This window comes from Streptomyces sp. NPDC006512 (assembly GCF_040611935.1).
GTDB lineage: Bacteria > Actinomycetota > Actinomycetes > Streptomycetales > Streptomycetaceae > Streptomyces.
On the sequence record NZ_JBEXPG010000045.1, the window covers coordinates 1 to 56,278 of the forward strand.

General features: G+C 71.8%; 52 protein-coding genes (1 of these 52 cut by a window edge). 17 read left to right on the top strand and 35 right to left on the bottom strand.

Features of this window, described 5'->3' with window-relative positions; translation table 11 throughout:
• The coding region (locus ABZZ17_RS27610; protein WP_356879675.1) for a TerD family protein at nt 1-709 on the top strand (709 nt) is incomplete at its 5' end.
• A gap of 102 nt (nt 710-811) precedes the next feature.
• Nucleotides 812-979 carry a hypothetical protein gene (locus ABZZ17_RS27615; RefSeq protein ID WP_356879677.1) on the top strand — a complete coding sequence of 56 codons (168 nt, stop codon included), beginning with the start codon at nt 812-814 and terminating at the stop codon, nt 977-979.
• A gap of 33 nt (nt 980-1,012) precedes the next feature.
• Here ABZZ17_RS27615 and ABZZ17_RS27620 read toward each other — a convergent pair whose 3' ends face one another.
• Together ABZZ17_RS27620 and ABZZ17_RS27625 are read right to left on the bottom strand one after the other, a co-directional pair.
• Nucleotides 1,013-2,452 (bottom strand): alkaline phosphatase PhoX, encoded by a 1,440-nt coding sequence (locus tag ABZZ17_RS27620; RefSeq protein WP_356879679.1) that lies wholly within the window; start codon nt 2,450-2,452, stop codon nt 1,013-1,015.
• 284 nt (nt 2,453-2,736) lie between these two features.
• The gene (locus ABZZ17_RS27625) at nt 2,737-4,242 is read right to left on the bottom strand and encodes a hypothetical protein (protein WP_356879683.1); all 1,506 of its coding nucleotides are present in this window, start codon (nt 4,240-4,242) and stop codon (nt 2,737-2,739) included.
• 353 nt (nt 4,243-4,595) lie between these two features.
• Between ABZZ17_RS27625 and ABZZ17_RS27630 the strand changes: the two genes are divergently transcribed.
• Nucleotides 4,596-6,437 carry an endonuclease/exonuclease/phosphatase family protein gene (locus ABZZ17_RS27630; protein WP_356879685.1) on the top strand — a complete coding sequence of 614 codons (1,842 nt, stop codon included), beginning with the start codon at nt 4,596-4,598 and terminating at the stop codon, nt 6,435-6,437.
• 268 nt (nt 6,438-6,705) lie between these two features.
• Nucleotides 6,706-6,963 carry a hypothetical protein gene (locus tag ABZZ17_RS27635; protein ID WP_356879687.1) on the top strand — a complete coding sequence of 86 codons (258 nt, stop codon included), beginning with the start codon at nt 6,706-6,708 and terminating at the stop codon, nt 6,961-6,963.
• Between the two features lie 156 nt (nt 6,964-7,119).
• Here the strand turns inward: ABZZ17_RS27635 and dapD are convergent, their stop codons facing one another.
• Nucleotides 7,120-8,100: a 2,3,4,5-tetrahydropyridine-2,6-dicarboxylate N-succinyltransferase gene (gene dapD, locus ABZZ17_RS27640; protein WP_356879689.1), complete on the bottom strand. Its 981-nt coding sequence runs from the start codon at nt 8,098-8,100 to the stop codon at nt 7,120-7,122.
• A 9-nt stretch (nt 8,101-8,109) separates the two neighbouring features.
• Nucleotides 8,110-9,420 (bottom strand): MFS transporter, encoded by a 1,311-nt coding sequence (locus ABZZ17_RS27645; protein WP_356879778.1) that lies wholly within the window; start codon nt 9,418-9,420, stop codon nt 8,110-8,112.
• A gap of 95 nt (nt 9,421-9,515) precedes the next feature.
• Between ABZZ17_RS27645 and ABZZ17_RS27650 the strand changes: the two genes are divergently transcribed.
• Complete coding sequence (locus ABZZ17_RS27650) at nt 9,516-10,391, top strand: winged helix-turn-helix transcriptional regulator (protein ID WP_356879691.1); 876 nt, start codon at nt 9,516-9,518, stop codon at nt 10,389-10,391.
• A 24-nt stretch (nt 10,392-10,415) separates the two neighbouring features.
• On the opposite strand, the gene ABZZ17_RS27655 is transcribed toward ABZZ17_RS27650, so the two are convergent.
• The 12 genes from ABZZ17_RS27655 to ABZZ17_RS27710 form a co-directional block, all read right to left on the bottom strand.
• Complete coding sequence (locus ABZZ17_RS27655; protein WP_356879693.1) at nt 10,416-10,949, bottom strand: TetR family transcriptional regulator; 534 nt, start codon at nt 10,947-10,949, stop codon at nt 10,416-10,418.
• A complete protein-coding gene (locus tag ABZZ17_RS27660; protein WP_281206621.1) occupies nt 10,949-11,272 on the bottom strand; it encodes a multidrug efflux SMR transporter in 324 nt (107 codons plus the stop codon). Before ABZZ17_RS27660 ends, ABZZ17_RS27655 begins: the two co-directional genes overlap by 1 nt.
• Nucleotides 11,273-11,355: 83 nt before the next feature.
• Nucleotides 11,356-12,693, bottom strand: coding sequence for a hypothetical protein (locus ABZZ17_RS27665; RefSeq protein ID WP_356879780.1), 1,338 nt, complete (start codon nt 12,691-12,693; stop codon nt 11,356-11,358).
• A 231-nt stretch (nt 12,694-12,924) separates the two neighbouring features.
• Complete coding sequence (locus tag ABZZ17_RS27670; RefSeq protein ID WP_053681645.1) at nt 12,925-13,269, bottom strand: metal-sulfur cluster assembly factor; 345 nt, start codon at nt 13,267-13,269, stop codon at nt 12,925-12,927.
• Entirely contained in the window at nt 13,266-13,727 is a 462-nt protein-coding gene (gene sufU, locus ABZZ17_RS27675) for a Fe-S cluster assembly sulfur transfer protein SufU (protein ID WP_356879695.1), read from the bottom strand. The genes ABZZ17_RS27670 and sufU overlap by 4 nt, the downstream gene beginning before the upstream one ends.
• A 22-nt stretch (nt 13,728-13,749) precedes the next feature.
• Nucleotides 13,750-15,006 carry a cysteine desulfurase gene (locus tag ABZZ17_RS27680; RefSeq protein ID WP_356879697.1) on the bottom strand — a complete coding sequence of 419 codons (1,257 nt, stop codon included), beginning with the start codon at nt 15,004-15,006 and terminating at the stop codon, nt 13,750-13,752.
• On the bottom strand, nt 15,003-15,767 hold the full coding sequence (gene sufC / locus ABZZ17_RS27685) for a Fe-S cluster assembly ATPase SufC (protein ID WP_356879699.1): 765 nt from the start codon (nt 15,765-15,767) through the stop codon (nt 15,003-15,005). The genes ABZZ17_RS27680 and sufC overlap by 4 nt, the downstream gene beginning before the upstream one ends.
• A 7-nt stretch (nt 15,768-15,774) precedes the next feature.
• Nucleotides 15,775-16,092: a bifunctional 3-phenylpropionate/cinnamic acid dioxygenase ferredoxin subunit gene (locus ABZZ17_RS27690; RefSeq protein ID WP_030388907.1), complete on the bottom strand. Its 318-nt coding sequence runs from the start codon at nt 16,090-16,092 to the stop codon at nt 15,775-15,777.
• A complete protein-coding gene (gene sufD / locus ABZZ17_RS27695; protein ID WP_356879701.1) occupies nt 16,092-17,270 on the bottom strand; it encodes a Fe-S cluster assembly protein SufD in 1,179 nt (392 codons plus the stop codon). The genes ABZZ17_RS27690 and sufD overlap by 1 nt, the downstream gene beginning before the upstream one ends.
• A gap of 62 nt (nt 17,271-17,332) precedes the next feature.
• The gene (gene sufB / locus ABZZ17_RS27700) at nt 17,333-18,748 is read right to left on the bottom strand and encodes a Fe-S cluster assembly protein SufB (RefSeq protein ID WP_281206614.1); all 1,416 of its coding nucleotides are present in this window, start codon (nt 18,746-18,748) and stop codon (nt 17,333-17,335) included.
• Nucleotides 18,745-19,500 (bottom strand): ArsR family transcriptional regulator, encoded by a 756-nt coding sequence (locus tag ABZZ17_RS27705; RefSeq protein WP_356879703.1) that lies wholly within the window; start codon nt 19,498-19,500, stop codon nt 18,745-18,747. Before ABZZ17_RS27705 ends, sufB begins: the two co-directional genes overlap by 4 nt.
• 101 nt (nt 19,501-19,601) lie before the next feature.
• Nucleotides 19,602-19,820 (bottom strand): formate/nitrite transporter family protein, encoded by a 219-nt coding sequence (locus tag ABZZ17_RS27710; RefSeq protein WP_356879705.1) that lies wholly within the window; start codon nt 19,818-19,820, stop codon nt 19,602-19,604.
• Between the two features lie 71 nt (nt 19,821-19,891).
• Here ABZZ17_RS27710 and ABZZ17_RS27715 point away from each other — a divergent pair, with 71 nt between their 5' ends.
• The 4 genes from ABZZ17_RS27715 (at nt 19,892) to ABZZ17_RS27730 (ending at nt 23,812) form a co-directional block, all read left to right on the top strand.
• On the top strand, nt 19,892-20,818 hold the full coding sequence (locus ABZZ17_RS27715) for an ABC transporter ATP-binding protein (protein WP_356879707.1): 927 nt from the start codon (nt 19,892-19,894) through the stop codon (nt 20,816-20,818).
• Nucleotides 20,815-21,582 carry an ABC transporter permease gene (locus tag ABZZ17_RS27720; protein WP_356879709.1) on the top strand — a complete coding sequence of 256 codons (768 nt, stop codon included), beginning with the start codon at nt 20,815-20,817 and terminating at the stop codon, nt 21,580-21,582. The genes ABZZ17_RS27715 and ABZZ17_RS27720 overlap by 4 nt, the downstream gene beginning before the upstream one ends.
• 100 nt (nt 21,583-21,682) lie before the next feature.
• Complete coding sequence (locus ABZZ17_RS27725; RefSeq protein ID WP_356879711.1) at nt 21,683-22,819, top strand: hypothetical protein; 1,137 nt, start codon at nt 21,683-21,685, stop codon at nt 22,817-22,819.
• A 33-nt stretch (nt 22,820-22,852) separates the two neighbouring features.
• Nucleotides 22,853-23,812, top strand: a complete 960-nt coding sequence (locus tag ABZZ17_RS27730; RefSeq protein ID WP_356879713.1) for a COX15/CtaA family protein — start codon at nt 22,853-22,855, stop codon at nt 23,810-23,812.
• A 28-nt stretch (nt 23,813-23,840) separates the two neighbouring features.
• Here the strand turns inward: ABZZ17_RS27730 and ABZZ17_RS27735 are convergent, their stop codons facing one another.
• The 3 genes from ABZZ17_RS27735 to ABZZ17_RS27745 form a co-directional block, all read right to left on the bottom strand.
• Nucleotides 23,841-24,926, bottom strand: a complete 1,086-nt coding sequence (locus ABZZ17_RS27735) for an amidohydrolase (RefSeq protein WP_356879715.1) — start codon at nt 24,924-24,926, stop codon at nt 23,841-23,843.
• Between the two features lie 109 nt (nt 24,927-25,035).
• Nucleotides 25,036-25,377, bottom strand: a complete 342-nt coding sequence (locus tag ABZZ17_RS27740) for a hypothetical protein (protein WP_356879716.1) — start codon at nt 25,375-25,377, stop codon at nt 25,036-25,038.
• A gap of 24 nt (nt 25,378-25,401) precedes the next feature.
• Entirely contained in the window at nt 25,402-26,343 is a 942-nt protein-coding gene (locus ABZZ17_RS27745; protein ID WP_356879718.1) for a heme o synthase, read from the bottom strand.
• 328 nt (nt 26,344-26,671) lie between these two features.
• Between ABZZ17_RS27745 and tkt the strand changes: the two genes are divergently transcribed.
• The 5 genes from tkt to pgl all read left to right on the top strand — a co-directional run bounded on the left by tkt (nt 26,672) and on the right by pgl (nt 33,390).
• Complete coding sequence (gene tkt / locus ABZZ17_RS27750) at nt 26,672-28,780, top strand: transketolase (protein WP_356879720.1); 2,109 nt, start codon at nt 26,672-26,674, stop codon at nt 28,778-28,780.
• 35 nt (nt 28,781-28,815) lie between these two features.
• Nucleotides 28,816-29,934, top strand: coding sequence for a transaldolase (gene tal / locus ABZZ17_RS27755; RefSeq protein ID WP_356879722.1), 1,119 nt, complete (start codon nt 28,816-28,818; stop codon nt 29,932-29,934).
• A gap of 2 nt (nt 29,935-29,936) precedes the next feature.
• Nucleotides 29,937-31,466: a glucose-6-phosphate dehydrogenase gene (zwf, locus tag ABZZ17_RS27760; RefSeq protein ID WP_356879782.1), complete on the top strand. Its 1,530-nt coding sequence runs from the start codon at nt 29,937-29,939 to the stop codon at nt 31,464-31,466.
• A complete protein-coding gene (gene opcA, locus ABZZ17_RS27765) occupies nt 31,463-32,497 on the top strand; it encodes a glucose-6-phosphate dehydrogenase assembly protein OpcA (RefSeq protein ID WP_356879724.1) in 1,035 nt (344 codons plus the stop codon). The genes zwf and opcA overlap by 4 nt, the downstream gene beginning before the upstream one ends.
• A gap of 110 nt (nt 32,498-32,607) precedes the next feature.
• On the top strand, nt 32,608-33,390 hold the full coding sequence (gene pgl, locus ABZZ17_RS27770) for a 6-phosphogluconolactonase (RefSeq protein ID WP_356879726.1): 783 nt from the start codon (nt 32,608-32,610) through the stop codon (nt 33,388-33,390).
• 74 nt (nt 33,391-33,464) lie between these two features.
• On the opposite strand, the gene pgi is transcribed toward pgl, so the two are convergent.
• From pgi to ABZZ17_RS27835, 13 genes are all read right to left on the bottom strand, one after another.
• Nucleotides 33,465-35,120: a glucose-6-phosphate isomerase gene (gene pgi, locus ABZZ17_RS27775; RefSeq protein ID WP_356879784.1), complete on the bottom strand. Its 1,656-nt coding sequence runs from the start codon at nt 35,118-35,120 to the stop codon at nt 33,465-33,467.
• 166 nt (nt 35,121-35,286) lie between these two features.
• A complete protein-coding gene (locus tag ABZZ17_RS27780; protein ID WP_007263454.1) occupies nt 35,287-35,622 on the bottom strand; it encodes an RNA polymerase-binding protein RbpA in 336 nt (111 codons plus the stop codon).
• A gap of 179 nt (nt 35,623-35,801) precedes the next feature.
• On the bottom strand, nt 35,802-36,032 hold the full coding sequence (gene secG, locus ABZZ17_RS27785; RefSeq protein ID WP_356879786.1) for a preprotein translocase subunit SecG: 231 nt from the start codon (nt 36,030-36,032) through the stop codon (nt 35,802-35,804).
• Nucleotides 36,033-36,169: 137 nt separating this feature from the next.
• Entirely contained in the window at nt 36,170-36,958 is a 789-nt protein-coding gene (gene tpiA / locus ABZZ17_RS27790; protein ID WP_356879728.1) for a triose-phosphate isomerase, read from the bottom strand.
• Nucleotides 36,959-36,964: 6 nt separating this feature from the next.
• Entirely contained in the window at nt 36,965-38,185 is a 1,221-nt protein-coding gene (locus ABZZ17_RS27795) for a phosphoglycerate kinase (RefSeq protein WP_356879730.1), read from the bottom strand.
• A 133-nt stretch (nt 38,186-38,318) separates the two neighbouring features.
• A complete protein-coding gene (gap, locus tag ABZZ17_RS27800) occupies nt 38,319-39,326 on the bottom strand; it encodes a type I glyceraldehyde-3-phosphate dehydrogenase (RefSeq protein ID WP_356879732.1) in 1,008 nt (335 codons plus the stop codon).
• Between the two features lie 208 nt (nt 39,327-39,534).
• On the bottom strand, nt 39,535-42,495 hold the full coding sequence (locus ABZZ17_RS27805; protein WP_356879734.1) for a M14 family zinc carboxypeptidase: 2,961 nt from the start codon (nt 42,493-42,495) through the stop codon (nt 39,535-39,537).
• A 142-nt stretch (nt 42,496-42,637) separates the two neighbouring features.
• Nucleotides 42,638-43,633: a DNA-binding protein WhiA gene (gene whiA, locus ABZZ17_RS27810; protein ID WP_356879736.1), complete on the bottom strand. Its 996-nt coding sequence runs from the start codon at nt 43,631-43,633 to the stop codon at nt 42,638-42,640.
• The gene (gene yvcK / locus ABZZ17_RS27815; RefSeq protein ID WP_356879738.1) at nt 43,624-44,688 is read right to left on the bottom strand and encodes a uridine diphosphate-N-acetylglucosamine-binding protein YvcK; all 1,065 of its coding nucleotides are present in this window, start codon (nt 44,686-44,688) and stop codon (nt 43,624-43,626) included. Before yvcK ends, whiA begins: the two co-directional genes overlap by 10 nt.
• Nucleotides 44,685-45,644: an RNase adapter RapZ gene (gene rapZ, locus ABZZ17_RS27820; RefSeq protein WP_356879740.1), complete on the bottom strand. Its 960-nt coding sequence runs from the start codon at nt 45,642-45,644 to the stop codon at nt 44,685-44,687. Before rapZ ends, yvcK begins: the two co-directional genes overlap by 4 nt.
• The gene (gene uvrC, locus ABZZ17_RS27825; protein WP_356879742.1) at nt 45,641-47,710 is read right to left on the bottom strand and encodes an excinuclease ABC subunit UvrC; all 2,070 of its coding nucleotides are present in this window, start codon (nt 47,708-47,710) and stop codon (nt 45,641-45,643) included. The genes rapZ and uvrC overlap by 4 nt, the downstream gene beginning before the upstream one ends.
• A 185-nt stretch (nt 47,711-47,895) precedes the next feature.
• Nucleotides 47,896-48,693, bottom strand: a complete 798-nt coding sequence (locus ABZZ17_RS27830; RefSeq protein ID WP_356879788.1) for a hypothetical protein — start codon at nt 48,691-48,693, stop codon at nt 47,896-47,898.
• A 5-nt stretch (nt 48,694-48,698) separates the two neighbouring features.
• Complete coding sequence (locus ABZZ17_RS27835; protein ID WP_356879744.1) at nt 48,699-49,307, bottom strand: papain-like cysteine protease family protein; 609 nt, start codon at nt 49,305-49,307, stop codon at nt 48,699-48,701.
• A gap of 253 nt (nt 49,308-49,560) precedes the next feature.
• Between ABZZ17_RS27835 and ABZZ17_RS27840 the strand changes: the two genes are divergently transcribed.
• Nucleotides 49,561-50,520: a hypothetical protein gene (locus ABZZ17_RS27840; RefSeq protein ID WP_356879746.1), complete on the top strand. Its 960-nt coding sequence runs from the start codon at nt 49,561-49,563 to the stop codon at nt 50,518-50,520.
• Between the two features lie 87 nt (nt 50,521-50,607).
• On the opposite strand, the gene ABZZ17_RS27845 is transcribed toward ABZZ17_RS27840, so the two are convergent.
• Nucleotides 50,608-51,039 carry a Rieske (2Fe-2S) protein gene (locus tag ABZZ17_RS27845; protein ID WP_356879748.1) on the bottom strand — a complete coding sequence of 144 codons (432 nt, stop codon included), beginning with the start codon at nt 51,037-51,039 and terminating at the stop codon, nt 50,608-50,610.
• Between the two features lie 134 nt (nt 51,040-51,173).
• Here ABZZ17_RS27845 and ABZZ17_RS27850 point away from each other — a divergent pair, with 134 nt between their 5' ends.
• A complete protein-coding gene (locus ABZZ17_RS27850; RefSeq protein WP_356879750.1) occupies nt 51,174-52,058 on the top strand; it encodes a carbohydrate kinase in 885 nt (294 codons plus the stop codon).
• Here the strand turns inward: ABZZ17_RS27850 and ABZZ17_RS27855 are convergent.
• On the bottom strand, nt 52,048-52,653 hold the full coding sequence (locus ABZZ17_RS27855) for a helix-turn-helix domain-containing protein (protein ID WP_356879752.1): 606 nt from the start codon (nt 52,651-52,653) through the stop codon (nt 52,048-52,050). The genes ABZZ17_RS27850 and ABZZ17_RS27855 overlap by 11 nt on opposite strands.
• 101 nt (nt 52,654-52,754) lie before the next feature.
• On the opposite strand from ABZZ17_RS27855, the gene ABZZ17_RS27860 reads away from it, so the two are divergent.
• The gene (locus tag ABZZ17_RS27860; RefSeq protein WP_356879754.1) at nt 52,755-53,405 is read left to right on the top strand and encodes an NAD(P)H-binding protein; all 651 of its coding nucleotides are present in this window, start codon (nt 52,755-52,757) and stop codon (nt 53,403-53,405) included.
• A gap of 255 nt (nt 53,406-53,660) precedes the next feature.
• On the opposite strand, the gene uvrA is transcribed toward ABZZ17_RS27860, so the two are convergent.
• Nucleotides 53,661-56,278, bottom strand: partial view of an excinuclease ABC subunit UvrA gene (gene uvrA / locus ABZZ17_RS27865; protein WP_356879756.1) — the 3' portion only. The gene runs 427 nt beyond the window's last position; the window shows 2,618 of its 3,045 coding nt (coding positions 428-3,045); its start codon lies beyond the right edge, outside the window; the stop codon is at nt 53,661-53,663.

Here is a 56,278-nt window from a genome sequence, read left to right on the forward strand (position 1 = left end):
GGCCGCTCCCCCGGCGCCGCCGGTCTCGCACCCCGCGTCCCCCTGGCTCGGCGGTCCCTCGACCCCCGCGACCGCGCCCGTGCCCCCGTCCGCCCCGCCGGCGGCCGCGCCCGCCGCCGCTCCGGGCGCCGGGAAGATCAACCTCGACAAGGGCCGGGTCAACCTCCAGAAGAACCAGACCGTCTCCCTCGTCAAGGGCGGCCGCCCGCTGCTGTCGCAGGTCAAGATGGGTCTGGGCTGGGAGCCGGCCTTCCGCGGCCGGGACATCGACCTCGACGCGTCCGTGATCGCCTACGGCCCGCAGCGCAACCACATCGACAGCTGCTACTTCGGCAAGCTGTCCATCCTGAACGGCGCCATCAAGCACTCCGGGGACAACCTGACCGGTGAGGGCGCCGGGGACGACGAGGTGATCGTCGTGGACCTGGGCCGGCTGCCCGCGGACGCGACCGGCCTGGTCTTCACCGTCAACTCCTTCTCCGGCCAGAAGTTCAGCGAGGTGGCCAAGGCCTACTGCCGGCTCATCGACGCGGCGAGCGGCGAGGAGCTGGTGCGCTTCGACCTCACCGGCGCCGAGCCGCAGACCGGCGTCATGATGGCGAAGCTGATCAAGCAGTTCACGGGCGAATGGGAGATGACGGCCATGGGCGACTTTGTGAAGTCCCGCACAGTGCGCGGCATGGTGAAGCCCGCTTCCCAGGCACTCTGAGCAGGTGGGCGGGCACATGGCGCTACGGGCGGCCGTACCGGGTGATTGATTCCACCCCTCATACGGAAGTCTGCGCCGGTGCCCGCCCGTAGCCTTGGATCCATGCAGAACACACTCCAGCCCGCGGGTCCCGCGCGCCCGTCCGCCGCAGAGGCGAACGAGGCGATACGGCACCTCGTCGAGTCCAGGGTGGACGGCGAGTGGCCCTCGGAGGCGTACGAGTTCCTGCTGGAGGAGTGGGCCACAGCCGCCCGCGCCGAGACCCGGTAGCCTCCCGGCGGCCGCTCCCCCTGGCCGGCGGGGTCAGCGCCCGCGCCGCCACGGGCCGGTGATCGCCAGCATGATGCCCGGGTCCTGGATGTTCGCGTACAGGGTCCGGCCGTCCGGGGAGAAGCACACCCCGGTGAACTCCGAGTACTCCGGCTCCTCGGCCGAGCCGATGTTCAGTTCGTTGCGCGCCAGCGGGTAGGTGCGGCCCGACTCGGTCGCGCCGAACAGGTGCTGGAGGCCGCTGCCGTCCTCGGCGATGACCAGCCCGCCGTACGGCGACACCGTGATGTTGTCGGGGCCGTCGTAGCCGCCGTCGGCGGCCGGGTCGGCGTTCACTCCGATGAGGACGGTCAGCCGGACCGTGCGCCGCTTGGGGTCGTAGAACCACACCTGGCCGTCGTGCGCGGCGCCCGGGCTCTCCTCGCGCGCGTAGGAGGAGACGAAGTAGGCGCCGCCGTCGGCCCACCACATGCCCTCCAGCTTGCGCCCCCGGGTCACGGCGCCGTCCGCGAACTGCTTGCGCACCGGCACCGTCCGCGCGTCGCGGTCGGCCACCGTCACCCAGTCCACCCCGTACACCGTGCCGATCCGGGTCGCGCGCGAGAGGTCGTCGACGAAGCGGCCCGAGCTGTCGAAGCACTTGGCGGCCGCGAGGACACCGGCATCGGGGGCGAGCGTGCGCAGCTTGCCGCGGCCGTGCCGGAACCCGCGCGGCGGGGTCCAGCGGTAGAGCAGCCCGTTGGGGCCCGAGGCGTCCTCGGTGAGGTAGGCGTGGCCCTGGCGCGGGTCGATGACCACGGCCTCGTGGTCGTACCGTCCGAAGGCCTTGACCGGACGCGGGTCGCGGTTGGCGCGGCGGTCGTGCGGGTCGACCTCGAAGACGTATCCGTGGTCCTTGGTCATGCCGTTCTTGCCGGCCAGGTCCGAGTTCTCCTCGCAGGTCAGCCAGGTGTCCCAGGGGGTGGCGCCGCCCGCGCAGTTGGTGGAGGTGCCGGCGATGCCCACCCATTCGGCGACCTCGCCGCCCCGCCGGACCTCGACGACCGTGCAGCCGCCCGCGGCGGCCGGGTCGTAGACGAGGCCCTCGGCGAGCGGCACGGGGCGCGGCCAGCCGGTGCGCGGGCCCTTCAGCTCGTGGTTGTTGACGAGGAGGGTGACGCCGCGGTGGCCTGCGAAGGCGGCCGTCCCGTCGTGGTTGGAGGGGGTGCTCTCACCGGACTCCAGGGTGGTGACCCCGCTGTGGGTGATCACCCGGTAGGCGAAGCCGGCGGGGAGCGCGAGCAGTCCCGCCGGGTCCGGGACGAGCGGGCCGTAGCCCGGGCCGTGCGGGCGGCCCTGCCCGTCGTGCCGCGCGCCGTCGTCGGCCGCCAGTGCCCCCGGGGCGGTGGCGAGCGCGCCGACCGTTCCGGTGAGGGCGACCCCCGCCCCGGCGAGGACGGTACGGGCGGTGAAGTCTCTGCGGGTGAGGGGCATCGGGTCTCCAGGGGTGGGGAGGTGGCGCGCCTGACGTACGGTCGTCGGCGCACACGCTCCCGCCCGTACGTGAACGGCCGCTGAACTACCCGGAAATGCGGCCCGTCCCCTTGAGAGAGGGCGGAATGGCGAACTCCGCCCCGGGGAAAGGCTTGTTGCGCACCCCCGGGGCGCTCGTCGCCCCTCGGGGCGCTCGTCGCCCCTCGGGCGGAGGCCGGTCGGAGACCCGGCCCGGCGCCCGCGTCAGGACTGCCGGGCCCGCGTCAGGACTACCGGGCCCCGGGTCAGGGCTGCCGGGAGCGGGCCTTGAACGCGGCCTTGCGGGCCTCCTTCGAGGCCTTCTTGTCCGGGTGCAGCCGACCCATGGCCTCCAGGACGTACGCCGTGGCGGGGTGTTCCACGCGCCAGGCCTGCTCGAAGAACCCGGTGTGGTGCTCCGTCAGGGACCGCATCAGCAGCGGGAGTTCGTCGGTCTCCCCGTCCGCGGCGAGCTGGGCCGCGATCGTGTCGACCGTCAGCCAGAACACCATCGTGCCGTCCGGAGCCGGTACGTCGGCCACCCCGTGCTCGGCCAGCCAGACCCGGGCGAGCCCGCCGAGCTCCGGGTCGTCCAGCACGGCCCGGACGGCCGGCTCCGCCTCCCGCCCGGCGGGCGCGAGCGCCTGCTGGCAGCGCAGCCGGCGCAGCGGGCCGCCCTCGTCCGCGCCGCGGGCCGCGGCCAGCAGTTCGGCGACCGCCCCGGGCAGGTCGCGGCCGTCCAGCCACTGCTCGATCTCGGCCTGGGCGGCGCTCTCGGGGTAGAAGGAGACCGCGTCGAGGAGGGTGTCCGCGCCCTTGTCGGCCAGTTCTCCGATCGCCGGTGCCTCCACCCCGGCCTCCAGCATGCGGGCCCGCACGCCGTACAGGCCGAGCGGCGTCAGCCGGACCATCCCGTAGCGGGACACGTCCTCGTCGTCGTCCGCGTCCGCCGCCCCGGGGCCGTCCGCGGCCTCCGCGCCGGGAAGGTCGTCCTCCTCCGCCATGAGCGCCTCGTCGACGGGGCGGAACTCGACCAGCCCGATCGGCTCCAGCTGCCGGAACTGGTCGTCGAGGCGCATCATCGCGTCCGACACCTGCTCCAGCACGGCGTCGGTGGGTTCGCCCATGTCGTCGGGCACGACCACCGACGCGGCGAGCACGGGCAGCGGCACGGGCGCTTCGCCCGCCCCGCCCTCGGAGACGGTGAGGAGGTAGAGGTTGGCGAGGACCCCGTCGAGGAAGTCCGCCTCGCGCTGGGGGTTCCAGTCCAGCCGGTCGAAGTCGATCTCGCCGCCCGCGTCCATGGCGTCGACGAGGTCGTCCAGGTCGGGGACGGCCGCGTCCGCGAGGACGGTGTCCAGCGCCGCCAGCCACAGGTCGAGCACGTCGCCGGGTGCCCCGCCGGTGAGCAGGGCGAGGTCCTCGCCCGGGGCGGCGGTGCCGTACTCCGGCTCGCCGCCCTCGGCGCCGTCGCCGCTGTCCTCCTCGGGCTCGGTCACGTCGACCAGGCCGGTGTCCACGGCCACCCGCCAGGCCTGGCTCGCGTGGGCCGGGGCGTCCTCGTCGGCGGCGTCGAGGCCGAGCGCGCTCGCGGCCTGCGGCAGCTGGTCGGCGACGAGTTCACCGCCGACGTCGACGCGGGTCTCGGGCCCGGCCCAGCGGGCGAGCCGGACGGCGCGGGCGAACAGCGGGGCGACGAGGGCGTCGCGGGCCAGCTCCGCATCGGAGTGCAGCCGTACCGGCGGCAGCGTGGGGTGCGGCTCTGCGGACATGGGGTGGTTCTCCTCGGACACGATGGGGCGGTGGGGCGGTGGAACAGCCGGACAGCGGGACAGCGGGACAGCGGTGCGACGACGGGGCGCTGACGGGACGGGGCGGCCGGAGCGGGCGCCCGGGAGGGGCGGCTCCGGGGGGCCGGTGCCGGGCCGTCAGGCCTCGTACGGCGACCCAGCGTAGACGCAATTCGGGCAGGCCCGGGGGGCCATCGCCTTTGGTTCATCCCACAGTCAGCTTCCGTATGCCCTGGAGGCCTTGACAACTTCCCTGGTCACCCAGGAAATTGACGCGCGTAGATGTATCGGGACCCTCAGGGTTCACCCTCCTCCACACACCGGAGTTCCCGCCCATGCGCTCCTCGCATCCCCGTTCCGCCGCCGTCGCGGCCCTCGTCGCCACCGCGCTGGCCACCGGCCTGCTCGCCGGTACCGCCGACGCGGCCGAAGGCGCCGTGTCCGCCGATCCGATACGCATTCACGACATCCAGGGCACGACCCGGATATCCCCGCTCAACGGCAAGGCGGTCGCCGACGTCGAGGGCATCGTCACGGGGGTGCGCACGTACGGTTCGCGCGGCTTCTGGATCCAGGACCCGGACGCCGACGACGACGCCGCGACCAGCGAGGGCGTCTTCGTCTTCACCAGCTCGGTCCCGACCGTCGCGGTCGGCGACGCGGTCAAGGTCTCCGGCACGGTCGGCGAGTACGTCCCCGGCGGCGTCAACTCCGGCAACCAGTCGGTCACCCAGATCTCCAAGCCCACGGTGACCGTGGTCTCCTCCGGCAACGCGCTGCCCCAGGCCGCCGCCGTCAACGAGTACACGGTTCCCGCCGCGTACGCCCCGAACGGCGACACCGCCGCCGGCGGCAGCATCAACGGCCTGACCCTGGACCCCTCGCGGTACGCCCTGGACTTCTACGAGTCCCTGGAGGGCATGAACGTCAAGATCGGCACCTCCCGCGTGGTCGGTGCCACCGACCCGTACTCGGAGCTGTGGGTCACGGTCAAGGGCTGGGAGAACACCGCGAAGCGCGGCGGTACGGTCTACGGCTCGTACGAGTCCCAGAACACCGGCCGCCTCCAGATCCAGCAGCTCGCGCCCGTCGCGCAGCAGCCCTTCCCGGTCGCCAACGTCGGCGACAAGCTGACCGGCACCACCGAGGGCCCCCTGGACTTCAACCAGTTCGGCGGCTACACGCTGGTGGCCCGCACCCTGGGCACCGTCAAGGCGGGCACCATCGCCCCGGAGAAGACCAAGGCGCAGGCGGCGGGCGAGCTCGCGGTGGCCACGTACAACGTCGAGAACCTCGACCCGACCGACCCGCAGGAGAAGTTCGACGCGCTCGCGAAGGCGGTCGTGGAGAACCTCGCCTCCCCGGACATCCTGGCCCTGGAGGAGATCCAGGACGACAACGGCGCCAAGAACGACGGCGTCGTCTCGGCCGGGCAGACGCTGACGAAGTTCACGGCGGCGATCGCGGCGGCCGGCGGCCCGGCCTACCAGTGGAAGACCGTCGACCCGGAGAACAACAAGGACGGCGGCGAGCCCGGCGGCAACATCCGCCAGGTGTTCCTCTACAACCCGGCGCGGGTCTCCTTCACCGAGCGCGCCCCGGGCGACGCGGCGACGGCGACCGGTGTGACCTCGGTGAACGGCAAGGCCGCGCTGACCCACTCCCCCGGCCGGATCGACCCGGCGAACCCGGCGTGGGCCGACAGCCGCAAGCCGCTGGCCGGCGAGTTCGTCTTCAAGGGCAAGACGGTCTTCGTGATCGCCAACCACTTCGGCTCCAAGGGCGGCGACGAGGGCCTGACCTCGCACCACCAGCCGCCGGTGCGCTCCTCGGAGGCCAAGCGGCTGCTCCAGGCCCAGGCGGTGAACGGTTTCGTCAAGAACGTCCTGGCGACCGACAAGAACGCGAACGTCCTCGTCCTCGGTGACATCAACGACTTCGAGTTCTCGGCGACGACGGAGGCCCTCGCGGACGGCGGCGCCCTGTACCCGGCGATCAAGTCCCTGCCGAAGGCGGAACGGTACTCCTACGTGTACCAGGGCAACGCGCAGGTGCTGGACCAGATCCTGACGAGCCCGGCGATCAAGAACTTCACGTACGACAGCGTGCACATCAACGCCGAGTTCGCGGCGCAGAACAGCGACCACGACCCGCAGGTGCTGCGCTTCCGCCCGTAGCGCGCGGGACCCACGGACCGCAGGGGGCCCGGGCGCCGTCCCGCCCGGGCCCCCTGCCCGTGTCCGCGTACGGCGGGTACACGCGGGCCCGCGGGCGTGACGGGCGCCCTTGCCGGACAAGTGGGGACTTTCGGCCCTGGCGTGAGCCTCGCCACATCTCTCCCGAATGGGCCGGTTGTGGTGGTTGAGTATCGGCACGCCCGATCTTCCACCCGTATCCGTACCGGCTCGTACCGGCACGTACCGTTCGCACTCCGCGGAGGTCCGCGTGTTCCCCTCGATCTCGCTCGCCCAGGAAATCGGCCTCGCCGTCCTGTTCGTGGCCGCCCTCGTCTGGATCGTGGGCCTCGGCCACATGCTGTGGGACAGCCGCTTCCACCACCCGGAGCCGGCCGCCGCCCACGAGGGCCTGCCGGTCATCCCGGCCCAGCGCGGCCCGGCCTCGCACCCGATGGAGTCGGTGGAGCTGACCGAGGCGGAGCAGGAGGCCTTCGCCGGCCTGATCCGCAGGATCCCGCTGCGCTGAGCGGCCCGCCCGAGCCCGCCCCACCGAGCCCGGCCCCGGTCCCGACCCGCGCACCACGCACGCGGCGCCCCTCACCCCCGGCGGGGTGAGGGGCGCCGTACGTACCGGCCCGTGCGGGTCAGCCGTGCCCGTGCGGGTCAGCTGTGCCCGTGCGGGTCAGTTGTGGCTGTGCAGGACCTCGTTGAGGCCGCCCCAGGCCGCCTTGTACGGGCGGGCCTCGACGGCGCCGGTGACCGAGTTGCGGCGGAAGAGGATGTTGCTGGCGCCGGAGAGCTCCAGGGCCTTGACGATCTGGCCGTCCGGCAGGGTCACCCGGGTGCCCGCGGTCACGTACAGGCCCGCCTCGACGACGCACTCGTCACCCAGGGCGATGCCGACGCCCGCCTCGGCGCCGATCAGGGTGCGCTCGCCGATCGAGATGATCTGCTTGCCGCCGCCCGAGAGGGTGCCCATGGTGGACGCGCCGCCGCCGATGTCGGAGCCGTCGCCGACCACGACGCCCGCGGAGATGCGGCCCTCGACCATGGAGGTGCCGAGGGTGCCGGCGTTGAAGTTGACGAAGCCCTCGTGCATGACGGTGGTGCCCTCGGCGAGGTGCGCGCCGAGGCGGACGCGGTCCGCGTCGGCGATGCGCACGCCCTTGGGGGCGACGTAGTCGGTCATGCGGGGGAACTTGTCGATCGAGGTGACCTGGAGGTGCAGGCCCTCGGCGCGGGCGTTCAGGCGGACGGTCTCGACCTGGTCGACGGCGACCGGGCCCAGGGAGGTCCAGGCGACGTTGGCCAGCAGGCCGAAGACGCCGTCCAGGTTCTGGCCGTGCGGCTTGACCAGGCGGTGGCTCAGCAGGTGCAGGCGCAGGTACGCGTCGTGGGCGTCCAGCGGCTTGTCCTCCAGGGAGGCGATGACCGTGCGGACGGCTACGACCTCGACCCCGCGGACCGCGTCCGAGCGGACGGCCTTGGCCGCGGCGGCGCCGAGGAGCTCCACGGCCTGCTCGGCGGTGAGGCGCTCGGTTCCGGCCGGGCCGGGCTCGGCGACCAGCTCGGGGGCGGGGAACCAGGTGTCGAGGACGGTGCCGTCGGCGGTGAGGGTGGCAAGTCCGGCGGCGACGGCGCCGGTGGTACGCGTAGCAGTCATGCCCGAAACCTAACCGGCGACGGCCCGCGGTCGCGAACCGGTCTCATGTGCCGGGCGTCCGGCGTGTCCTTCCGGCCCGGTTCCGGCCGCTTCCCGGGCCGTACCCTCCGCCTTCTGCTCCCCGCTGCCGCCGGCGGCCCGGGCGGCCCGGTCCCGGCGCAGCGAGAGCCCGATGACGACCGCGCCCGCCCCGGCCGTCAGGGCCGCGCACAGCGGCCACAGCAGCCCCGGCGCGGCCGCGTAGAGCGCGCCGCCCGCGGAGGGCCCGACGACGACGCCGACGACGGACACCCCCGCGTACAGGCTCTGGAACCGGCCGACGGCGTGCTCGGGGGCCTGGTCGGCGACGTAGGCGGTGGCGGTGGTCTTGTAGAGGATCTCCCCCAGGCTCAGCAGCACCATCATCGTGACGGCGGTGGCCCATCCGGCGCCGAGGATCAGGGCCGCGTACCCGGCGCCGACGAGGACGAATCCGGTCCCGATGACGGCCAGCGGCGGCCGGTCGCGCAGGGCGACGGCGGCGGGCAGTTCCAGGAGCAGGATGACGGCCCCGTTCAGGGCGATGACGAGCCCGAAGGCGCGTACGTCGAGGCCGTGGTCGGCGAGGAAGACGGGGAAGGTGAAGTACTGCTGCCGGTAGACGACGTCCACGAGGAGGATCGCGGCGAGCAGCACCAGGACCGCGGGCCGGGCCCTGAGCTCGGCGAGCACGCCGCGGCCCTGACCCCCGTCCGGGGCCGCGGCGTGCTCGCGGGCCGCGCCGCGGGCGGGTACGGCCCGGGCCGTCCACAGGGCGAAGAAGAGCGTGCCGAGGCCGTCGCCGACGAAGAGCCACTCGTACGAGAGGCCGCTCGCGACCAGGGCCCCCAGTGGCGGGCCGAGGGTGAAGCCGCCGTTGGCGACACACCGTACGACGGCGAAGGCCTGGCGGCGGTTCCCCTCGGGGACGGTGACGGCGACCAGGGCCGCGTTGGCGGCGCGGACGACGCCGGAGGCGTACTGGGCGAGCGGCAGGGCCGCGTACAGCAGCGGGGTGGGCAGCAGCGGGAAGGCCATCAGGGTCAGACCGCCCAGGGTGGAGGCGGCGAGCAGCACCCGGCGGTGGCCGAAGCGGTCGCCGTACCAGCCGCCGGTGAAGTTGCCGGCGACCAGGCCGACGCCCCCGATGCCGGTGACCACGCCCGCCTCGGCGGCGCCGAGGCCGCGCGGGCCGGTCAGGTAGAGGAAGACGAAGACGAAGGTGAAGCTGACGACGGCATTGACGAACACCCCCGCGGCCAGCAGCCACACGACCTTGGGCAGATCCCTGAACCCCTGCAGCACACCGTTCCCCCGTATCCCCGACCGAGTCAGTTCCCTTTAGGAACGGACTATGTCAGCATGACAGCCTGGGGTCAACGGACGAAGGAGTGCCCATGGCCCAGCGCACGCACCTCGGCGACGAGGACTGCTCCATCGCCCAGGCCCTCGACGTCGTGGGTGACTGGTGGACGCTGCTGATCGTGCGCGACACCGCGCGCGGCCTGCACCGCTTCGAGGAACTCCAGCGGGAGCTCGGCATGTCCCGCAAGGTGCTCGCCGAGCGGCTGAAGATGCTCGTCGAGGCCGGGGTGCTGACGCGCGAGCCGTACCAGGAACGCCCGGTGCGGCACGAGTACCGGCTGACCCCGCGCGGGCGGGGGCTGCTGCCGGTCCTGGTGGCCCTCCAGGACTGGGGCGACACCTGGGTCCTGGGAGAGGGAGAGATGACGGCGACGACGGAGGAGTCCTCGAAGGAGGCGGTACGGGTCCACGCGCTGCGCGGCACCCGGCTGCCCGGGCTGCTGCTGCCGGACCGGTTCGGCGAGCTCCGCGACCCGGTGGCGGACACCCCCTTCACGGTCCTGTACTGCTTCCCGGGCGCGTACGCCCGGGCCGGCTCCTACCCGCCCGGCTGGGCGGGGATCCCGGGCGCCAAGGGCTGCACCCTGGAGTCCTGTACCTTCCGCGACCAGCTCGCGGAGTTCACCGCGGCCGGCGCCACCGTGCACGGGGTCTCGACCCAGCGCCCCGACGAGCAGCGGGAGTTCGCGGAGCAGGAGCGGCTCCGGTTCCCGCTGCTCTCGGACGCGGACCTGGACCTGGTGACGGCGCTGCGGCTGCCGACCTTCCGCGCGGCGGGCGTGAGCCGGATCAAGCGGCTGACGCTGGTGGTGGACCGGGACCGGACGGTGCGTGAGGTGTTCTACCCGATCACGGACGTCGAGGCGAGCGTGACGGCCGCCCTGGCGGCGGTCCGCGCGGCGGACTGAGGCCGGGAGCGCGGACCGGGCGCCTCAGCGACCGCCCAGCACCCGGGCCAGGATCTCGCGGGCGTACGCCTCGTCGTAGGGGGCGCCGGTCAGCAGGACCTGGAGGCTGATCCCGTCCATCACCGCCACCAGGGCCCGCGCCGTCACCGGATCGGTGTGTTCCGCCAGGGAGGCCGCCACCGCCTCGCACCACTCGGCCGCGACCGGCCGCAGCACGGGCCGGCGCAGGGCGGCCAGGTAGAGCTCGTACTCCAGCTCCACCCGCCCCCGGTCGGCCGCGAGCAGCTCGCCCAGCAGCCGCGCGAGCGCGCCGGCCACGTCCCCGTCACGGACGGCCGGCGCGGGGGCGAACTCGGCGTTGGCCTGCCGCAGGGCGGCGACGAGCAGGTCGTCCAGGGTCTTGAAGTGATAGGTGGTCGAGCCCAGCGGCACGTCCGCCTCGGCCGCCACGCTGCGGTGGCTCAGCCCGGCGATGCCCCGGGCCGCCACGACCCGGATCGCGGCGTCGATGATCCGCTGCCGCCGGCCGGGGTCGTACCGGCGCGCCCCGGCGGCCATCAGTGGGCCGCCCCGCCCAGGTTCAGCAGGACCACTCCGGCGATGATCAGCGCGATCCCGGCGATCTTGGCGGCGGTGGCCGCCTCGCCCATGAACACCATGCCGATCGCGGCGATGGCGGCGGTGCCGACGCCGGCCCAGATCGCGTACGCGGTGCCCACCGACATCGACTTCAGCGTCTGGGCCAGCAGCGTGAAGGCGATGAGGTAGCCCAGCACCGTGCCCAGCGACGGCCAGAGCCGGGTGAAGCCGTCGCTGTACTTCATGGCGGTGGTTCCGGCGACCTCGGCGGCGATCGCCGCGGCGAGCAGTACGTAGGGCATGCGTACAACAGTACACAGCGATGCGTACACCCGTACACAAATCGGTACGGGGACGGGCGTACGCGTGCGCGCCGCCGCCGGGATCAGCGCAGCGTGAACCAGGCGGACCGGGACTTCTTCCACTCCGGGTGCGGCAGGTCCTTGGCCTCGGTGCCGTCCCCGTACAGGTCGGCGGAGCCGCTGTCGGTGATCAGCTGGACGCGCGCCCCGCGCACCCGCAGGTCGGGTACGTTCACCACGGCCTCCCAGCCCCCGGGGTCGCCGGTCGGCAGGTCGGCCCGCTTCCTCGGGGCGTGGCCGGGGATCCCGTCCCACTGGTAGAGGGCGTACGGGTCGGAGTTGTCGTCGGCCGCCCAGGAACCGGCGAGGATCAGGTACTGGTCCGCCGCGTTCTTGCGGATGTCGCGGACCGCGAGCCCGCCGAGGTCCATCTCGACCGGCGTCCCGAAGACCGCCCTGGCCCCGTTCGCCACCACCCGGTCGATGTTGGTGACGGGCACGACCAGCGCCTTGCCGCCCGGCACGGCCGGCGCCAGCGGGGCCCGGAAGCCCAGGTAGGCGGTGGTCGTTGAGCCCGGAGCGAACTCCAGGCCCTCCACGTTGAACCCGTCGATCTGCTTGGGCACCTCACCGGCCGCCGTGCCCGCCGCGAAGCCGTAGCGGTTCCCGTTGGCCGCGTCCCAGGCGACGAGGTCCTCGCGCAGGCCCTTGTAGGCGGCGGTGAAGGCGACCTCGGTCGCCGCGCCCGAGCCGGTGATCCGCGTGGTGAAGACGGTGTTGCGTTCGGCCTTGTACTTGCCGTCCTTGTTGTTGCCGAGCGAGCCGGTCCAGTAGACGGTGTCGCCGACCCGCGCGGCGCCCTCGATGTCGGACTCCTTCTTCCAGCCCAGGGCGGGGCCGAGGTCCCAGGTCTTCACGGGCGCGCCCGAGCGGGAACGGTCGTACAGCCGCAGCACGTTGGACTCGTCGTCGGCGACCAGGACGTGGCCGCCGCCCACGTCCACCGCGGCCGAGGCGTCCGAGGAACCGGTCAGGTAGCGGGTCCCCGCCGCGTCGGCGGTCCGCGCCGAAGCCGCGTAGGAGAGGGTGGCGGTCGCGGTCTTCCCGCCGCGGCCGGTCACCTCCAGGGTCAGGTCGGTGTAGCCCTGCGCGCGGGGGGTCACCGTCAGCCTGCGGTTCCCGTCCGGGGTGCGCACCTGCCGTACGTCGCGGGCGCCGGCCACGGCGGGGTTGCTGGAGGAGAGCACCCGCAGCCGCAGGAAGCCCGCCGGGATCCCCGGCTGCTCCACGTCCACCGTCACCGCCGGGTCACCGGAGGCGCCCACCGCACCGCTCAGGTGCGTCGCGGACAGCGTGATCGTCGGGGCGGCGAGGCCCTGCCCGGGACCGCTCACGGCCTGGGCGGACGCCGGGGCGGTGATCCCGGCGAGCAGCAGGGCCGCGGTCCCCGCGGCGCCCGCGGCACCCCGGCGGCGTGCCGGTGAAAGGCGAAGGGTCACAGGTGTTCCTCTCGTGTGCTGCGTCACTGCGTGACGGCCGTCGAGAAGGTTCGGCCACGGTGGCGAACTCCCGGTGCACTTCGCCCGTCCGTCCGGAGAACAGGAAGGACCCCCGGCACGACCGTGCCGGGGGCCCTTCCTGGTGTCCGTCGCTCAGACGTTGAAGCCGAGCGCGCGCAGCTGCTCACGGCCGTCGTCCGTGATCTTGTCCGGGCCCCACGGGGGCATCCAGACCCAGTTGATGCGGAGTTCGTTGACGATGCCCTCCGTCGCCGACTTCGCCTGGTCCTCGATGACGTCGGTCAGCGGGCAGGCCGCCGAGGTCAGCGTCATGTCGAGGGTGGCGATGTTCGCGTCGTCGACGTGGATGCCGTAGATCAGGCCCAGGTTGACGACGTCGATGCCCAGCTCGGGGTCGACCACGTCGTAGAGGGCCTCGCGGACCTCTTCCTCGCTGGCCGGCTTGATCGACGCCTCGGGCGTCGCGTTCTCGGTCATGCCGTCTTCCTCTCCGCGTCGCCCAGTGCCTGGGCGGTCGCGTCCTTCCACGCCATCCAGCTCAGCAGAGCACACTTCACGCGCGCCGGATACTTGGAGACGCCGACGAACGCGACCGCGTCCTCCAGCACCTCCTCCATCGCCTCGTCGGGCTCGATCTTGCCCTTGGACTGCATCAGCTCCAGGAAGACTTCCTGGATCTTCTGCGCGTCCGCCAGCTCCTTGCCGACGAGCAGCTCGTTCAGTACGGAGGCGCTGGCCTGGCTGATGGAGCAGCCCTGCCCCTCGTAGGAGACGTCGGTGAGCGTCTTCCCGTCGTACTTCACGCGCAGCGTGATCTCGTCACCGCACGTCGGATTGACGTGGTGCACCTCGGCGTCGCCGTCGCGCAGGCCACGCCCGTGCGGGTGCTTGTAGTGGTCCAGGATCAGTTCCTGGTACATCGAATCCAGCTTCACAGCCTCGTCCTCGTCGCCCTCGTCAGCCGAAGAAGTTCCGTACGTGCTCCAGCCCGTCGACCAGTGCGTCGACCTCGGCCGGAGAGGAGTACAGGTAGAACGACGCACGGGTCGTCGCGGGAATTCCGTACCGCAGGCAGACCGGGCGCGCGCAGTGGTGTCCCACGCGGACGGCGATGCCCTGCTCGTCGAGCACCTGGCCGACGTCGTGCGGGTGGATGTCCCCGAGCGTGAAGGAGATCGCGGCGCCGCGGTCCTCGGCCGTCGTCGGGCCGATGATCCGCAGGTCGGGCACCTCCAGGAGGCGCTTGACCGCGTACTCGGTGATCGCGTGCTCGTGCGCGGCGATCTTGTCCATGCCGATCGCGGTCAGGTAGTCCACGGCCGCGCCGAGGCCGACGGCCTGGGCGATCGGGGGCGTGCCCGCCTCGAACTTGTGGGGCGCGGGGGCGTACGTCGACGAGTGCATCGACACGGTCTCGATCATCTCGCCGCCGCCGAGGAACGGAGGCAGGTCCTCCAGCAGCTCCTGGCGGCCCCAGAGGACGCCGATGCCGGTCGGGCCGCACATCTTGTGGCCGGTGAAGGCCACGAAGTCGGCGCCGAGCGCCTGTACGTCCAGCGGCATGTGCGGAGCGGCCTGCGAGGCGTCGACCAGCACCAGCGCGCCGACCTCCTGGGCGCGGCGGACGATCGCCTCGACCGGGTTGATCGTGCCCATGATGTTGGAGACCAGCGTGAAGGAGACGATCTTCGTCTTCTCCGTGATGACCTCGTCGATGTTGGACAGGTCGAGCCGGCCGTCGTCGGTGAGGCCGAACCACTTCAGCTTCGCGCCGGTGCGCTGCGAGAGCAGCTGCCACGGGACGATGTTGGAGTGGTGCTCCATCTCCGTGATGGCGATCTCGGTCTCGTGGTCGACCCGGTAGGGCTCGTCCGCCCAGCCGAGCATGTTCGCGACCAGGTTGAGCGACTCCGAGGCGTTCTTGGTGAAGATCACCTCGTTGCGGCTCGGAGCGTTGACGAAGGCGGCGACCTTGTCGCGGGCGCCCTCGTACAGCGCCGTGGCCTCCTCGGCGAGCACGTGCACGCCGCGGTGGACGTTGGCGTTGTGCCGCTCGTAGTACTCGTTCAGCGCGTCGAGCACCTGGCGCGGCTTCTGGGAGGTCGCCGCGTTGTCCAGGTAAACGATCTTCTTCCCGTCGTGGACCACACGATCCAGCAGGGGGAAGTCCTTGCGGATCGCCTCGATGTCGAGGAGGCCAGGCAGCTGTGTCACGCGGTCGCGCCACCCTTCACGTACTTGTCGTAGCCCTCGGCCTCCAGCTGGTCGGCGAGCTCGGCGCCGCCGGACTCGGCGATGCGGCCGTTCGCGAACACGTGGACGAAGTCGGGCTTGATGTAGCGCAGGATGCGCGTGTAGTGCGTGATCAGCAGGGTGCCGACCTCACCGGTCTCGCGGACGCGGTTGACGCCTTCCGAGACGATGCGCAGCGCGTCGACGTCGAGGCCGGAGTCGGTCTCGTCGAGGATCGCGATCTTCGGCTTGAGGAGCTCCAGCTGGAGGATCTCGTGGCGCTTCTTCTCACCGCCGGAGAAGCCCTCGTTGACGTTGCGCTCGGCGAAGGCCGGGTCCATCTGGAGCTGCTCCATGGCGGACTTGACCTCCTTCACCCAGGTGCGCAGCTTCGGGGCCTCGCCGCGCATGGCGGTGGCGGAGGTCCGCAGGAAGTTGGAGACCGAGACGCCGGGGACCTCGACCGGGTACTGCATGGCGAGGAAGACGCCGGCGCGGGCGCGCTCGTCGACGGACATCTCCAGGACGTCTTCGCCGTCGAGGGTCACGGTGCCACCGGTGATGGTGTACTTCGGGTGTCCGGCCAGCGAGTACGCCAGCGTGGACTTGCCGGAGCCGTTCGGACCCATGATGGCGTGCGTCTCACCCTGCTTGACGGTGAGGTCGACGCCCTTGAGGATCTCGCGGGCACCGTTTTCCGCCTCGACGGAGACGTGCAGGTCGTGGATTTCAAGCGTTGCCATGGATACCTCAGGACTCCTGGGTGAGGGAGACGAGCACGTCGTCCCCTTCGATCTTTACGGGGTATACGGGTACGGGGCGCGTCGCGGGCAGACCGGACGGCTTGCCGGTGCGCAGGTCGAAGGCCGAGCCGTGCAGCCAGCACTCGATCATGCAGTCCTCGACCTCGCCCTCCGAGAGCGAGACGTTCGCGTGCGAGCAGATGTCGTTGATCGCGAACACCTCCCCCTCGGTGGAGACGATGGACACCGGCGTGCCGTCGAGTTCCACCCGCTTCGGGGTGTCCTCTTCCAGCTCGCTCAGCGCACAGGCCTTGACGTAATTCATCAGACGGAACCCTGGAGCTCGGTCTCGATCTTGGAGAGGAGGCGCTCCTCGATGTCGTCGACACCGATCTGCTGGACGAGCTCCGCGAAGAAGCCGCGGACGACCAGGCGGCGGGCCTCGTCAGCCGGGATGCCGCGGGCCTGGAGGTAGAACAGCTGCTCGTCGTCGAAGCGGCCGGTCGCGGAGGCGTGGCCGGCGCCGACGATCTCGCCGGTCTCGATCTCCAGGTTCGGGACCGAGTCGACCCGCGCGCCGTCCGTGAGGACCAGGTTGCGGTTCATCTCGTAGGTGTCGGTGCCCTCGGCGGTCTTCTCGATGAGGACGTCACCGATCCAGACCGCGTGGGCGTCCTGGCCCTGGAGCGCGCCCTTGTAGACCACGTTCGACTTGCAGTGCGGGGCGCTGTGGTCGACCAGGAGGCGGTGCTCCTGGTGCTGGCCGGCGTCCGTGAAGTACAGGCCGAAGAGCTCGGCCTCGCCGCCGGGGCCCGCGTAGGTCACGCGGGGGTGCAGGCGTACGAGGTCGCCGCCGAAGGTGACCACGATCGACTTGAAGGTGGCGTCGCGGCCGACCAGCGCGTTGTGCTGGGAGACGTGGACGGCGGTGTCGTCCCAGTCCTGCACGGACACGACGGTGAGCTTGGCGCCGTCGCCGACGAGGAAGTCGACGTTGGCGGCGCGCACGCCGTCACCGGTGTGGTCGATGACGATGACGGCCTCGGCGAAGGCCTGGACGTCGAAGACGGTGTGGCCGAAGGTGGTGCCGCCCTCGCCGTGCAGCGCGACGCGCACGGGCTCGGTCAGCACGGCCTCCTTGGGCACGGTCACGACCGTGGCCTTGGCGAAGGACGAGAACGCCTGCGCCGCGACCCGGTCCACGGGGGTGCCGGCCTTGCCGATGCGGGCGTCGCCGCGCTCGACGGACTCGATCGTCACGCCCTCGGGCGCGTCGATCTGGGCCTTCATGGTGCCGTTGGCGACCGCGGTGCCGTCGTGCAGGCCCTTGAGGCGGGCGAGCGGGGTGAACCGCCACTCCTCCTCGCGTCCGTGCGGGACCGGGAAGTCGGCCACGTCGAAGGACGGGGGCGCGCTCATCCGGGTGGCGACGGTGGACTCGGCGGCCACCGCGATCGCGCCGGCGGTGGTGGAACCCGCCGGAATGTTCTGAGCCTCAGCCATGGCTGTCTTCGTGCTCTCTTCCTACGTCAAAGAATGTCTGCGGGACGGTGGGGCGGCCGGGACTATCCGACCGAGCCCTCCATCTGCAGCTCGATCAGCCGGTTCAGCTCCAGCGCGTACTCCATGGGCAGCTCGCGCGCGATCGGCTCGACGAAGCCGCGCACGATCATGGCCATGGCCTCGAACTCGGTCAGACCGCGGCTCATCAGGTAGAAGAGCTGGTCGTCGGAGACCTTGGAGACGGTCGCCTCGTGGCCCATGGACACGTCGTCCTCGCGGACGTCCACGTAGGGGTACGTGTCGGAGCGGGAGATCGTGTCGACCAGGAGCGCGTCGCAGAGCACGTTCGACTTGGAGCCGTGGGCGCCCTCGCCGATCTCGACGAGGCCCCGGTAGGAGGTGCGGCCGCCGCCTCGCGCCACCGACTTGGAGACGATGTTGGAGGAGGTGTACGGCGCCATGTGGACCATCTTGGAGCCGGCGTCCTGGTGCTGGCCTTCGCCCGCGAAGGCGATCGACAGGGTCTCGCCCTTGGCGTGCTCGCCCATCAGGTAGACGGCCGGGTACTTCATGGTGACCTTGGAACCGATGTTGCCGTCGATCCACTCCATGGTCGCGCCCTCGTACGCCACGGCGCGCTTGGTGACCAGGTTGTAGACGTTGTTCGACCAGTTCTGGATCGTCGTGTAGCGGCAGCGGCCGCCCTTCTTCACGATGATCTCGACGACGGCGCTGTGCAGCGAGTCCGAGGAGTAGATCGGGGCGGTGCAGCCCTCGACGTAGTGGACGTAGGCGTCCTCGTCGACGATGATCAGCGTCCGCTCGAACTGGCCCATGTTCTCCGTGTTGATGCGGAAGTAGGCCTGGAGCGGGATGTCGACCTTCACGCCCTTGGGGACGTAGATGAAGGAGCCGCCCGACCACACGGCGGTGTTCAGGGAGGCGAACTTGTTGTCGCCGACCGGGATGACCGTGCCGAAGTACTCCTGGAAGAGCTCCGGGTGCTCCTTGAGCGCGGTGTCCGTGTCGAGGAAGATGACGCCCTGCTCCTCCAGGTCCTCGCGGATCTGGTGGTAGACGACCTCGGACTCGTACTGGGCCGCGACACCGGCGACGAGGCGCTGCTTCTCCGCCTCCGGGATGCCGAGCTTGTCGTACGTGTTCTTGATGTCCTCCGGCAGGTCCTCCCAGGAAGCGGCCTGCTTCTCGGTGGAGCGCACGAAGTACTTGATGTTGTCGAAGTCGATGCCCGAGAGGTCGGAACCCCAGTTGGGCATGGGCTTCTTTCCGAACAGCTTGAGGCCCTTGAGGCGGAGGTTCAGCATCCACTCCGGCTCGGACTTCTTGGCCGAGATGTCGCGGACGACATCCTCGGACAGACCCCGCTTGGCAGCGGCGCCGGCCGCGTCGGAGTCGGCCCAGCCGTATTCGTAGGTGCCCAGGCCATCGAGCTCAGGGTGAGCAGTCTCCGTGGTCATGCGGGGTTCCTCCCGGCCGTACTTGCAGATACTGATGTGTCGGTCTGTGTGGCGCTTCGCGGAATGAACGTGGTGCACACCCCGTCGCCGTGGGCGATCGTGGCGAGGCGCTGCACATGCGTCCCGAGCAGGCGGGAGAAGACCTCGGTCTCCGCCTCGCAGAGCTGCGGGAACTGCTCGGCGACGTGCGCGACCGGGCAGTGGTGCTGACAGAGCTGTTCACCGCTGTGCGGACCGGGAGCGCTCTTCGCCGTAGCAGCGTACCCGTCCGCGGTCAACGCCTTGGCAAGGGCCTCGGCGCGGTCCGCGGGTGCGGCGGCCTCGACGGCTTCCCGGTAGGACTCCGCCTGTGCTTCCATCCGCGCCCTGGCGAAGGCGGCGACGGCCGCCTCCCCCTGCTCCCCACCGCCGACGGACTGCGCGATCCAGCGCAGGGCGTCCACGGCGAGCTTGTCGTAGGACTGGTCGAAGGCGTCCCGGCCGCAGTCGGTGAGCGCGAAGACCTTGGCGGGCCGGCCCCGGGTGCGGGCGCCGTACACCCGCTGCTCGCGGGCTTCGACCACGTCGTCGGCGACGAGCGCGTCGAGGTGGCGGCGGACGGCCGCCTGGGTGAGGCCCAGCCGCTGCGCGAGGTCGGCGACGGTGGACGGACCGTGGTCCAGGATGGAGCGCGCGACCCGGTTGCGGGTTGACCGCTCCCCGGTCACGAGTTCCCCCTGGGGGGTCTCGATCGTCCGTTCGCCGTATTTCACAACGCCATTGTTGCGTAATTAACCGAGCCGCGACAAGCCGTGATGGACGCCACTCCTGGTGGTTTCCATCACTAAGGGTTACCTAATTTATCGACGGAGAGTTATTCGGACCCCATGATTCCGCGCTCTCGGTGAGCCCCTCCGGTGAACCGGTAAACGGCTCCCACCAGCAAGCCTCCGCCCACGGCGTTCCCCGGCACGGTAAACACCAGGTTCCGGAAAAGATCACTGAAACCGACTGGGCCATCCAGGATCGCCAGGCCGAAAAGAGCTGTGTTCGCGACACGGTGTTCGAATCCGACGGCGACGAAAACCGCCACGGGCAGCCACAGGTGACCCCGCCACCCCCAGGACAAAGGCCCCCCTCCGGCGCTCCGTAGACTCGACCCCCATGAGCAACGACCCCGCCGTGGAGATCCGCGGACTGGTGAAGCGGTACGGACCCAAAACAGCGGTGGACGGCCTGGACCTCACCGTCCCCGGCGCCTCGGTCACCGCGGTCCTCGGTCCCAACGGCGCGGGCAAGACGACCACCGTCGAGACCTGCGAGGGCTACGTCCGCCCCGACGCCGGCACCGTCCGCGTCCTCGGCCTCGACCCCGTCGCCCGGGCCGAGGCCCTGCGCCCCCGCGTCGGCGTCATGCTCCAGTCCGGCGGCGTCTACTCCGGCGCCCGCGCCGTGGAGATGCTCCGCCACATGTCCAAGCTGTACGCGAACCCCCTCGACGTGGACGTCCTGGTGGAGCGCCTGGGCCTCGGCGGCTGCGGCCGCACCCCCTACCGGCGCCTCTCCGGCGGCCAGCAGCAGCGCCTCGCCCTCGCCATGGCCGTCGTGGGCCGCCCGGAGCTGGTCTTCCTCGACGAGCCGACCGCCGGCCTCGACCCCCAGGCCCGCCGCGCGACCTGGGACCTCGTACGGGAACTGCGGGCCGACGGGGTCACCGTCGTCCTCACCACCCACCACATGGACGAGGCCGAGCAGCTCGCCGACGAGGTCGCCATCGTGGACGCCGGCCGGGTCATCGCCCACGGCAGCCCAGAGCGGCTGTGCCGGGGCGGCGCCGAGAACACCCTGCGCTTCACCGGCCGCCCCTCCCTCGACCTCGCCTCGCTCCTCAAGGCCCTGCCCGACGGCACCCAGGCCGCCGAGCTCACCCCCGGCGCCTACCGGGTCACCGGCGACGTGGACCCCCAGCTGCTCGCCACCGTCACCTCCTGGTGCGCCCAGCACGGAGTGATGCCGAGCAGCCTCTCGGTGGAACGGCACACCCTCGAAGACGTCTTTCTGGAACTGACCGGCAAGGAGCTGCGCGCATGAGCGTCGGTACGTTCACCCCCCGGCCGGGGGCCGCGCCCGTGTCCCGGATGATCCTGGCGCAGACCGCGCTGGAGACCCGGATGCTGCTGCGCAACGGGGAGCAGCTGCTGCTGACCGTGATCATCCCGGCGCTGCTGCTGACCCTGTTCTCCTCCGTCGACATCATCGAGACCGGCGCCGAGGAGTCCGTCGACTTCCTGGCCCCCGGCATCCTCGCCCTCGCCGTGATGTCCACCGCCTTCACCGGCCAGGCCATCGCCACCGGCTTCGACCGCCGCTACGGCATCCTCAAGCGGCTCGGCGCCTCCCCGCTGCCCCGCTGGGCCCTGATGGCCGCCAAGACCCTGTCGGTGCTCGTCACCGAGGTGCTCCAGATCGCCCTGCTCACCGCGATCGCCTTCGCCCTGGGCTGGTCCCCGCACGGCAGCCCGCTCGCGGTCGCCGCCCTGGTCCTGCTCGGCACGGCCGCCTTCTCCGGCCTCGGGCTGCTGATGGCCGGCACCCTCAAGGCGGAGGCGACCCTGGCCGCCGCGAACCTGGTGTTCCTGCTGCTGCTCGTCGGCGGCGGGGTGATCGTCCCGCTGGACAAGTTCCCCGGAGCGGTCCAGTCCGTCCTCGGGCTGCTGCCCATCTCCGCGCTCTCCGACGGGCTGCGCGAGGTGCTCCAGCACGGGGCCGCGCTGCCCTGGGCCGACGCGGCGGTCCTGGCCGGCTGGGCCGTCCTCGGGCTCGGCGCGGCGGCCCGCACCTTCCGCTGGGAGTGAATCCCTTCCGCTGAACGTTGGCCTGGCGGGAGGATGAGCGCCTCCACACACCAGCGCCGCGCGACACGGCGACGCACGACCGGGACGCCGGGGGGCGGGCATGGCGCAGCGGGAAGCCGTTCTGCGGCTGGACGAACAGTGGGCCCGGATCCGGTCGGGAGCCGCCCAGGCGGGCCCCGCCGAGAGCGAGCGGCTGCTGGGCGAGCTGATCGGCGCGCTCCGTGAGCCCGCCCGGACCGACGCCGAGTGCGCCGCCCGGCTCGGGCTGCGCCTGGGCGACCTCGCGGCCCGCCGGTTCGCGGGAGGGGACCGGGCCGGGGCGCTGGCCGCCATCGAGGAGGGCCTGCACCACGCCCAGCAGGCCGCCGGGCACGACCCGGAGTACGCCCGCTGGTACGCCCGGGGCCTGATCAACCAGGGCGTCTGGCTCGCCTGGCCGTTGAGCGACGGGGACCGGCTGCCCCGGCACCCGCTCGGCGCGGCCTCCGAGAACGGCCCCGGCGCCATGGAGCGGGCGGCCGGCGAGCGCGCCCGCGACCTGACCCGGGCCGCCGTCGAGGTGTGGGCGGGCCTGGACCAGCACGACCCGGTCAACCGGCGCGGGCTCGCCCAGGCCAAGGTCTTCCTCGGCGACCGGCTCGCGGAGCTGGGCAACGCCGCGGACGCGGTGGCCTGGGCCGTGGACGCCGAGGCCGGGTTCCGCCGGCTGCTGCGCGCCGCGCCCGGCCCCGAGGAGGCCCAGGAGGCCGAGGAGGCCCTGGACCACATCGGCCGGCAGCTGGAACTGCGGCTGCGCTACCTCTCGTTCGACTCCCTCGTCGGGCTGCGCGCCGACGGGCTGCTGCCCGAACGGCTGCTGCCCCAGGCCGTGGTGGCCGCGCGGATCCAGGGCGTGCCGGGTCCCGCGATCGCGGCCCGGCTGGGCCTGGAGGCCGAGCAGGTCGCCACGATGCTGGAGGTCACGCCCTGGCGCGCGGTGTGGCGCGTGGACGTGCGCGGCGCCGACGGACTGTGGAACGTACAGGAACATCCCTGGCATGGCGGGGCAGAGGTGAGGAACCGGACGTCGGAGGACGTAGCGCACGAACTCGTGCGGGGCTTCAGGGAGTCCCCGGACTACCCGGGTGACGGCGGCCTTTGGCGCGTGCGCGTCTGGTGGCACACCGAGGGGGATCCGGCCGGAGCCAGGTTCCGCCTGGTCATCGGCCCCGGCGCACCAGCGGGCACCCCCTCGTGAAACTTTGCACAAGGCGCGGCCTACGATAGGGGCGTGTTTAACCCCTTCGCCTACCTCGCCGCCCGCTGGAGTCCGTCACCCCGGATCGTCCAGCGGGCCGCACTCGCCGCGCTCGTCATGACCGTCGTCATCGTCATCACCGGTGGGGCGGTGCGGCTGACCGGATCCGGTCTCGGCTGCGACACCTGGCCGAAGTGCACCGACGACAGCCTGATCACCACTCAGGCCCAGGGCATCCACGGCGCCATCGAATTCGGCAACCGCATGCTGACGTACGTCGTCAGCGCGGCCGTCGGCTGGTGCATCCTGGCCGCCCGGTGCGCCAAGCCGTGGCGCCGTTCGCTGACGAAGCTCGGCTGGGTGCAGTTCTGGGTCGTGTGCGGCAACGCCGTGCTCGGCGGGATCACCGTGCACACCAAGCTCAACCCGTGGAGCGTGGCCGGGCACTTCCTGCTCGCCACCGCGCTGATCACCGTGACCACCCTCACCTGGCAGCGCGCCCGCGAGGGCGACGGCGCCCCCAAGCCCCGGGTGCCCGGTCCGGTGCGCAAACTCTCCTGGGCACTGGTCGCCACCACCCTCGTCCTGATCGCGGCGGGCACCGTGGTGACCGGCTCCGGCCCGCACGCCGGCGACAGCAGCGAAGTGCCGCGCATGCCCTTCGACTGGGCGACCACCGCCCACGTCCACGCCATCGCCGCCTGGCTGGTCTGCGCGCTCGGTGTCGCGATGTGGCTGGTGCTGCGCGTGGTCGACGCCCCCGTCGACACCCGGGCCCGCGCCCGCGACCTGCTGGTGGTCCTGCTCGCGCAGGGCGCCATCGGGTACGTGCAGTTCTTCACGGAGCTGCCCGAGGTGCTGGTCGCCGCCCACATGTTCGGCTCCTGCCTGGTGTGGATCGCGGTGCTGCGCGTGGCCCTCAGCCTGCGCGAGCGCTCCGCCGAGCGGGACGAGGTCCCCGCGCCGGCCGACGCGCAGCTGTCCGCCGTCTGACGGTCCGCCGCGGGGCGGGCGGCGGCGTTCAGCTCCGCTCGTCCAGCCGGTAGACCCGCCGGGCGTTGCCCGCCGCGAGCATCCCCGCCACGCGGTCCGCGTCCCGCCGGGACCAGGCCCCCTCGGTGACCCAGCCGCCCAGTACCCGGCCCAGCGCCTCGCGGAACACCAGGGCGCCGACCGCGTGGAGTTCGGGCAGCGCCCGGCCTCCGCTGGAGAACAGCAGCTTCCCGAACGGCGCGAGCTCCAGCAGCTCGGCCAGTACGGCGGCCGCCCGGACCCCCGTCCGCGCCGGGTCCGGGCCCAGGTCGGCGTACACGTGCGGGTGGGCCGCCGCCAGCCGGGCCGCCTGCCGCTGGTACGGGTACGTGCCGAGCAGCACGAGGCGCGTCCCGAGGCCCCCGGTGGCCCGTACGAATCCGGTCAGCGGCTCGGGGCCGGCCCCGCCGGTGTGCAGCTGGAGCGGCAGCCCCGAGGCCACCGCGCTCCACAGCAGGTGCCGCAGCAGGACCGGGTCCCGCAGCGCGCCGCCCCTGGCCCGGCCCGCGAGCCACCGCCCGGCCGCCCCGCGCACCTCGCCGGGTCCGGGCGGCTCCGCCTCGCGGGCGGCCCGGGCGGCGGCGGCCCCGCAGCCGAGGGCGACGGCCGCGGCGGCGGCGTGGTGGACGGCTCCGGAGAGGTTGGCCAGGAAGGCGGCGACGGTCCCCGACGTGTCGGCGGCCTGTTCGGCGAGCACCTCCAGCCGGACCACCTCGAAGGCCCGCGCGTCCCCGGCCCGGCCCAGCTCCTCGGGCCGGGTGAGGTCCTCCGGAACCCCCGTGTCCACGAGGTACGCCCCGACCCCCGCGCCGCGCAGCAGCCTGCGGCCGGTCTCGACGACGCCGAGTTCCCGCCGCCGGGCCAGGTAGCGGGCGGGCGCGCAGTGCGGTTCGAGCCCCAGCAGCGGCGGGCACCAGCGGCGCACGGCGAAACCCGTCTGGGTGTCGAAGAGGGTGGTGCCCGCGGCGGGCGGACCGGCCGAACGGACCAGCTGGGCCTCGAAGGTGCCGAGGCCCAGCTCCGTACGGAGCACTCCGTGGCAGTACTGGTCCACCAGGGGCGGCGTTTCGATCATCCGGGCATCCCGTTGCGGACGTGAGGAAGGGGCTTCCACACGTCCTAACGGGTGAGCCGGGTCCGAGGTGTTGCCCCGGCCGGTATTTCGGGAACCGGTCCGGGGGGTGTCAGGCCTTCGGGTTGGCGGGGCCGCCGAGCTGGATGCCCGCCATGCGGGTCCACTCGTACGGGCCCGTCACGACGCGGGCGGCCATCTCCCCGTCGAACTCGTCCAGGAACGTCAGGCCGGACTTCTCCGCCGCCAGGCGGGCCACGTCGTACGTCGGGGCGACCAGGTCGCCCCAGCCGCCGTCGGTGCCCACGAGGAGGATCCGGGTACCGGCCTGGCCGATGTGCGCGAGCTGGCCCTCGGCGCCGCCGTGCTCCTTGGCGAACGCGCCGATCTGGCGGGCCAGCTTCGCCGCCGTACGGTCCTGCTTCTTGTCTGCGGTGTCTGCGGTCTCTGCCATGTACCACATGCTACCGGCGAGTAATCAACGGAGGAAGGGATCCACGGCCACGGCCACGAACAGCAGCGACACGTAGGTGATCGACCAGTGGAAGAGCCGCATCTCCTTGAGCTTCGCGCCCGTCACCCCGGCCTTGGCCCGGGCGTGCAGCGCGTGCGCCTCCCACAGCCACCAGCCGCCGGCCACCAGCGCGACCGCCGTGTAGAACCAGCCGGTGTAGTGCAGCGGGGTGAGCAGCAGCGAGACGGCGACCATCACCCAGCTGTAGATGACGATCTGGCGGGCGACCACCTTGTTGCCGGCCACGACCGGCAGCATCGGCACGCCGACCCGCGCGTAGTCGTCCTTGACCTTCATCGACAGCGGCCAGTAGTGCGGCGGCGTCCAGAAGAAGATGACCAGGAAGAGGATGACCGCGGCCCACGAGACCTCGTTCTTCACCGCCGACCAGCCGATGAGCACCGGCATGCAGCCGGCGATGCCGCCCCAGACGATGTTCTGCGCGGTGCGCCGCTTCAGCAGCATCGTGTAGACCACGACGTAGAAGAGGAGCGCGCCGAGCGCGAGGGCGGCCGACAGCCAGTTGACGAGCAGACCGAAGAACAAGGTGGAGATCACCGCGAGGGAGATGCCGAAGACCAGGCACTCCCGCGGGCTCACCATGCCGGTCACCAGCGGCCGCTGCGACGTGCGGTCCATCAGCGCGTCGATGTCGCGGTCGATGTACATGTTCAGCGCGTTCGCGCCACCGGCCGACAGGTAGCCGCCGAAGCAGGTCGCGAGGACCAGCCACAACGACGGAACACCCTGTTCCGCGAGGAACATGACCGGCACGGTCGTGATGAGCAGCAGCTCGATGATCCGAGGCTTGGTCAGTGCCACGAATGCCATGACCCGGGCCCCGAACGGCCGGTGACCGGGGCTCGTCCCGAGCACCCCCGCTGGACGGGATTCGACGGCCGTCACGCACACCCCTGAGAGAGAATCCAGCAAGCTCCGACGCGGACCCTTCAGAAGATGAAGGTCCGGTAAAGGCTTGCGCGTACCACGCCACTGTAGACGTTGCCCTTGCGTCGCCCTGCGCGGGGGTCACCTCGTGTTGGGCCGATCGGACCGGGGTCACGGGGATCCCAGATGAGCGGTGGTGAGCCCAGGTGAACACCGGGCAGCGACCCGGCGACGCACTACCGGCACTCGAATAGCCGCACGCCCTGGCGGGGGTAGGCTCGGAATCGCGCCGGTGGCACCGTTCGTCACCGGGAAAACAACATGTGGAGAGGAGCCCTGACCAACGGTGAGCACCAAGCCGACCACCACAGAGCTCGAGTGGACCGAACTGGACCAGCGGGCCGTCGACACCGCCCGCATCCTGGCCGCCGACGCGGTCCAGAAGGTCGGGAACGGCCACCCCGGTACGGCGATGAGCCTGGCCCCCGCCGCTTACACGCTGTTCCAGAAGGTCATGCGGCACGACCCGGCAGACCCCCAGTGGGTCGGCCGTGACCGTTTCGTGCTCTCCGCAGGGCACTCGTCCCTGACCCTCTACACCCAGCTCTACCTCGGCGGCTTCGGCCTGGAGCTGGATGACCTCAAGGCGTTCCGCACGTGGGGTTCCAAGACCCCGGGTCACCCGGAGTACGGCCACACGGCCGCCGTCGAGACCACGACCGGTCCGCTGGGCCAGGGCATCGCGAACGCGGTGGGCATGGCCATGGCCGCCCGCTACGAGCGCGGCCTCTTCGACCCCGAAGCCCCCGCGGGCACGTCCCCGTTCGACCACATGATCTACGCGATCGCGGGCGACGGCTGCCTCCAGGAGGGCATCTCCCACGAGGCGTCCGCGCTGGCCGGCCACCAGAAGCTCGGCAACCTGGTCCTGCTGTGGGACGACAACCACATCTCCATCGAGGGCGACACGGAGACGGCCGTCTCCGAGGACACCCTCAAGCGCTACGAGGCCTACGGCTGGCACGTCCAGCGCGTCGCCGCGCAGGAGAACGGCGACCTCGACCCGAAGGCGCTCTACGCCGCCTTCCAGGCCGCCAAGGCCGAGACGGACCGCCCCTCCTTCATCGCGGCCCGCTCGATCATCGCCTGGCCGGCCCCGCACGCCCAGGGCACCGAGGCCGCGCACGGCTCGGCCCTCGGCAACGACGAGGTCGCCGCGACCAAGCGCGTGCTCGGCTTCGACCCGGAGCAGACCTTCGAGGTCTCCGACGAGGTCATCGCCCACACCCGCAAGGCGCTGGACCGCGGCCGCGAGGCCAAGGCCGCCTGGGAGAAGGACTTCTCCGCCTGGCGCACCGCCAACCCGGAGCGCGCCGCCTCCTTCGACCGCATCGAGGCCAACGAGCTGCCCGCCGGCTGGGAGGACGAGCTCCCCACCTTCGAGCCCGGCAAGGGCGTCGCCACCCGCGCCGCCTCCGGCAAGGTCCTCGAAGCGCTCGGCGCGGTCATCCCGGAGCTGTGGGGCGGCTCGGCCGACCTGGCCGGCTCCAACAACACCACCATCGACAAGAACTCCTCGTTCCTGCCGGTGGGCAACCCGCTGCCGGAGGCCGACCCGTACGGCCGCACCATCCACTTCGGCATCCGCGAGCACGCCATGGCCGCGGCCATGAACGGCATCGCCCTGCACGGCCACACCCGCATCTACGGCGGCACCTTCCTGGTGTTCTCCGACTACATGCGCAACGCCGTCCGCCTGTCGTCGCTGATGCACCTTCCGGTGACGTACGTGTGGACGCACGACTCCATCGGCCTGGGCGAGGACGGCCCGACCCACCAGCCGGTCGAGCACGTCGCCGCGCTGCGCGCCATCCCGGGCCTGAACGTGGTCCGTCCGGCCGACGCGAACGAGACCGCCATCGCCTGGCGCGAGATCCTCAAGCGTCACACCAAGGTGTACGGCAAGGGCGCCCCGCACGGCCTCGCCCTCACCCGACAGGGTGTACCGACCTACCCGGCGCACGAGGACACGGTCAAGGGCGGCTACGTCCTGTTCGAGGCCGAGGGCGGCCCGGCGCAGGTCGTGCTGATCGGCACCGGCTCCGAGGTCCAGCTCGCCGTCGCCGCGCGCGAGGCGCTGCAGGCCGAGGGCGTGCCGACCCGCGTCGTCTCGATGCCGTGCGTCGAGTGGTTCGAGGAGCAGGACCAGGAGTACAAGGACAGCGTCCTGCCCCCGTCCGTCAAGGCGCGAGTCGCAGTCGAGGCGGGCATCGGCCTGACCTGGCACCGTTACGTCGGCGACGCGGGCCGGATCGTGTCGCTGGAGCACTTCGGCGCGTCGGCCGACGGCGCCGTGCTGTTCCGCGAGTTCGGCCTGACCGCCGAGGCCGTGACCGCAGCCGCAAAGGCCTCCCTGAGCGAAACGGGCGGCCTGAACGCCGCTGACGCGCGCTGACACCGGTACAAGAACCAGTAGGAGATGCAATTCCCATGACAGACGCACTCAAGCGCCTCTCCGACGAGGGCGTGGCGATCTGGCTGGACGACCTGTCCCGCAAGCGCATCACGTCCGGCAACCTCGCCGAGCTGATCGACCAGCAGCACGTGGTCGGTGTCACCACCAACCCGTCGATCTTCCAGAAGGCCATCAGCAGCGGTGACGGCTACGAGCAGCAGCTCGCGGACCTCGCCGCCCGCAAGGTCACCGTCGACGAGGCCATCCGCATGATCACCACGGCGGACGTCCGCGACGCCGCCGACATCCTGCGCCCGGTCTACGACACGACCGACGGCCAGGACGGCCGCGTCTCGATCGAGGTCGACCCGCGCCTGGCGCACAACACCACGGCGACCATCGCCGAGGCCAAGCAGCTCGCCTGGCTGGTGGACCGCCCGAACACGCTCATCAAGATCCCGGCGACCGAGGCCGGCCTGCCGGCGATCACCGAGGTCATCGGCAAGGGCATCAGCGTCAACGTGACGCTGATCTTCTCGCTGGAGCGCTACCGCGCGGTCATGGACGCGTACCTGGCGGGCCTGGAGAAGGCGAAGGCCGCCGGCCTGGACCTCTCCAAGATCCACTCGGTCGCCTCGTTCTTCGTGTCCCGCGTGGACAGCGAGATCGACAAGCGCCTCGACGGCGTCGGCACCGACGAGGCGAAGGCCCTGAAGGGCAAGGCGGCCCTCGCGAACGCCCGCCTGGCCTACGAGGCCTTCGAGGAGGTGTTCGCCGGCGAGCGCTGGGCGGCCCTGGACAAGGCCCAGGCCAACAAGCAGCGTCCGCTGTGGGCCTCGACCGGCGTCAAGGACCCGGCGTACAAGGACACCCTGTACGTGGTGGACCTGGTCGCGCCCGGCACCGTGAACACCATGCCCGAGGGCACCCTGGAGGCCACCGCCGACCACGGCGAGGTCTCCGGCGACACCATTCGCGGCACCTACGAGCAGTCCCGCGCCGAGCTCGACGCGGTCGCGAAGCTCGGCATCTCGTACGACGATGTGGTGCAGCTGCTCGAAGACGAAGGCGTCGAGAAGTTCGAGGCGTCCTGGAACGACCTGCTGAAGTCGACCGAGGCGGAGCTCAAGCGCCTCGCCCCCGCGGAGGACTGAGTATTTTGTCAGCAAACGGAGCGAACCCGCTTCGTGACGCACAGGACCGACGGCTCCCGCGCATCGCGGGGCCGTCCGGCCTGGTCATTTTCGGCGTTACGGGTGACCTGTCGCGCAAGAAGCTCATGCCCGCCGTCTACGACCTCGCGAACCGCGGCCTGCTGCCTCCGGGCTTCTCGCTGATCGGATTCGCCCGTCGCGAGTGGCAGGACGAGGACTTCGCCCAGGTGGTGCACGACGCGGTCAAGGAGCACTCGCGCACCCCCTTCCGTGAAGAGGTCTGGCAGCAGCTGGTGCAGGGCTGCCGCTTCGTCCAGGGCGACTTCGACGACGACGCGGCCTTCGAGACGCTCAAGTCGACCATCGAGGAACTGGACAAGGCCCAGGGGACGGGCGGCAACTTCGCCTTCTACCTCTCGGTGCCCCCGAAGTTCTTCCCCAAGGTCGTCCAGCAGCTCAAGGACCACGGTCTGGCGCAGAAGGAGGGTTCCTGGCGGCGTGCCGTCATCGAGAAGCCCTTCGGCCACGACCTCAAGAGCGCGGAAGAACTCAACAAGGTCGTCCACGAGGTCTTCCCCCGTGACGAGGTCTTCCGGATCGACCACTACCTCGGCAAGGAGACCGTCCAGAACATCCTGGCGCTCCGCTTCGCCAACACGATGTTCGAGCCGATCTGGAACCGGTCGTACGTCGACCACGTGCAGATCACGATGGCCGAGGACATCGGCATCGGCGGCCGGGCCGGCTACTACGACGGCATCGGCGCGGCCCGTGACGTCATCCAGAACCACCTGCTCCAGCTGCTGGCGCTGACCGCGATGGAGGAGCCCGGCTCCTTCCACCCCAAGGCGCTGGTGGCCGAGAAGCTCAAGGTCCTGACCGCCGTGGAGCTGCCCGAGGACCTGGGCAAGCACACCGTGCGCGGCCAGTACTCGGCCGCCTGGCAGGGCGGCGAGAAGGTCGTCGGGTACCTCGAAGAGGACGGCATCGACCCCAAGTCGAAGACCGACACCTACGCGGCCATCCGCCTGGAGATCAACAACCGCCGCTGGGCGGGCGTCCCGTTCTACCTGCGGACGGGCAAGCGCCTCGGCCGCCGGGTGACCGAGATCGCGGTCGTCTTCAAGCGGGCCCCCTACCTGCCGTTCGAGTCGGGCGCGACCGAGGAGCTGGGGCAGAACGCCCTGGTCATCCGGGTCCAGCCGGACGAGGGCGTGACGGTCCGCTTCGGCTCCAAGGTGCCGGGCACCTCCATGGAGGTCCGGGACGTCACGATGGACTTCGCGTACGGCGAGTCCTTCACCGAGTCCAGCCCCGAGGCGTACGAGCGGCTGATCCTCGATGTCCTGCTGGGTGACGCGAACCTCTTCCCGCGCCACCAGGAGGTCGAGCTGTCCTGGAACATCCTCGACCCGATCGAGGAGTACTGGGACAAGCACGGCAAGCCCGCGCAGTACCCGGCGGGTACCTGGGGGCCGGTCGAGGCGGACGAGATGCTCGCACGAGACGGACGGAGCTGGCGCCGGCCATGAAGATCGACCTCACGGAGACCACCTCCAGCAGGATCAACGCCGCGTTGGTGCAGGCGCGCCGGGACATCGGCACGCCGGCCATCGGCATGGTCCTCACGCTGGTGATCGTGACCGACGAGGAGAACGCGTACGACGCGCTCAAGTCGGCGAACGACGCTTCCCACGAACACCCCTCGCGGATCATCGTCGTCGTCAAGCGGATCAGCCGATCGCCGCGCAGCCGCCGCGAAGCCCGGCTCGACGCGGAGATCCGCGTCGGGGCGGACTCCGGCACCGGCGAGACGATCGTGCTCCGCCTGCACGGTGAACTGGTCGACCACGCCCAGTCGGTGGTTCTCCCGCTCCTGCTGCCCGACGCCCCCGTGGTCGTCTGGTGGCCGGAGGGCGCTCCGGCGGACCTGGCGGGCGACCCGCTGGGGGCGCTGGGGCAGCGCCGGATCACGGACACGTACTCGTGCGAGGACCCGGTCGCGGCCCTCGGCAGCCGGGCGGCGGCCTACGCCCCCGGCGACACGGACCTGTCCTGGACCCGGATCACCCCGTGGCGTTCGATGCTGGCGGCCGCGCTGGACCAGCAGCAGAACCTGGCGGTCGTCTCGGCGACCGTCGAGGGCGAGAACGACAACCCGAGCTGCGAGCTGCTGGCCATGTGGCTCGCGGACCGCCTCGGGGTCCCGGTCAACCGCACCCTTTCGGGCGGCCCGGGTCTGACCGCCGTCCGCATGGAGACCAAGGACGGCGTGATCGTCCTGGACCGCGCGGACGGCGCCCTGGCGACGCTGTGCATGCCGGGGCAGCCCGACCGCTCCGTGGCGCTCCAGCGCCGCGACACGGCCGAGCTGCTGGCGGAGGAGCTGCGCCGGCTGGACCCGGACAACACCTACGAGGCCTCGCTGAAGTTCGGCGTGGCCCGGCTGGAGGCCACCGCCCCGGCGGCGCCCGCGGCCGGGACGAAGCCGGCCGAGGCGAAGTCCGAGACCCCGCCCTCGAAGCCGGCTCCCAAGCCGGCGAAGAAGGCCGCGGCCAAGTAACCGCAGGGCGGGGCCCTTTCCCGGGCCCCGCCCCGCGGCACCTCCCGCGGAACCACCGCGCCCCGGAACCACCGCACCCCGAACTACCAAGAAGGCGGCAGCACATGGGTATGACGACTCCCCAGGTCGTCGTCCACCGGGACAAGGAGCTGATGGCCCAGGCCGCGGCGGCCCGGCTCATCACGAAGATCGTGGACGCGCAGGCCGCCCGCGGCAGCGCCTCCGTGGTCCTGACCGGCGGCCGCAACGGCAACGGCCTCCTGGCGGCCCTGGCCGCCGCCCCCGCCCGGGACGCGATCGACTGGGCCCGCCTCGACCTGTGGTGGGGGGACGAGCGGTACCTCCCCGCGGACGACCCCGAGCGCAACCACACCCAGGCCCGCGAGGCCCTCCTGGACTCCGTCCCGGTGGACCCGGCCCGCGTGCACGTGATGCCCGCCTCCGACGGCCCGTACGGCGCCGACGTGGACGCGGCCGCCGCCTCGTACGCGGCCGAACTGGCCAAGGCGGCCGGCCCGGAGGACCACGGCCCGGTCCCCCGCTTCGACGTACTGATGCTGGGCGTCGGCCCCGACACCCACGTGGCGTCGCTGTTCCCCGAGCACCCCGCCGCGCGCGAGACGGAGCGTACGGTCGTCGGCGTCCACGGCGCCCCGAAGCCGCCGCCCACCCGGGTCTCCCTCACCCTCCCGGCGATCCGGGCGGCCCGTGAGGTCTGGCTGCTCGCGGCCGGCGAGGACAAGGCCGGCGCGGTCGCCATCGCCCTCGGCGGCGCGGGCGAGGTCCAGGCCCCGGCCGCGGCCGCCCACGGCCGCAGCCGCACCCTGTGGCTCCTGGACCGCGCGGCCGCTGCCGAACTGCCGTCGGACATGTACCCGCCGGCCTCCGCCTGACCGGTCCCGGAAACGTACGGAGGGCCCGTCCCGCACACCGGAAACGGTGCGCGGGACGGGCCCTTCGCCGTGGGTCAGGCCCGGCCGCGGAGCTCGCGGTAGGCGGCCACCAGGGTCCGCGTCGACGGGTCGAGGGACTCGGTACCCGTGCCCTCCGTCAAGGCCGGCTCCACCCGCTTGGCGAGGACCTTGCCCAGTTCGACGCCCCACTGGTCGAAGGAGTCGATGTTCCACACCGCGCCCTGGACGAACACCTTGTGCTCGTAGAGGGCGATGAGCTGGCCCAGGACCGCCGGGGTCAGGTCGCCGGCGAGGATCGTCGTCGTCGGGTGGTTGCCCTGGAAGGTCTTGTGCGGGACGAGTTCCTCGGCCACGCCCTCGGCCCGTACCTCGTCGGCGGTCTTGCCGAAGGCCAGCGCCTGCGTCTGCGCGAAGAAGTTCGCCATCAGCAGGTCGTGCTGGGCGACCAGCCCGGGCAGCAGGTCGGCCACCGGCCGGGCGAAGCCGATGAAGTCGGCGGGGATCACCCGGGTGCCCTGGTGGATCAGCTGGTAGTACGCGTGCTGGCCGTTGGTGCCGGGCGTGCCCCAGACCACCGGACCCGTCTGCCAGTCCACCCGGTTGCCCTCGCGGTCGACGGACTTGCCGTTGGACTCCATGTCCAGCTGCTGCAAGTAGGCGGTGAAGCGCGACAGGTAGTGGCTGTAGGGCAGTACCGCGTGCGACTGCGCGTCGAAGAAGGCCCCGTACCAGACGCCCAACAGGCCCATCAGGAAGGGGGCGTTCTGCTCGGGCGGCGCCGTGCGGAAGTGCTCGTCCATCGCGTGGAAGCCGCGCAGCATCTCGCGGAAGGCGTCCGGGCCGATGGCGATCATCAGCGAGAGGCCGATGGCCGAGTCGAAGGAGTAGCGCCCGCCGACCCAGTCCCAGAACCCGAACATGTTGGCCGTGTCGATGCCGAACGCGGAGACCTTCTCCTCGTTGGTGGACAGCGCCACGAAGTGCCGGGCCACGGCCTCGTCGCCGGCGCCCAGTTCCGCGAGCAGCCAGTTCCGTGCCGAGGTGGCGTTGGTGATGGTCTCGATGGTCGTGAAGGTCTTCGAGGCGATGATGAACAGCGTCTCGGCCGCGTCCAGGTCCCGGACGGCCTCGTGCAGGTCGGCGCCGTCCACGTTGGACACGAAGCGCACGGTCAGCGAGCGGTCGGTGAAGGCGCGCAGCGCCTCGTACGCCATCGCCGGACCGAGGTCGGAGCCGCCGATGCCGATGTTGACGACGTTCTTGATCGGCTTGCCGGTGTGGCCCTTCCACTCCCCCGACCGCACCCGGTCGGAGAAGGCGGCCATCTTGTCGAGGACCGCGTGCACGCCGGGTACGACGTTCTCGCCGTCCACCTCGACGACGGCGTCCGCGGGGGCGCGCAGGGCGGTGTGCAGGACCGCCCGGTCCTCGGTGGTGTTGATCTTCTCGCCGCGGAACATGGCGTCCCGCAGCGCGGCCACGCCGGTCGCCGACGCGAGTTCGCGGAGCAGCGCGAGCGTCTCGTCCGTCACGAGGTGCTTCGAATAGTCGATGTACAGGTCCCCGACCCGCAGCGTGTAGTTGGTGCCCCGGTCGGGGTCCGTCTCGAACAGCTCCCGCAGATGCGTGTGCCCCAGCTCTTCGCGGTGCTTGCCGAGCGCGTTCCACTCGGGCGTCCGGTCGAGCCTCGTACGGCTGTCTGCGTTCATCTCGGACATCAACCCACTTCTTCCTGTCCTGTTGTGCCCCGCCACCTCCAACCTAAGGGATCCGAAGGGGGACAACGCACACAAAGGGGCCCGGCCCGCGGGATTCCTCATCCCACGGGCCGGGCCCCCGGTCACTCTTGAGTGCGGCTCAGGTCGCCGCCGAGCCTCAGATCTCGCCGCGGAGCTTCGCGAGCGCCTCGGCGAGGATCGCCTCGCCGTCGGCGTCGGTGCGACGCTCCCGCACGTACGCGAGGTGCGTCTTGTACGGCTCCGTGCGCGGCGGGGCGGGCGGGTTGTCCCGGTCCTGGCCGGCCGGGAATCCGCAGCGCGGGCAGTCCCAGGTGTCCGGCACCTGCGCGTCACTGGCGAAGCTCGGCTGCGTCTCGTGCCCGTTCGAGCACCAGAAGGAGATGCGCAGACGGGGCGCGGACTCACCGCGCTCGGCCTCGCCCATCGGCCCGGCTCCGACCCGACTTCCACGAATCGCGTTGCCACTTGCCACGGTCGTAACTCCCTGCGTGATGGTGCCGCGGAGCGTGAGGGATGTCCGCTGCGGGCGCCCCAGTCTACGTAAGGCCCAACGCACGTCCAGCAACCGGAGTTACTCGCTCCAGGCTGTGGCCGCCGGGTCCCATGATAGGCCGGGGGGCGCCGGCCGGACGGCCGGAACGGCGAGAACGGTCAGCTGCTCGACTTCATGATCAGGCCGAGCGCGACGATGCACGCGAACCACAGGAGGCCGACCACGACGGTGATGCGGTCCAGGTTGCGCTCCGCCACGGAGGAACCGCCGACCGACGACTGCATACCGCCGCCGAACATGTCGGAGAGGCCGCCGCCCTTGCCCTTGTGCATCAGCACGAGCAGCATCAGCAGGGCGCTGAAAACGACCAGGGCGATCGAGAACCCCATAATCACGGCTGATTCCTACTTTCTGGGCATTCTGGGCTTTCAGGTTTCACCGGACCTGCGACGGGCGCGGGGGCCAGCGGCTGTCTGTACAGCCCCTGGCCCCCGCAAGGGTACGACGGATCCGCCCTACCGCATACTCACTGGTCGCGGAAGCGGACGATCTTGACGAACTCGTCCACGTCCAGTGCCGCGCCGCCGATCAGGGCCCCGTCGACGTCGGGCTGGGCCATGATCGCGGCGATGTTGCCGGACTTCACCGAGCCGCCGTACTGGATGCGGACCTTGTCGGCCAGCTCCTGCGAGTACAGCTCCGCGAGACGGCCGCGGATCGCCCCGCAGACCTCCTGCGCGTCCTCGGGGGTGGCGACCTCGCCGGTCCCGATCGCCCAGACGGGCTCGTACGCGATCACGATGGACTCGACCTGCTCGGCCGGGACGTCCTTGAGGCCGCCGTCGACCTGCTTCAGCGTGTACGGGACCTGCTCGCCGGCCTTGCGGACGTCGAGGCCCTCGCCGACGCACAGGATCGGGGTGATCCCGTGCTTGTAGGCGGCCTTGACCTTGGCGTTGCAGATCTCGTCGTTCTCGCCGTGGTACTGGCGGCGCTCGCTGTGGCCGACGGCCACGAAGGAGCACTTCAGCTTCGACAGCATCGGGCCGGAGATCTCGCCGGTGTAGGCACCGGAGTCGTACTGCGAGATGTCCTGGGCGCCGTACTTGATCTTCAGCTTGTCGCCGTCGACCAGGGTCTGGACCGAGCGCAGGTCGACGAAGGGCGGCAGGACCGCGACCTCGACGGCGTCGTAGTCCTTGTCGGCCAGGGCGAAGGAGAGCTTCTGGACGTGGGCGATGGCCTCAAGGTGGTTGAGGTTCATCTTCCAGTTGCCCGCCATCAGCGGGGTGCGGCCGTTTTCAACTGCGGTCATGTGGGTTCAGCCCTCCAGGGCAGCGAGGCCGGGGAGCGTCTTGCCTTCGAGGTATTCGAGGCTTGCGCCGCCACCGGTGGAAATGTGGCCGAATGCCTTCTCGTCGAAGCCCAGGATGCGGACCGCGGCGGCGCTGTCTCCGCCGCCGACCACGGTGAAGGCGTCGCTGTCGACGAGGGCCTGCGCGATGGCGGTGGTGCCGCCCGCGTAGTCGGGGTGCTCGAAGACGCCGACCGGGCCGTTCCAGAAGACGGTCTTGGCATCGGCGATCTTCGACGCGTAGAGCTCGCGCGTCTTCGGGCCGATGTCCAGGCCCTCCTTGTCGGCGGGGATCTTGTCCGCGGCGACGGTGTCGAAGACCGCCGGGGCCTTGGTCTTCAGGTCCGGGAACTCGGCCGAGACCAGGACGTCGACCGGGAGGACCAGCTCGACGCCGGTCTTCTTGGCGCGCTCCATGTACTCCGTGACGACCGGGATCTGGTCTTCCTGGAGCAGGGAGATGCCGACCTCGTGGCCCTGGGCCTTGAGGAAGGTGTAGGCCATGCCGCCGCCGATGAGGATGCGGTCGGCCTTGCCGAGCAGCTCGTCGATGACGGCGAGCTTGTCGGAGACCTTGGCGCCGCCGAGGACCACGACGTAGGGGCGCTCGACCTCGTCGGTCAGCTTCTTCAGGACGCCGACCTCGGTGGCGATGAGGTAGCCGGCCGCGTGCGGGAGGCGGGCGGGCAGGTCGAAGACCGAGGCGTGCTTGCGGTGGACGGCGCCGAAGCCGTCGCCGACGTAGACGTCCGCAAGCTCGGCGAGCTGGTCCGCGAAGGCGCCGCGCTCGGCGTCGTCCTTCGAGGTCTCACCGGCGTTGAAGCGCAGGTTCTCGATCACGGCGACCTGGCCGTCGGCGAGGGCGGCAACGGTCTCCTTGGCGGACGCGCCGACGGTGTCGGTGGCGAACGCGACCTCCGTGCCGAGCAGCTCGCCGAGGCGGGCGGCGGCGGGGGCGAGGGAGAACTCCGGCTCGACGCCGGTGCCCTTCGGGCGGCCCAGGTGCGAAGCGACGACCACGCGGGCGCCGGCCTCGGCGAGCTTCGCGACGGTCGGCCGGACGGCGCGGATGCGGCCGTCGTCGGTGATCGTGGTGGTGCCCTTGGCGAACGGGACGTTGAGGTCCGCGCGGACGAATACCCGCTTGCCCTGGACGCCCTCGGCGAGCAGTTCGTCGATCGTCTTCATGCTGTTCCTACTCCTTTGATGCCTTCACCCGAAGGGCGAGGAAGGGAGAACGAGGCAAGCAACAGGGCCCGTGCCGCGCTCCATCGCGCTGCCCGGACCCTGTGCTCACATCGTGGTGCCTTGCCCTGCGTACTTAGAGCTGACCGCCGACGAAGACGGTGAGGTCGACGAGACGGTTGGAGTAGCCCCACTCGTTGTCGTACCAGCCGACGACCTTAACCTGCGTCCCGTCCTGCACCATCGTCAGGGAGGAGTCGAACGTGCAGGAGGCCGGCCAGTTGACGATGTCCGAGGACACGATGGCGTCCTCGGTGTAGTCGAGGATGCCCTTCAGCTGGCCCTCGGAGGCCTTCTGGAACGCGGCGTTGATCTCTTCCACGGTGGTCTCGCGGGAGAGCTCCAGTACGAGGTCGGTGACCGAGCCGGTGGGGACCGGGACGCGCATGGCGATGCCGTCCAGCTTGCCCTTGAGCTGCGGGAGGACCAGCGCGGTGGCCTTGGCGGCACCGGTGGAGGTCGGGATGATGTTCTCGGCGGCGGCGCGGGCGCGGCGCAGGTCCGAGTGCGGGAAGTCCAGGATGCGCTGGTCGTTCGTGTACGCGTGGACCGTCGTCATCATGCCCTTGACGATGCCGAAGTTCTCGTCGAGGACCTTGGCCATCGGCGCCACGCAGTTGGTGGTGCAGGAGGCGTTGGAGATGACGTGGTGGTTGGCCGCGTCGTACTTGTCGTGGTTGACGCCCATCACGATCGTGATGTCCTCGTCCTTGGCCGGAGCCGAGATGAGGACCTTCTTCGCGCCGGCCGCGATGTGCTTGGCGGCGTCGGCCTTCTTCGTGAAGATGCCGGTCGACTCGATGACGATGTCGGCGCCCAGTTCGCCCCAGGGGAGGTTCGCGGGGTCGCGCTCGGCGAACGTCTTGAAGGTGTTGCCACCCACCGTGATGGTGTCCGCGGTGTGGGAGACCTCGGCCTTGAGGCGGCCCAGGATGGTGTCGTACTTGAGCAGGTGCACCAGAGTGGCGTTGTCAGTCAGGTCGTTGACACCGACGATCTCGATGTCCGCTCCCTGCTCCAGGAGCGCACGGAAGTAGTTGCGGCCAATTCGGCCAAAACCGTTGATGCCTACGCGGATCGTCACGAACCGATCTCCTCGTTGGTGCGCCGGTCTGTCCGCCGGCGAGCTGTATGGGATGTCCCCGACCGCTTACGACCCTACCTCTCCGTGAGCTTCCAAGTGACATCGGCCGGGGCCTGACACGCCCCGGAGCCCCGTACCACTGGTGCTGGTACGGGGTCCTGGGACTTTGTGCCCCGTCACTCAGGGTGAGTGACGGGAGGGGTGCTGATCAGCGGTTCAGCGCCCGGAGCGCCTTACCGACGAGTACGGCACGATCGGCCGTGGCCGGCACGTGTTCCAGCCCGAAGCCGAGGAGCACGGTGTCACGCGTAGTGACCGCGGCGTAGGACTTGAACAGTTCGCCGGTCCTGGACCAATCGCCCGGAACATCGGGACTTCCGGCCGGGGCGCCCGGGACGGTCCAGCCGCCGAGGGAGGTTTCGAAGCCCTCCGCGGCCTGGTCGGCTCCGGCCACGTTCAAGCGGGCCTCGTCGGCGAACACGCCGCGGCCGCCGGAGCCCGGGTCGGTGATGTAGGCGAGGGAGACCTCGACGGACTTGCCGGCGTAGGCGCTCAGGTCGAAGGAGACCTGCTTCCAGCCGCCGGAGGAGCCGGTGAAGCTGTTCCAGGTTCCGCTGGTGCCCTTCGGCGCGCAGCCGCCCGCCTCCACGGTGAGGTAGCGGCGCAGGAAGGGGTGGCCGTTGACGAAGAACCCGGCGCCGCACTCCGCCGGGACGGTGGCCGAGGTCAGTCCGCCCGCGTCCGGGAGCGTGGTCCAGTCGTCCCCGCCGGCCGTACGGGCCTCCAGCGCGGCGTGGTCGTAGCCCTCCTCGGTGTTCCAGTTGAGGGCCAGCTTGAGCTGCGGCTTGTCGGCGGCGGTGACCTTGGTGAGGTCGATGGTGCGGGTGAGCCGGCGCCAGTCGTCGTCGTCATGGGTGGCCGAGGCCATCCCGGTGCCGGCGTACGGGGCGTACGGGTTCTTCACTCCGGTGTACTGGCCCGCCTGCGCGCTCTTGAACTGCGGGAACTGCGCGGGCGCCAGGGTCTCGGAGGTCACGGTGTAGGCGCCCGGGGCGTTGAGCGGGTTGCCCGCGGCGTCGCCCAGGCCGCCCTTGCCGCCGGTCAGCGCGCCCGCTCCGGTGAAGCCGGTGGGGCCGGTGACGCCGGCCCGGCCGTAGGCGCCGAGCCAGTACTGGCTGAAGTCGTTGGTCACGGCCCGGCCGACCTGGGCGTTGCCGCCCGCCAGTTCACCGGCCTCGATGAGCTTGCCGCCCTCGTTGAGGAAGTCGCGGACCGCCAGCTGGGTGTCGCCGCCGGGGGTCTTGGCGCCCGTGTAGTGGACGACGGTGCCGAAGTGCGACAGCACCCCGAGGTGGTGCGGGGCGCCCTGGGTGGCCACGTCCCAGACGGCCGCGGACCTTCCGTTGGCGCGCAGCGCGTCGACGTAGGCCGAGGCGTGCTGGGCCTTGGCGCCCTCCTCGGCCACGACCAGGACGTCCGCGCGGGGCCGCTCGGCGACGGTGTACGTGAAGTGCTCGCTGGAGACCTGCCCGCCGGAGCGGTCGCGGCCGGTGAACCAGACCTCGACCTTGTCACCGGGCCGGGTGCCGTCGACCTCGGCCCGGTACTCGTCGAACCAGTTGTTGTCCTCGCCGCCGTAGGTTTCGCCGCCCTTCCAGGGCTCCAGTTCCTCGTCGTGGGCGCGGCCGCCGTTGACGCGGAAGTTGAGTTCCTTGTCGCGCAGGGACTTGCGGGCGGTGACGGAGACCGTCTGGTCCTCGCCGCGGGCGACGTAGGAGGTCGTGAACGGGTCCGGGGTGAAGTCCGCGGCGCTCAGGCCGACGGCGGAGGCCGGCCGGTCGGGGTGCGCGGCGCTCTCGCCGACGGTCAGCGCGAAGGGGACGTTCTTGGCGAACTCCGCCTGGATGAGCTTCTCGTCGTCCGGGAAGTTGAAGCCGGAGGCGCAGTCCTCGGGCTTCCACCGGTCGTTCGGGTCGATCTCGGAGGCCGTCTGGCAGGTGGTCATCTCGGGCGTGAACATCATGGCGCCGTTGACGTTCGCGGCGTGTCCGTCGGCCTCGCCGTTGGTGGTGTACAGCTCGGAGGAGAGCTGCGGGTAGTAGCCGGGGACGGCCGGGTTCTCCGGGGTGCCGGCGAGCGCCTTGTAGGCGACGTCGTCCGGGGTGGGGGTGGCCACCTGCCAGCCGACACCGTAGAGGATCAGTTCGGACGCGGAGTGGTAGTTGATGGCGTACTCGAAGCCGATGCGCTTCTGGAAGGCGTCCAGGGCGCGCGTCTCGGGCTCGGAGGCCGCCTTGGGGCCGCGGTAGGTCTCGCTCGCCTCGTTCGGCGAGGAACCCTCGTTGTCGTAGCCCCACTTGTAGGAGAAGTTGCGGTTGAGGTCCACGCCGTCGCCGGCGCCGATCTTGCCGTCGCCGTTGTTGTCACGGAGGTTCTTGCGCCACAGGCGGGCGTCGTCGGCGGTGAACGTGTGGTCGTAGCCGTCGGGGTTGGCGGAGAGCAGGAACCAGAGCTCGGTGGAGTCCACCAGCTTCGTGATCCGCGGGTCCTTGCCGTAGTTGTCGAGGGTGTGGTGCATCAGCCGCCGGGTCATCTCGGGGGTGATCCACTCGCGGGCGTGCTGGTTGGACATGTAGAGCACGGAGGGCTTGTCGCCGTCCTTGGCCTTCTTGGCGTTCTTGGTGACCTTGAGGGCGAGGATGTCCTTGCCCTGGACGGTCTTGCCGATGGAGACGACCTTGGTGAGCGCCTGGTGCTGCTGTGCCGTGCGCAGGATCTCCTCCCGCAGGCCGCCGCCGCCGCTGTAGGGGCGGAACACCCCGTCCCCGGCGGCCTTGGCGCGGGCCAGGCCCTGGGCGGGGACCTTGCGTTCGGCGAGCGCGATCCCCTGGGCGGCGAGCTGCTCGGCCTGGTCGCCGGTGAGGAAGAGCTCGACCTTGGCCGTCCCGGTCTCCGGGGCACGCTCGGCGAGTTCGTGGGCGTCCTGGCCGGCTGCCAGGACGAGCGGGACCTGCTCGCGGGTGATGTCGGCGTCGTAGACCCGCACCTCGTCGGCGCCGGATGCGGTGCCGGGCACGGGCTGGGCCTGGGCCGTCGCGGGTAGTGCGGCCAGTGTGGTTCCGAAGACGAGTGCGCTTGCGGCGAGGATCGTTCTCGCGCGGTGCCTCATGTGCCCCCCTGGGCGTCGTCTGCCACGAAAGCGTGCGGACGCCAGGCTCACGACCGGCCCGTGCTCATGTCAATGGGGCATACCGCGAAGGGCCCGCACGGGTGAGCGTGCGGGCCCCTGTCGGCGTACGGGTGCGGCCGGGTCAGCCGGCCATGTTGTCGGCCAGTTCCTCGCTGAGGTCGAGGTTGCACTCGGTGCCCGGGATGCCGAGGTCCTGGGCCCGCTTGTCGGCCATGGCGAGCAGGCGGCGGATCCGGCCCGCGACCGCGTCCTTGGTCAGCGGCGGGTCGGCCAGTGCGCCGAGCTCCTCCAGGGAGGCCTGCTTGTGCTCCATGCGCAGCCGGCCGGCCGCGGCGAGGTGCTCGGGGACCTCCTCGCCGAGGATCTCCAGCGCGCGCTGCACGCGGGCTCCGGCGGCCACCGCGGCCCGCGCCGAGCGGCGCAGGTTGGCGTCGTCGAAGTTGGCGAGGCGGTTCGCGGTGGCGCGGACCTCCCGGCGCATCCGGCGCTCCTCCCAGGCCAGCACCGATTCGTGGGCGCCGAGGCGGGTCAGCAGGGCGCCGATCGCGTCGCCGTCGCGGACCACGACCCGGTCCACACCGCGCACCTCGCGCGCCTTGGCGGCGATGGAGAGCCGTCGGGCGGCGCCGACCAGGGCCAGGGCGGCCTCCGGTCCGGGGCAGGTGACCTCCAGGGAGGAGGACCGGCCCGGCTCGGTGAGGGAGCCGTGAGCCAGGAAGGCGCCGCGCCAGGCCGCCTCCGCGTCACAGGTGGCCCCCGAGACCACCTGCGGGGGCAGACCCCGGATGGGGCGGCCGCGGCCGTCCACGAGGCCGGTCTGGCGTGCCAGCTGGTCGCCGCCCGCCACGACCCGGACGACGAAGCGGCTGCCCCGGCGCAGACCGCCCGGGGCCATCACGACCAGGTCCGAGGAGTGTCCGAAGATCTCCAGGATGTCCTTGCGCAGCCGGCGGGCGGCGATCCCGGTGTCCAGTTCCGCCTCGATGACGATGCGGCCGCTCACCAGGTGCAGCCCGCCCGCGAACCGAAGAATCGCCGAAACCTCCGCCTTCCTGCAGCAGGTCCGGGTGACGGGCAGGCGGGAGATCTCATCCTTCACCGCGGGCGTCATCGCCATGGGCCGATCCTTCCATGCATCCGAAAAATACGGTCGTACGCGGCGGCCAGCAGCTCCGGGTCGTGTTTCGGAGAGCCGTCCTGTCGGGCCACCGGCGCCAGCTCGACCGCGGCACCGAACCGTTTTGCGGCATCGGAGAGGGACTCGCGGTCGGGCACGGCGGCCTCGTCGGCCAGCACCACGTCCAGGGCGAGTTTAGGGGCGTGTCGGGCCAAAACCTCCAAATGACGCTGCGGAGAGAAGCCTTCTGTTTCGCCGGGCTGCGGTGCGAGGTTCAGCGACAGGACGCGCCGCGCCTTCGTCTGGACCAGCGCGTCGAGCAGTTCCGGCACCAGCAGGTGCGGGATGACGGAGGAGAACCAGGACCCCGGACCGAGGACCACCCAGTCGGCGTCGAGCACCGCGGCGACGGCCTCGGGCACCGCCGGCGGGTCCCTCGGCACGACCTGGACGGAGAGCACCTCACCGGGGGTGAGGGCCACCGTGGCCTGTCCCCGGACGGTGTCGACGTCCTCCGGGCGGGCCGGATCGTGCCCCTTGACGAGCGCCTGGAGTTCCAGCGGCACCGCCGACATCGGCAGGACGCGGCCCTGCGCGCCCAGCAGTTTCCCGACCAGGTCGAGGGCCTGGACGGGGTCCCCGAGCTGTTCCCACAGGGCGACGATCAGCAGGTTGCCGACGGCGTGCTCGTGCAGGTCGCCGCGCGACTGGAAGCGGTGCTGGATGACGCGGGACCAGGTCTGGCCCCACTCGTCGTCCCCGCACAGCGCGGCCAGGGCCTTGCGCAGGTCGCCGGGCGGCAGGACGCCGAGCTCCTCCCGGAGCCGGCCGCTGGAGCCGCCGTCGTCGGCGACGGTGACCACCGCGGTGAGCTCACCGGTGATCCGGCGCAGCGCGGCGAGGGAGGCCGACAGCCCCATGCCGCCGCCGAGGGCGACGACCTTGGGGGCGACCACCTTGGGTGCCGCGCCGCGGCGGCCGGTGCGGCCCGCGCCCTCCTCGCCCCTGGGGGCGAGGCGGCGCAGGCGGCGCAGCCGCAGGGTCCGTCCGGTCACTCGCGCCCCATGTCCCGGTGGACGACGACGGTCTCGACTCCCTCGGAGGCGAGGCGGGCGGCGAGCTTCTCGGACATGGCCACGCTGCGGTGCTTGCCGCCCGTGCAGCCGACCGCGATGGTCACGTACCGCTTGCCCTCGCGGCGGTAGCCGGTGGCGATGAGCTGGAGCAGCTCGGTGTAGCGGTCGAGGAACTCCTTGGCGCCGGGCTGGCTGAAGACGTAGCCCGACACCTCCTCGTTGAGCCCGGTGAAGGGGCGCAGCTCCGGGACCCAGTGCGGGTTGGGGATGAAGCGGCAGTCGACGACGAGGTCCGCGTCGACGGGGAGGCCGTACTTGTAGCCGAAGGACATGACGGTGGCCCGCAGCTCGGGCTCCTCGTCGCCGGCGAACTGGGCGTCCATCTTGGCGCGCAGTTCGTGGACGTTCAGGCTGGAGGTGTCGATGACCAGGTCGGCGTCGCCGCGCAGCTCGCGCAGCAGGTCGCGCTCGGCGGCGATGCCGTCGGTGATGCGGCCGTCGCCCTGGAGGGGGTGCGGGCGGCGGACCGACTCGAAGCGGCGGACCAGGGCGTCGTCGGAGGACTCCAGGAAGACGATGCGCCGGGTGACGCCCTTGCTGTCGAGGTCCGAGAGGGACTCGCGCAGCGCGTCGAAGAACTGCCGGCCCCGGACGTCGACGACGACGGCGATGCGCGCCACGTTGCCCTGGGAGCGGGCGCCGAGCTCCACCATGGTGGGGATCAGCGCGGGCGGCAGGTTGTCGACGACGAACCAGCCGAGGTCCTCCAGGCACTTGGCCGCCGTACTGCGGCCGGCTCCGGACATGCCGGAGATGATCACCAGCTCGGGGATGGCCGCCTCGGCGTTGTCGCCGGGCTCCACGGTCGTGCCCGTACTCACCTGTGCTCCGTCTCGGTCGTGCTCGGTCTTGCGTTCGGACTCGTGCTCGGTCATTGCTCGGTCCCCCGTTCGGACGATGCTCCCGCTGGCGCGGGGGTCTCGTCCTCCATGATCTCTCCTGTCGCCGTGTTGACGGCAGGACCAGCGGGAACCGCCTGGGCGAGGGCCGCGGCCACGGTCTCGGCCGTCTTGCGGCCTATGCCCGGGACCTCGCAGATCTGGTCGATTGTCGCCTGTCTCAGCTTCTTCACCGAACCGAAGTGTTTGATCAAGGCCTGCTTGCGGCTCTCGCCGAGGCCGGACACCTCGTCCAGCGGCCCGGACCGCAGCCGCTTGCCGCGCTTGCTGCGCTGGTACTGGATGGCGAACCGGTGGGCTTCGTCACGGACCCGCTGGAGCAGGTACAGACCCTCGCTGGTGCGGGGCAGGACGACGGGGTCGTCCTCTCCGGGCAGCCAGACCTCTTCCAGGCGCTTGGCCAGGCCGCACACGGCCACGTCGTCGACGCCGAGCTCTTCCAGGGCCCGCTTGGCGGCGGCGACCTGCGGCTGACCGCCGTCGACCACGACCAGCTGCGGCGGGTAGGCGAACCGCTTGGGCCGGCCGTCGTCCTCGGCGGGGACCTCGCCGCCCCGCAGGGCCTCGGTGTCCTCGGCGTGCCCGGCGTGCTCGGCGGTCTCGGCGTTCCGGGCGTCCTCGGGGGACCACTCCCCCGTCTTCAGCTTCTCCTGGAGGTAGCGGCGGAAGCGGCGGGAGACGACCTCGTGCATGGAGCGGACGTCGTCCTGCCCCTCGAAGGACTTGATCTGGAAGCGGCGGTATTCGCTCTTGCGGGCGAGTCCGTCCTCGAAGACGACCATGGAGGCCACGACGTCGTCGCCCTGGAGGTGGGAGATGTCGAAGCACTCGATGCGCAGCGGGGCGCTGTCCAGTTCCAGCGCCTCGGCGATCTCCTCCAGGGCCCGGGAGCGGGTGGTGAGGTCGCCGGCCCGCTTGGTCTTGTGGAGGGCGAGGGACTGCTGGGCGTTGCGGTGGACGGTCTCCATGAGGGCCTTCTTGTCGCCGCGCTGCGGGATGCGCAGGCTGACCAGCGAGCCGCGCCGCTCGGCGAGCCACAGGGCCAGCGCCGGGGTGTCCTCGGGGAGCGCCGGGACGAGCACCTCCTTGGGGACGGCCTCGCCCTGCTCCTCCCCGTAGAGCTGCTGGAGGGCGTGCTCGACGAGTCCGGCGGTGTCCACGGCCTCGACCTTGTCGGTGACCCAGCCGCGCTGGCCGCGGACGCGGCCGCCGCGGACGTGGAAGATCTGCACGGCGGCTTCGAGCTCGTCCTCGGCGACGGCGATCAGGTCGGCGTCGGTGGCGTCGGCGAGGACGACGGCGTTCTTCTCCATGGCCCGGCGCAGGGCCCCCATGTCGTCGCGCAGGCGGGCCGCCTTCTCGTACTCCATCTCCTCGGCCGCCTCGTGCATCTGCTGTTCGAGGCGGGAGAGGTAGGTGCCGGTGCGGCCGGCCATGAAGTCGCAGAAGTCCTCGGCGAGTTCGCGGTGCTCCTCGGGGGTGACCCGGCCCACGCAGGGCGCGGAGCACTTGCCGATGTAGCCGAGCAGGCAGGGCCGGCCGATCTGCGCGGACCGCTTGAACACACCCGCGGAGCAGGTCCGTACCGGGAACACCCGGAGCATCAGGTCGACGGTCTCGCGGATGGCCCAGGCGTGCCCGTACGGGCCGAAGTAGCGCACGCCCTTCTTCTTGGGGCCGCGCATCACCTGGACGCGGGGGTACTCCTCGTTCATGGTCACGGCGAGGGAGGGGTAGCTCTTGTCGTCCCGGTACTTGACGTTGAACCGGGGGTCGAACTCCTTGATCCAGGAGTATTCGAGCTGGAGCGCCTCGACCTCGGTGGAGACCACGGTCCACTCGACGGAGGCGGCGGTGGTGACCATCGTGGCGGTGCGGGGGTGCAGGCCTGCGACGTCCTGGAAGTAGCTGGCCAGGCGTTGGCGCAGGCTCTTGGCCTTCCCGACGTAGATCACCCGGCGGTGCTCGTCGCGGAACTTGTAGACCCCCGGGGAGTCGGGGACCTGCCCAGGCTTGGGGCGGTAGCTGGAAGGGTCGGCCATGCCGCCCACCCTACTGTCGCGCACCGACAACCGGCCGTACCCGCCGCCTCCGGCACCTCCCCGGGCCCGCCCCGACGACGTCCGCCGCCCCGGCCGCGACAGGGCGGGGCGGCGCGGGGCGGGCCCGAGCCGGAGGGCCCGGCCCCTGAAGCGGAGCCGGACCCTGCGGGCGGGGAGGCGGGTGGTCAGGGCCGGCGGGCCGCCGGGCTCCGGCGGCGCAGCACCAGCACCCCCGCTCCGGCCAGCGCGAGCGCCCCCGCTCCGGCCCCGGCCAGCAGGCCGACCGGCGCTCCCGACGCGGGCGGGGCCGGCTCCGCGAAGCCGCCCGCCGCGCCCCGCCGGGCGTACGCGGAGCCGGGAAGCTTGTCCCCGTACGCCTGCGTCACGCGGACCCGGTACGCGGCGAGGCTGGTCCCCCCGGCGCCGACGGCCCGCTCCGCGTCCTCGTCCAGCGGCAGGACCCGCCCGCCGGCGGCGACGTACCAGGCGTCGGTCTGGGGTTCCCGGAACACGGTGCCGCCGGGGAGTCTGGCCGCGCCGAGCCCGGCGTAGCGGAATTCGTCGTCGCCGGTGGCGATGTTCACCACCTGCCAGCCGGTCTCCGTCTTCGCGGTCCACAGGGCGGCCTGCTGGCCGTCGGAGGAGACCGCCTTGGTGGCGAGGAACTCCAGGCGGGCGACGTCCGCGCCGGACTTGCCGGCGACGAAGTCCGGGGAGAGGTGGTGGACGGGTACGGTCTCGCCCTCGATCCGGGGCTGCGCCGCGGTGAGCGACACCTTGCCCTCGCGGGAGAAGAACCGGGAGAGGGTGGCCAGGGTTTCGGGCGCGGCGGCCGCCTCCCGGGCCTGCGCCGTGGTCTCGGCGGTGGCGGTCCGCGGCTGCGGGACGGGTGCGGCGGCGGCCTGTCCGCCGAGGGTGAGTACGGCGGTGGCGGCGAGGGCCGCGACGGCGGCGCGGCGCGCGGCCCGGGGTGCGGGGGTCATGGCTGTCACGCCCCGATCCGGTAGAGGGAGTGGGTCCAGGAGAAGGTGCCGTTGTCGACGTACCAGGCGTGGGAGGCCCAGTTGTAGCGGTCGCTGGAGGGCCAGGGGTCGCCCCAGTAGACCCAGCTGCTGGCGGTGTCGTAGCCGTAGATCACGTGCATGTGGCCGCCGCCGTTGGACCACTGGATGCGGGTCTCGACGGGCCTGTTGGCGTTGATCTCGGTCTGGACGGTGGAGTACTGGAGCCAGCCGGTGACGTAGCTGCCGGAGTTGACTCCGGCCCAGCGCAGGCCGGTCTGGACGTTGCCGAGGGTGGCCTGGTTGTTGGGGCACTCGGTGCCCTGCTGGCGGTTGAAGGCGGCGTTGCAGAACTGGTTCTGGCTGTAGCCGCGGCCGAACCAGGTGGCGATGGTGTTGCCGCCCGCGGCCCAGCACCAGTTGGTCTTCTGCTGGGCCTGCATCGTGATGTTCAGGCGCTTGGAGGCGAGGGCGGCATTCGCGGTGTCGGTGCCCGCACCGACGGCGGCGGCGGTGCCGGAGCCGGTGGGCAGCAGGACGAGGAGCAGGGCGGAGACGAAGGCGGCGAGGGGTAACCGCCTGGTTCTGTTGCGCATCGCGTTCCTCCCGAGGTGGGGACCCGAGGTGGGAAGTGGGGGGATGTGGGGGGGGTGGAGGAGCGCGTCCGGACGCTGTGGAGGAGCATCAGGGTGTTGTCGCGATCAGGTCAACACGCTTCAATACGCGGTGACGTCGCGGTGTGAACGGTGGGGCTGCGGTGTGAACGGTTGACTTCGTTCCACCTGGTCTCCCCGGCCCCGCCGGCCGGCCCCCACGTCGGCTGATGTGAACGTTCACAGAGGAGTCGCCATGCGGCCGACCGGCGACCAGGCGGGCAGGGCGGGCGGGCCGGGAACGGCGGAGATCGGCCAATTGCTGCGCGGCGGTCCCTTCCACCTCGCCCTGCGCGCGGCGCTGGCCGCGCGCGGGCTGCCCCTGCACCGGGTACAGCACCGGCTCGCCGCGCGCGGCATCAAGGTCGGGGTCACGAGCCTCAGTTACTGGCAGCAGGGCGCCCGCAGGCCCCGGCACCCGGAATCCCTGCGGGCCGTCTCCGCGCTGGAGCAGATCCTGGAGCTGCCGGACGGCGCCCTGCTGCGGCTGCTGGGCACCCCGGAGGGCCCCATCGGCCCGGCCCGGCCGGCGGCCCGCTCGTACCGGGCGCTGGTGAGCGTCGGCGCGGCGGTGGAGCAGCTGCTGGACGGGATGGAACTCCCGGCGGACGGCGGGCTGCACTCGGTCGGGCACCACGAGCGGGTCCGCATCGGGGCGGCGGGCGAGCTGCGCCGCCGCGCCTCGCAGCAGATCGTCCGCGCGCACCGCGACGGGGTGGACCGGTACCTGGCCGTCCACCACGGGGATCCGGGCTGCGACGCCGCCCGCGTGGAGGTCCGGGCCCACGAGAACTGCCGGACGGGCCGGATCCGCTGCCACCCGGAGGCCGGGGTGGTGGTGGCGGAGCTCCTGTTCGACGCCCGGCTGCGGCGCGGGGACACGTACGTCTTCGGCTACGGCATCGAGGACGGCACGGGGGCGCGGAGCACGGAGTACGTGCGCGGGTTCAGCTACGCGGGCGGCCAGTACATGCTCCAGGTCCGCTTCGACGGGGCGGCGCTGCCCGTGCGCTGCCGCCGGTTCGCGCGGACCGGCCCGCTGGCCCCCCGCACCGGGCTGGCCGACCTGACGCCGAGCGGCCGCCACCGGTCCGTCCACCTGGTGGAGCAGGGGGTCCGGCGCGGGATCCTCGGGATCGCCTGGGACTGGGAGTAGCCGACGGGCCCGTACGGCGCGGCCCGGATCGCGAGGGCCGGGAGCCGGGGGACGGGCGGGGGGCCGGGCGGACGGGCGGGGGTTCGCTCAGCCCGCGATGAGCTTGCCGTTCTCCGCCTTGACCGGGACGGCGGGCAGCGGGGCGGTGGCCGGGCCGCGCAGGACCTCGCCCGTGCCGAGGTCGAAGCGGCTGCCGTGGCAGGGGCAGTTGCCCTGACCTTCGACGATCTTGTCGAGGACGCAGCCGGCGTGCGTGCACTGCGCGCTGAACGCCTTGTACTGGCCCTCCGCCGGGCAGCTGACGACGACCTTGCGCTCCCGGAACAGCTTCGCGCCGCCGACCGGGACGGCGGCCGCCTCGCCCAGCTCGACCGGCTCCGTCGGCACGGCGGGGCTGCCGTAGCCGCTGTTGGTTTCGGTGGAGCACGCCGACAGGGCCGCTCCGGCGCCGACGGCCCCGGCGAGCGCGGCGGCGCCCTTGAGGACGGTACGGCGGGCGGCGGACTGTGACGCGGACATGCGGTTCTCCTGGCGCGAGGGCCGGGCCGCGGGGCGGGCCCGGTGGGGGGCGGGGCCCGGCAGGCCCGTCGCGAGGGAGGCCCTGGGCGGGCCCACCCGACGATACCGGGGCCCGATGGGATACCTTCCCCCGCGTGATCGTCGTCGGTGGAGAAGCCCTGATCGACCTCGTGCCCGTCGCGCAGCCGCCGGGCGCCCTGTTGCCGCGGCCCGGCGGGGGGCCGTACAACACCGCGCTGGCGCTCGGCCGGCTCGGTGCGAGCGCCGCCTTCTGCTCCCGGGTGTCCACGGACGGCTTCGGGGAGGGCCTCCTCGCCGGGCTGCGCGCCGCCGGGGTGGACCTCTCGCTCGTGCAGCGCGGGCCGGAGCCCACCACCCTGGCCGTGCCCTCGCTGGCCCCGGACGGCTCGGCCGCGTACCGCTTCTACGTCGAGGGGACCGCCGACCGGCTCTTCACCCTGCCGACCGCGCTGCCGGCCGGCGTACGGGCCCTCGCGCTCGGCACCTGCTCGCTCGTGCTGGAGCCCGGCGCGAGCGCGTACGAGGCCCTCCTGCGGCGGGAGTCGCGGCGCGGCCTGCTCACCCTGATGGACCCCAACATCCGCCCGGCGCTGATCTCCGACCCGGCGGCCTACCGCAAGCGCTTCCTCGGCCGGCTGCCGTACGTGTCGGTGCTGAAGCTGTCCGAGGAGGACGCGGATTGGCTCGGCGGGCGGCCCGCCGACTGGCTCGCGGCGGGGCCGTCGGCCGTGGTGCTCACCCGGGGCTCGGCCGGGCTGACGGTGTGGACGGCCGGGGGCGCCGAGCACAGCGCGGCGGCCAGCCCGGTCACCGTCGCCGACACCATCGGCGCGGGCGACACCGTGAACGCGGCGCTGCTGCACCGGCTCGTGGGGACGGACCCCGCCCGCGCCGACTGGCCGGACCTGCTGGCGTACGCCGCCCGCGCGGCGGCGCTCACCTGCACCCGGGCCGGCGCCGAGCCGCCCTACGCGGCCGAGCTGGACCTCAGCCGATAGCGGCCCACACGGTGCGGGCGACGGCGGGGGCGAACTCCTCGACCGGCTGGACCACTTCGGCGCCGGAGAAGTGCAGGAAGAAGGCCCGCTGGAAGCAGGCGCCGAGGAGCAGCGCGGCTGCGGCGCCGGGGTCGGCGCCGGGCCGCAGGCGGCCTTCGGCGAGGTCGCGGCGCAGCTTCTCGGTCAGGGCCTCCAGCACCAGGTGCGGGCCCGCGCCGATCTTCTGGACGCCCTCGCGGTGGCGGGTGAGCAGGGCTGGCTCGGCGAAGAGCGAGGCCGCCATCGGGATGGCGTCCGCGTAGAAGAGCGAGGCGTTGCGGGCGATGCCGGTCAGGGCCTCTTCGACGGTGTGCTCCCCCGGGTCGGCGGCCAGCGCGGCCATGAGCGGCCCGGCGTTGGGGGTGCGCTCCATCAGCACGCGCACGAAGAGCTCCTCCTTGTTGGCGTAGTGCTTGTAGAGCGCGGCCTCCGAGCAGCCCGCCTCGCGGGCGATGGCCTTGGTGGTGGTGTTGGCGAGGCCGATGGTGCGCATGAGGCTCTCGGCGGCGTCCAGGAGCCGCTCGGGGGTGGGACGGCTTGACGTGGCGGCGGGCATGCGCTCACCCTAGTGGACAGAGGGGTGAGTGAATACTCACCCACCCCCGCTGGAACCATCTACCCGCACGGGAAGCATCCGTACAGACACAGGGGTCCACGATGAAGCTCACGGTGTTCGGAGCAACCGGCGGCGTCGGCCGCGAGGTCGTCCGTCAGGCGCTCGCCGCAGGCCACGAGGTGACCGCGGTCGTGCGCGACCCCGCCCGGCTGGGCGTGCCCGCGCACGAGCGCCTGCACGTGGCCGTGGTGGCCGACCTGACCGACGAGACGGCCCTGGCGCCCGTCGTGGCGGGCCGGGACGCGGTGGTGTCGGCGCTGGGCGCCGCGAACAACAAGCAGGCACGGCTCACCCCCGTCGCGGGGCCCGCGCTCGCCGCCGTCCTGGCCGTGATGGAGCGGACCGGGGTCAGCCGGCTGTCGGCGATCAGCGCGGCGCCGCTGGGGCCCGACTGCCCCGAGGACGGGGCACTGCTGCGGGTGGCGGTCTACCCGCTGCTGCGGCGGGCCCTGCGCGACCTGTACGCGGACCTCGCGGTCATGGAGGCCGCGATCGGCGCGAGCCGCACCGAGTGGACGGTGATCCGCCCGCCCCGGCTGCTCGACCGGCCCCGCACCGGCACCTACCGGCGCGCCCTCGACGCCAACGTGCCGGGCGGGAAGCACATCGCCCGCGCGGACGTCGCGGACGCCCTCCTGACGACCCTGACCGACCCCTCCACGGTCGGCCACGCGGTGGGCGTGGCCGCCTGAGCGGCCGGAGCGGCCGGAGCCATGGGAGCCCCCGGGGCGCCCTGCGGCCGCCCGCCCTCCCGGGCCCGGCCGGGGACTACCCCGCGGCTCCCTGCCGGCCCGGGACCGCCGCGCCGCGCCCGCGCCTCCGCCGGGCAGGGCGGGCGGCCCCGACCCGACCCGGCACGCCGCACGGGGCGGGGCCCGGCCGTTGATGGCCGGGCCCCGCTCCGTGACGCGTACTGGCGGCGCGGCGCCCCGCCCTCTCGGCGTGCCCTACGCCTTGCGGGCGCGCGTCGCCTTCTTCGCCGGAGCGGAAGCGGCCTGCTTCGCGGCCGCCGCCGTCTTGGCCGCCGTCGTCTTGCCCGCCGCCGTCTTCTTCGCCGCCGTCTTCTTCGCCGGGGCCGCCTTCTTCGCGGCCGCCGTCGTCTTCTTCGCCGGCCGGGCCGGAGCGGCCGGGGCCGTCGCGTCGGACACCCGGTCCGCGCCCAGGATGTCCCTCAGGAACTTGCCCGTGTGGCTCGTGCTCACCGACGCGACCTGCTCCGGGGTGCCCTCCGCGACGACGAGGCCACCGCCGTAACCACCCTCGGGACCCATGTCCACGACCCAGTCCGCGGTCTTGATGACGTCCAGGTTGTGCTCGATGACGATCACCGAGTTCCCCTTGTCGACCAGACCCGACAGCACCTTGATCAGCTTCGAGATGTCCTCGAAGTGCAGACCGGTCGTCGGCTCGTCCAGGACGTACACCGTCCGGCCCGTCGAGCGCTTCTGGAGCTCGGACGCCAGCTTGACGCGCTGCGCCTCACCGCCCGACAGGGTCGGCGCGGACTGGCCGAGCCGGACGTACCCGAGACCGACCTCGTTGAGCGTCTTGAGGTGGCGCGCGATGGTCGGCACCGCCTCGAAGAAGCCCAGCGCCTCCTCGATCGGCATGTTCAGGACCTCGGCGATGGACTTGCCCTTGTAGTGGACCTCCAGCGTCTCCCGGTTGTACCGGTCGCCGTGGCACACCTCGCACGGGACGTACACGTCCGGCAGGAAGTTCATCTCGATCTTGATCGTGCCGTCGCCGGAGCAGTTCTCGCACCGGCCGCCCTTGACGTTGAAGGAGAAGCGGCCCGGCAGGTAGCCGCGGACCTTCGCCTCCATCGTCTCCGCGAAGAGCTTGCGCACGTGGTCGAAGACACCGGTGTACGTCGCCGGGTTGGACCGCGGGGTCCGGCCGATCGGCGACTGGTCGACGTGGACGACCTTGTCGACCAGGTCGTCGCCCTCGACCCGCGTGTGCCGGCCCGGCACGGACCGGGCGCCGTTCAGCTCGCGGGCCAGGTGCGTGTACAGGATGTCGTTGACCAGGGTGGACTTGCCGGAGCCGGAGACACCGGTGACCGCGGTGAGCACGCCCAGCGGGAAGGACACGTCGATGTCCCGCAGGTTGTTCTCCTTGGCGCCGTGAACGGTCAGCTTGCGCTCCCCGTTCACGGGGCGGCGTACGTCCGGGAGCGGGATGGACCGCTTGCCCGACAGGTACTGCCCGGTCATCGACTCGGGGTTCTTCAGCAGGTCCTTCAGCGAACCGCTGTGGACCACCTTGCCGCCGTGCTCGCCCGCACCCGGGCCGATGTCGACGACCCAGTCGGCCACCTTGATGGTGTCCTCGTCGTGCTCGACGACGATCAGGGTGTTGCCCATGTCCCGGAGCCGCACCAGCGTCTCGATGAGCCGGTGGTTGTCCCGCTGGTGCAGGCCGATCGACGGCTCGTCCAGCACGTAGAGCACGCCGACCAGGCCGGAGCCGATCTGCGTGGCCAGCCGGATGCGCTGGGCCTCGCCGCCCGACAGGGTGCCGGCGGCACGGTTCAGCGAGAGGTAGTCCAGTCCGACGTCCACGAGGAAGCGCAGCCGCTCGTTGACCTCCTTGAGGACCCGCTCGGCGATCTTCTTGTCGCGGGCGTCGAGCCGCATCTGGCCGAGGAAGTCCGCGCACTCGCTGATCGACATCGCGGCGACCTCGGCGATGGACTTCTCCATCACCGTCACCGCGAGCACGATCGGCTTGAGGCGCGTGCCCTCACAGGTCGGGCAGGGCACCTCGCGCATGTAGCCCTCGAAGCGCTCGCGGCTGGCGTCGCTCTCGGACTCCGCGTGCCGGCGCTTGACGAACGGCACCGCGCCCTCGAAGGCGGTCGTGTACGCGCGCTCCCGCCCGTACCGGTTGCGGTAACGCACCTCGATCTGCGTCTTGTGCCCGTAGAGCAGGGCCTTCTTCGCGCGCAGCGGCAGCCCGGCCCAGGCGATGTCCGTACGGAAGCCGAGCTCTCCGGCGAGCGCGCCGATCAGCCGCTGGAAGTAGTCCTTGGTGTGGCCGAGCGACCACGGGGAGACCGCGCCCTCATCGAGGGACTTGTCCTCGTCCGGAACGATCAGCTCCGGGTCCACTTCCATGCGCGTGCCGATGCCGGTGCACTCGGGGCAGGCGCCGAAGGGGGAGTTGAAGGAGAAGGAGCGGGGCTCCAGTTCCTCGAAGGAGAGGTCGTCGTACGGGCAGTAGAGGTGCTCCGAGTACATCCGCTCGCGCTCGGGGTCGTCCTCGGCGAGGTCGACGAAGTCCAGGATCACCATGCCGCCGGAGAGGCCGAGGGCGGTCTCGACGGAGTCCGTCAGCCGGCGCTTGGCGCCGTCCTTGACGGTGAGGCGGTCGATGACCACCTCGATGGTGTGCTTCTCCTGCTTCTTCAGCGTGGGCGGCTCGGAGAGCTGGACGGTCACCCCGTCCACCCTGGCCCGGCTGTAGCCCTTGGTCTGGAGGTCGGAGAACAGGTCGACGAACTCGCCCTTGCGCTCGCGGACCAGCGGGGACAGCACCTGGAAGCGGCTGCCCTCGGGCA

What these genes read in the sequence shown, in the direction of transcription:
- tpiA (WP_356879728.1), bottom strand. Translation starts at nt 36,958, where the DNA reads ATGACCGCAGTTGAAAACGGCCGCACCCCGCTGATGGCGGGCAACTGG.
- ABZZ17_RS27795 (WP_356879730.1), bottom strand. Translation starts at nt 38,185, where the DNA reads ATGAAGACGATCGACGAACTGCTCGCCGAGGGCGTCCAGGGCAAGCGG.
- ABZZ17_RS27805 (WP_356879734.1), bottom strand. Translation starts at nt 42,495, where the DNA reads ATGAGGCACCGCGCGAGAACGATCCTCGCCGCAAGCGCACTCGTCTTC.
- tal (WP_356879722.1), top strand. Translation starts at nt 28,816, where the DNA reads ATGACAGACGCACTCAAGCGCCTCTCCGACGAGGGCGTGGCGATCTGG.
- sufD (WP_356879701.1), bottom strand. Translation starts at nt 17,270, where the DNA reads ATGGCTGAGGCTCAGAACATTCCGGCGGGTTCCACCACCGCCGGCGCG.
- secG (WP_356879786.1), bottom strand. Translation starts at nt 36,032, where the DNA reads ATGGGGTTCTCGATCGCCCTGGTCGTTTTCAGCGCCCTGCTGATGCTG.
- ABZZ17_RS27625 (WP_356879683.1), bottom strand. Translation starts at nt 4,242, where the DNA reads ATGTCCGCAGAGCCGCACCCCACGCTGCCGCCGGTACGGCTGCACTCC.
- ABZZ17_RS27830 (WP_356879788.1), bottom strand. Translation starts at nt 48,693, where the DNA reads ATGACCCCCGCACCCCGGGCCGCGCGCCGCGCCGCCGTCGCGGCCCTC.
- ABZZ17_RS27650 (WP_356879691.1), top strand. Translation starts at nt 9,516, where the DNA reads ATGGCCCAGCGCACGCACCTCGGCGACGAGGACTGCTCCATCGCCCAG.
- ABZZ17_RS27855 (WP_356879752.1), bottom strand. Translation starts at nt 52,653, where the DNA reads ATGCCCGCCGCCACGTCAAGCCGTCCCACCCCCGAGCGGCTCCTGGAC.
- rapZ (WP_356879740.1), bottom strand. Translation starts at nt 45,644, where the DNA reads ATGACCGAGCACGAGTCCGAACGCAAGACCGAGCACGACCGAGACGGA.
- ABZZ17_RS27630 (WP_356879685.1), top strand. Translation starts at nt 4,596, where the DNA reads ATGCGCTCCTCGCATCCCCGTTCCGCCGCCGTCGCGGCCCTCGTCGCC.
- ABZZ17_RS27840 (WP_356879746.1), top strand. Translation starts at nt 49,561, where the DNA reads ATGCGGCCGACCGGCGACCAGGCGGGCAGGGCGGGCGGGCCGGGAACG.
- uvrC (WP_356879742.1), bottom strand. Translation starts at nt 47,710, where the DNA reads ATGGCCGACCCTTCCAGCTACCGCCCCAAGCCTGGGCAGGTCCCCGAC.
- ABZZ17_RS27860 (WP_356879754.1), top strand. Translation starts at nt 52,755, where the DNA reads ATGAAGCTCACGGTGTTCGGAGCAACCGGCGGCGTCGGCCGCGAGGTC.
- pgi (WP_356879784.1), bottom strand. Translation starts at nt 35,120, where the DNA reads ATGAACGCAGACAGCCGTACGAGGCTCGACCGGACGCCCGAGTGGAAC.
- ABZZ17_RS27715 (WP_356879707.1), top strand. Translation starts at nt 19,892, where the DNA reads ATGAGCAACGACCCCGCCGTGGAGATCCGCGGACTGGTGAAGCGGTAC.
- ABZZ17_RS27670 (WP_053681645.1), bottom strand. Translation starts at nt 13,269, where the DNA reads ATGACCGAGAACGCGACGCCCGAGGCGTCGATCAAGCCGGCCAGCGAG.
- dapD (WP_356879689.1), bottom strand. Translation starts at nt 8,100, where the DNA reads ATGACTGCTACGCGTACCACCGGCGCCGTCGCCGCCGGACTTGCCACC.
- whiA (WP_356879736.1), bottom strand. Translation starts at nt 43,633, where the DNA reads ATGGCGATGACGCCCGCGGTGAAGGATGAGATCTCCCGCCTGCCCGTC.
- opcA (WP_356879724.1), top strand. Translation starts at nt 31,463, where the DNA reads ATGAAGATCGACCTCACGGAGACCACCTCCAGCAGGATCAACGCCGCG.
- ABZZ17_RS27725 (WP_356879711.1), top strand. Translation starts at nt 21,683, where the DNA reads ATGGCGCAGCGGGAAGCCGTTCTGCGGCTGGACGAACAGTGGGCCCGG.
- pgl (WP_356879726.1), top strand. Translation starts at nt 32,608, where the DNA reads ATGACGACTCCCCAGGTCGTCGTCCACCGGGACAAGGAGCTGATGGCC.
- ABZZ17_RS27740 (WP_356879716.1), bottom strand. Translation starts at nt 25,377, where the DNA reads ATGGCAGAGACCGCAGACACCGCAGACAAGAAGCAGGACCGTACGGCG.
- ABZZ17_RS27615 (WP_356879677.1), top strand. Translation starts at nt 812, where the DNA reads ATGCAGAACACACTCCAGCCCGCGGGTCCCGCGCGCCCGTCCGCCGCA.
- sufB (WP_281206614.1), bottom strand. Translation starts at nt 18,748, where the DNA reads ATGACCACGGAGACTGCTCACCCTGAGCTCGATGGCCTGGGCACCTAC.
- ABZZ17_RS27660 (WP_281206621.1), bottom strand. Translation starts at nt 11,272, where the DNA reads ATGCCCTACGTACTGCTCGCCGCGGCGATCGCCGCCGAGGTCGCCGGA.
- ABZZ17_RS27835 (WP_356879744.1), bottom strand. Translation starts at nt 49,307, where the DNA reads ATGCGCAACAGAACCAGGCGGTTACCCCTCGCCGCCTTCGTCTCCGCC.
- ABZZ17_RS27655 (WP_356879693.1), bottom strand. Translation starts at nt 10,949, where the DNA reads ATGGCCGCCGGGGCGCGCCGGTACGACCCCGGCCGGCGGCAGCGGATC.
- ABZZ17_RS27620 (WP_356879679.1), bottom strand. Translation starts at nt 2,452, where the DNA reads ATGCCCCTCACCCGCAGAGACTTCACCGCCCGTACCGTCCTCGCCGGG.
- ABZZ17_RS27690 (WP_030388907.1), bottom strand. Translation starts at nt 16,092, where the DNA reads ATGAATTACGTCAAGGCCTGTGCGCTGAGCGAGCTGGAAGAGGACACC.
- ABZZ17_RS27845 (WP_356879748.1), bottom strand. Translation starts at nt 51,039, where the DNA reads ATGTCCGCGTCACAGTCCGCCGCCCGCCGTACCGTCCTCAAGGGCGCC.
- ABZZ17_RS27720 (WP_356879709.1), top strand. Translation starts at nt 20,815, where the DNA reads ATGAGCGTCGGTACGTTCACCCCCCGGCCGGGGGCCGCGCCCGTGTCC.
- ABZZ17_RS27735 (WP_356879715.1), bottom strand. Translation starts at nt 24,926, where the DNA reads ATGATCGAAACGCCGCCCCTGGTGGACCAGTACTGCCACGGAGTGCTC.
- sufC (WP_356879699.1), bottom strand. Translation starts at nt 15,767, where the DNA reads ATGGCAACGCTTGAAATCCACGACCTGCACGTCTCCGTCGAGGCGGAA.